We start from the raw sequence: 57,671 nt of genomic DNA on the forward strand, positions 1-57,671 counted from the left end.
AGATACGAGATACGAGATACGAGATACGAGATACGAGATACGAGATACGAGATATAACGATAGTTGGGGGAGTTTAAAAAGGTTTTTGGGTTAAAACAAAAGGAAGAAAAAAAATATCGTGGTATAGCCGGGGGGACTATACCACGGGTGCCAATGACACCTTCGCTTGCTGCCGGAGTGATATGGCAAGCCACATCACCTCTGGAATAAAATTAAAGAGAAAGAGTTTCTCTTCGATGGAGTAACTATACGGGTAGCGACTTGTTTTGCTTATAAAATTAACGACAGATGACTGTAAGAAAACCGACATTGTTATAAGCTGTTGATTATTAGTGTTTTATTGTTTTCTGGTTGACGCGTGCTAGTGAGGTAGTCCCCACTAATTGTTGAAAGTGACGTTTTTGACGTAAACGTTTTTAACGAAATTTACGAGAGTGTATTTTCGAAAACATTGATTTCACACAATAGAATTGTGGGTATGTGCGTGTATTATGTCGGTAATAACAATCTTTCTCATTATCAATCTCGAACTGGGTACTTATGAAACTCTCACAACTAGAGCAAGGAAAAGCGGCTTCTATTGTTGCACTTACAGGTTTAACACCAGACGTTAGAAAAAAACTAATGGTTATGGGCATGTTGCCAAAAACCGAGGTGACACTTATCCGTCGTGCACCTATGGGTGATCCGCTTCAAGTTGAAGTGAGAGGTGTTTCTATAGCCATTCGTGAAAGCATTGCAGAACAAATCGAGGTTATCTAAATGGATTATCAAGTTCTTACTGTTGGTAACCCTAATAGTGGTAAAACAACATTATTTAACGCATTAACTGGCGCAAAACAGCACGTTGGTAACTGGGTTGGTGTGACCGTAGAAAAGAAAACCGGTTTATATTCGCACGCTGGTGATCAATTTCAGTTAACGGATTTACCAGGCATTTATGCACTAGACAGTGGCAATGATGCAAACAGTATCGATGAGTCTATTGCATCACGCGCCGTGCTTACTCACCCAGCGGACGTCATCATCAATGTTGTTGATGCTAGCTGTTTGGAAAGAAGCTTATACATGACATTACAATTGCGAGAGTTGGGTCGCCCAATGATCGTTGTATTGAACAAAATGGATGTATTAAAGCGTGAGCGTCAGGTGATTAATCTTAAGGCTCTAGAAAAAGAGCTAGGTTGCCCGGTTCTAAGCTTGTCAGCAAACGATAAAGGACAAGTGGTTCGTTTTAAAGAGCGTTTGCATAAGCTTCTGGTTCAAGGTGTGAGTCTTGATCCTATCTCTATTGATTACGATGTCGCGTTAGAAGCTCTTATTCCTTCTGTTGAGTCACAATTTGATGATGCTGACGTATCTCACCGAGCGCTAGCGATTCGTGCTTTAGAAAATGATTACTTGGTATTGAATGGTTTGGCCCCACAAACTCGCACTCAAATTGATAGTGTGCGTCTTGGTGCCGATTTCGATATTGATCTTGCTGTTGCTGACGCTAAATACACTTTCTTACATGAACTTTGTAAACGAGTTCGTCGCAGCGAAGGCAAACTGAGCCGTAATTTCACAGAGAAAGCCGATCAATTCATCTTGAATAAATGGGTTGGGATTCCTTTCTTTTTCGTCATCATGTACCTAATGTTTATGTTCTCTATCAATATCGGTAGCGCGTTTATCGACTTCTTCGATATTGGTGTTGGCGCAATATTAGTTGATGGCGGACATCACTTATTAGATGGTCACTTACCGGTTTGGCTAGTCACCGTTCTTGCTGATGGTATTGGTGGTGGTATCCAAACGGTTGCGACCTTTATTCCGGTTATTGCCGCGCTTTACTTATTCTTAGCGGTACTAGAAAGTTCAGGCTACATGGCCCGCGCTGCATTTGTACTGGATAAAGTGATGCAGAAGATTGGCTTACCAGGCAAAGCATTTGTACCACTTGTTCTGGGTTTTGGCTGTAACGTACCTTCTATCATGGCAACTCGTACTCTTGACCAAGAGCGCGAACGTAAACTCGCCGCATCAATGGCACCGTTTATGTCATGTGGTGCTCGTCTACCTGTATACGCACTGTTTGCTGCTGCATTCTTTCCTGGTGCTGGACAAAACGTTGTGTTCGCTCTGTACATCATGGGTATTCTGGCTTCTGTGTTTACAGGCTTGTTCCTTAAAAATACTATCTATCCTGGTAGCAGCGATAGCTTGGTTATGGAAATGCCGGATTACGAATTGCCGACCGTGCAAAACGTGATGCTGAAAACTTGGCAGAAGCTGAAACGTTTCGTGCTTGGCGCAGGTAAAACCATTGTAATGGTTGTGGCAATTCTGAGTTTCTTGAATTCATTAGGTATGGACGGCAGTTTTGGTAACGAAGACAGTGAAAGTTCTGTGCTATCTAAAGCGGCTCAAGTTGTAACTCCAGTGTTCCAACCGATTGGTATTACTGAAGAGAACTGGCCTGCAACGGTTGGTATCATTACCGGTATTTTTGCGAAAGAAGCCGTGGTTGGTACGCTAAATAGCTTATACACTACACCTTCTGATGAAGAAGCGGCTGAGTTTGATCTAGCGGCAAGTTTAGAAGAAGCCGTAATGACCATTCCTGAAAACCTTGCTGGTTTGAGCTATTCAGATCCATTAGGAATTGAAGTTGGTGACTTGTCTGACTCTAGTTCTGTGGCTGCTGATCAAGAGGTTGATACTTCGATCTTTGGTAACTTGAAAGATAAGTTTGTATCAGGCCACGCTGCGTTTGCTTACTTAATCCTAATCTTGCTTTACACACCTTGTGTGGCAGCGATGGGTGCTTATGTTCGTGAATTTGGTCAGACGTTTGCCCGCTTCATCGCAGTTTGGACAATGGCACTTGGTTACTTCGGTGCGACCTTCTATTACCAAGCAGCAAACTTCGCTGTACACCCAGTAAGTAGTGCTGTGTGGATGGTGGCAATTGCTGGTGGTTTTGTGGTGACGTATCGCATCTTCAAGAAAATCGGCAGTAAGCAAAAAGCACTTGAGGTGCAAGTAGTATGATTTTAACTGAACTTCATCAATACATTGATAACGAAGGTGTTGCTGCTCGTAGTGAGCTTGCATCTAAGTTTGGGGTAAGTGAAGACGGTATCGATGCTATGCTGGGAGTGTGGGTCAAGAAAGGCAAGATATCTCGCTTGGTCGACACCAATAAGCATGGCCATACAACACGTATTCGCTACACCATCAGCAAACAAGATGGTTTGTCACTGAATGTGATGATGTAGTTCAGGTCTCATACTCTCGTTGAAAGCGACGAGATTAGACAATAAAAAAGCCGCTCACCTATTTTAGGTGAGCGGCTTTTTGTTATGTGTCTTATCTGAACTGTCTTGTTTTAAAGCTCAATGAGACCAACTCAAATTACGCCTTCTTGAAGATAGAACTCAGCGACAAAACGTTTTGGATACGAGTATGGATTGCAGCTTGTTCTTCTTCCGTACGCTGCTCACCTTTAGTGTTTCCCCATACTGGTCCTGGCCATGCGATGTCATTTTTGAAACGCGCAATATGGTGAATGTGCAGTTGTGGCACCATGTTACCTAGCGCGCCTAGGTTTAATTTGTCTGGTTGGAATGTCGCTTCTAATGCTTGGCTTACCGCTTGAGACTCAAGCAAGAACTGCTGTTGTTCTTTCATTGGTAGATGGTGCAACTCTTTTAGGTTGGCGCGTTTGGGTACCAAGATAACCCAAGGCACTGCACTGTCTTTGCTTAGCAGCGCCAAGCTTAGTGGAAATTCGCCAATAAGCGTGGTGTCTTTTGCTAACTGTGGGTGAAGTTCAAAGCTCATTATTATTATCCATTTCGATTTCTTGAAGTCATACCAATAACAGTAAGTAAATGATCAGAAATAGCGCAGGAAAAAGGTTTGAGAACAAGGCAGATTCTTTTGATAAGTAGTTACTCTACAATCAAAAATTCTAACGCAGTTATCGAGCGTTTTAACCAGCTAGGATGATTAGTTATTTACTACGATTGGTATCAGTATACGTTAGATAAAACAAAAGGTTGATGCTCTCACATCAACCTTTGTATTTATTCATTGTAACCCGAAGGGGATTACATACGCTCTAGAGTTTCGATACCTAGAAGCGACAGACCTTGCTTGATAGTCTTAGCTGTCAGTGCAGCAAGCTTCAGGCGGCTCTGTTTAACGGTTTCATCTTCAGCCACAAGGATAGGGCATGCTTCGTAGAAGCTAGAGAATTGACCAGCAAGTTCGAACAGGTAGCTACACATGATGTGTGGTTGACCTTCACGAGCAACAGACTGTACCGCTTCTTCAAATTGTAGAAGTTTCGCGATAAGGGCTTTCTCTTTCTCTTCAGTGATTTTGATTTCACCTTCTAGAGAGTCCATAGAAATGCCTGCTTTAGCAAAGATTGAAGCGACACGAGTGTATGCGTACTGCATGTACGGTGCTGTGTTGCCTTCAAATGCCAGCATGTTTTCCCAGTCGAACACGTAATCAGTGGTACGGTGCTTAGAAAGGTCTGCGTATTTAACTGCTGCCATTGCTACTGTGTTCGCAATGGTTTTCTTCTCGTCTTCTGCTAGCTCAGGGTTTTTAGATTCAATCAGCTGAGTTGCACGTACTTCTGCTTCGTCCAGAAGGTCAGCAAGACGCACTGTACCGCCAGCACGAGTTTTAAATGGCTTACCATCTTTACCTAGCATCATGCCGAACGCGTGGTGCTCAAGAGATACAGACTCAGGAACATAACCCGCTTTACGAACGATAGTCCAAGCTTGCATTAGGTGTTGGTGCTGACGAGAGTCGATGAAGTAAAGTACGCGATCTGCGCCCAGTTCTTCAAAACGATATTTAGCACAGGCAATATCGGTGGTGGTGTATAGGAAGCCACCGTCACGTTTTTGCACGATAACGCCCATAGGGTCGCCATCTTTGTTTTTGTATTCGTCTAGGAATACAACTTGTGCGCCGTCAGACTCTTTTGCTAGACCTTGTGTTTGTAGGTCAGAAACGATGTTTGAAAGCATATGGTTGTACATACTTTCACCCATCACATCATCACGTGTTAGTGATACGTTCAGGCGATCGTAGTTACGTTGGTTTTGAACCATGGTTACGTCAACAAGCTTTTTCCACATTTCAGCACAGTATGCGTCGCCACCTTGCAGTTTCACTACGTAGCCACGAGCTTTCACAGCGAATTCTTCGTCTTCGTCGTAAAGCTTTTTAGATTCACGGTAGAACTGCTCAAGATCTGACAGTTCCATTGAAACTTCACCAGTTTCAGCTTGGATGCGCTCAAGGTTTGCGATAAGCATACCGAATTGAGTACCCCAGTCACCAATGTGGTTAGCACGGATAACTTTGTGACCTAAGAACTCAAGTGTACGAACAACAGCATCACCGATGATCGTTGAACGTAAGTGGCCTACGTGCATTTCTTTTGCAACGTTTGGAGCTGAGTAGTCAGCAACAATCGTTTGTGCTTCTGCGGCTGAAACACCAAGGCGAGAGTCAGCAAGCGCTGCGTCTGCTTGTTGTGCCAGGAACGTTTCATCTAGGAAGATGTTTAGGAAACCTGGACCTGCGATTTCAACTTTAGAAGCGATACCGTCTAGGTTTAGAACGTCCAATACTTTTTGAGCAAATTCTCGAGGGTTAGTGCCTAGTCGTTTAGCAACACCCATAATGCCGTTTGCTTGGTAGTCACCAAATTGTGGTTTTGCAGATTGACGGACAGCCGCAGGAGAGCCTGCAGGTGCGCCAGCGGCTTCTAGAGCCTGAGATACTTTGTCATTAATCAGTGCTTGGATATTCACACGCGTTTCCTTCAATTCAAGGATGAATAAGAGTAGCCGTTATTTCGTGGGCATTAAATTTGGCTAATTATGCTTCTAGTTAACGATTTAATGCTGAAATGAACAACAGACTCTGTTTAAGTTCACAAAAATGGCGTTAATTATACCAATTTTGTGGGCTTTCTTATAGGTCGAATTGATAGAAAATTAACATTTCCTGAGGGGTTTTTGACAATCAACTTTGACCAAGCCAAGTTTGTCTATTTAGGAAAGTAAGACACGGTACTTTTGGAGTGTTTTTTGTAACAGCAGCGCTTGTTGCTGGAAGTAAAACTGATACCATGTTGCCATTATTTGGAGAACATAGACAATGACGATGAGCCTGAAGCAAGCTGAACTAGAACCACAACAAATGATTGCACGCCTTGATACGTTTATGACGAAAATTGAGAACCTCGGAAATGTGCTGGGTTTGGATTTAAGCTTTGCTCAAGCGGATCACATTGCATTAAGAATCAATGAAACTGAGCTTGCGAAATCAGCACATCAAGCATGGTCTGAATACGGCTCTACGATTTCAGAAGCGATGATCAATGGTCGTCCCATTGTGGTGTTGGCTTTCGATAAACCATTGCAAAGTCTTGGTTGGAAGATTGAATGTTTAGAGCTGCCTTACCCAGCTGAAGGCAAGATTTACCCGAGCCAAGATTGGGAGCATGTAGAGTTTGTGATTCCTTCTCACGCACAAACGGCCGATGAGTATCTAGCAGACCTTAAAGAGACTTACCCGCAGTTCGCTGCTAAGTTTGAAAATTTGGCAGATCAAGGCATTAAGATAAAACTCTCTAGCCCGAAAGGTGAGGGGGAACGTTTGAATAATCCAACGGTTGCATTCAAGCATCAAGGGATTTGCATTAAGCTGCATCCACACTCTTTGAAGAAGATTGTTGAGTCAGAACAGGCCTAATTTGATTGGATAGTTGCTGGGAATAGATTCCTGAACTCACCAAGGCTCGTCGGAATGACGGGCTGTTTGATGGTGTTTGCCGGAGTCTACCTTTAGATGCTGACAGTCTGAGTGTTCGAGGGCGCATGTTAGAGCCTATAGTTATAAGATTCATCACCGAGTTCGTCATTCCCGTAGTCGGAAATCTCATAAATCTATTCAGATCATCAGATACAAAAAACGCGCAATGGATTAACCCTATTGCGCGTTTTTTATTGGTTTTTAACTGGAAGTCTTACCGGAAATCGATATCCGACTTACAGAATCACGGTCTTGTTACCGTAAACAAACACGTGATCATTGATCACTTTGTTTAAAGCCTTGCTCAACACGTTCTTCTCTACGTCACGACCCGCTTGAGCCATGTCTTTTGCGCTGAAGTTGTGATCCACTGGGATAACATCTTGCTTGATGATTGGACCTTCATCGAGATCGTTTGTCACAAAGTGCGCCGTTGCACCAATGATCTTCACACCACGTTCGTAAGCTTGTTGGTATGGCTTAGCACCAATGAATGCTGGCAAGAAACTGTGGTGAATGTTGATGATTTTGTGGTTGTACTTCTCAACAAACCCCGGCGTCAGCACTCGCATGTATTTAGCAAGCACTAGATAGTCCGCCTCATACTGGTCAATCACTTCCAACATCTTCTTCTCATGTTCTTCACGGTTTAATCCTTCGTGAGAAACATGGTGGTAAGGGATATCAAAACGCTCGGTTAGGCTTTGCAGTGTATCGTAGTTACCAACTACTGCCGCAATATCAACATCTAAACTGCCATCGAAGTTCTTCATCAGAATATCGCCAAGGCAGTGTGCTTCTTTAGTTACCAGAATCACAACACGCTTACGAGATGAATCAACCAGCTTACGTTTTGTGTTTTCTGGCAGGGCTTGGTCTAAATCGGCGAGTAAGGTTTCGTCATTGAAGTAGCCCTCTAGCTCTGTGCGCATAAAGAAGTGGCCACTTGTGTTATCAACGAACTCATTATTGTGAATAATATTGAGTTGGTGCTTATAACAAATGTTGGTGATCTTTGAGATGAGGCCTGGGGCGTCAGTACAATGTGTTAATAAAGTTTTTCTTTCCATTTGCATCTTACTTCCATGAATGTTGCACTTGTTATATGAAATCGGGATTCTTCAAAATTTAATGCAGGCCGTCGAACGGTGAACTGAGCCGCAGTATCACCGTTATAATTAATCTATTATTAAGTTGGTTTCAACAAATTCTGCTGCTCATTTATCGCATCGATAAATTGTTTTATATAGAAATATCAGTTTTTCGATAGAAAAAAAGGCAGAAGCTTCATTTTTCAAGTTTTGACCGTAGTACGCATTTGAACTTCAACCGAGGCATTGACGCTTTGGCCAAAAATAGAGGTGATACTTATGGATAAAGAGTTACTAGCAAAAAAACTGTACTGCAAACGAGTGAATTCATTAGCGGGAAGTACAGAGTTAGATGGTAATGTTCTAGATGAAATGTGGGAAAGTAAAACCTCACCAACCGATGCAGTGAAAGCCATGCAGCCTTGCGATAATCATTTTGAAGGCGCCCCTTGGTTGTCGCGTTATCTCAGCCGAAAATAATAACGATTCCTTGATTTTTATTTCTTCAATTCTTACCTCCTAGGTAGCTTAACCCAAACCAAACACCTCCGGTGCGAAGTCATTCTTGATTCGCGCCGGCTCACTAAACCTGCCATAATTCGCCTTCTATTTTTCTAAACTTCGTACTCTATGATATCTAAAACGTTTTCTGCTGATGGTGCTTTGGGTAAAGCGATCCCTGGGTTCCAACCTCGACAAGCTCAGCTAGACATGGCTGAAGCGGTTTCACAGACTATTGAACAACAGAACCAATTGGTCGTTGAAGCGGGAACGGGAACAGGTAAGACGTTTGCTTATCTAGTGCCAGCACTGCTGAGTGGTAAGAAAACGATCATCAGTACGGGGTCTAAAAACCTTCAAGAACAGCTGTTTCACCGAGATTTACCATTGATGGTCGATGCGCTTGGTTTTTATGGTCAGGTTGCGTTACTCAAAGGCCGTTCAAACTATTTGTGCTTGGACAGGCTCAGTCGTCAAATGATCGAGAGCCATGGCACTCACACCGATCCAACGCTGTTAGCTCAGTTGGTGAAAGTGCGCAGTTGGTCGTCAGCGACTCAAACTGGCGATTTAGGTGACTGTGATGATATTGCTGAAGATAGCCCGGTCATTCCAACCATTACCTCGACTAACGACAACTGCTTAGGCAAAGAGTGCCCAAGCTACACCGATTGCTTTGTGCTGAAGGCGCGTAAAAAAGCGATGGATTCTGATGTTGTTGTAGTGAACCACCACTTGTTTCTCGCGGGTTTAGCGATCAAAGAAACCGGGTTTGGTGAGCTGATACCTGAAGCCGATGTGTTTATCTTCGATGAAGCGCACCAACTTCCCGAGATCGCTAGCCAATACTTCGGACAATCGGTTTCCAGCCGACAGATCCAAGAGCTAGCCAAGGACATTGAAATTGCTTACCGAACTGAAGCCAAAGACATGCGCCAACTGCAGAAAGTAGGGGATAGGCTCGTTCAATCGTCAGCCGATCTACGCATTGTGCTTGGCGATACGGGCTTTCGCGGTAACTGGCGTGAAGCATTGAAGTCAGAGTCGATTGCGAGAGAGTTAGTTCGCTTACAAGATGCGTTGCAATTGGCCGTTGATGTATTGAAATTAGCATTGGGTCGAAGCCAGTTGTTAGACACGGCTTTCGAGCGTGCAACCATGATTAAGTCGCGTATCGAACGTGTATGTGACGTGTCGATTACTGGTTATTCGTATTGGTATGACACCACGCCACGACACTTTGCTTTGCACATCACGCCACTCTCAGTCGCCGACAAATTCCATGAGCAGATTGAGCTAAAACCGGGTGCTTGGGTGTTTACCTCTGCAACTTTGGCGGTGTCGGACGATTTCGATCATTTTACTTCTCGATTAGGACTAAAGCCGTCGGCACAGTTTTCACTACCGAGCCCGTTTGATTACCCAAATCAGGCGCGTTTGTGTGTGCCTCGCTATCTACCAGAGCCGAATAGCCCGGGCTTAGCGGACAAGCTAGTAAGAATGCTGACCCCTGTGATTGAGCAAAACCAAGGTCGCTGTTTCTTTTTATGTACCTCACACAGCATGATGAAAGAATTGGGTGAACGGTTCCGCGAAACGCTCTCGGTTCCCGTTCTGCTGCAAGGTGAGACAAGTAAGCAAAAAACCTTAGCAGAATTCATGGAATTAGGTAATGCATTGCTGGTGGCCACTGGTGCTTTCTGGGAAGGTATAGATGTTAGGGGCGATGCATTAAGCTGTGTTATCATCGACAAATTGCCCTTTACAGCCCCTGATGACCCTTTGCTTAAGGCTCGAATTGAAGACTGTAAGTTGAAAGGGGGTGATCCTTTTGCACAAGTACAGTTACCAGACGCAGTGATTACCTTGAAACAAGGTGTTGGCCGATTAATACGTGATAAACGTGACAATGGCGCTTTAATTATTTGCGATAACCGCTTGGTGACCCGCGATTACGGTGGTGTGTTTTTGGCGAGTTTACCGCCTATCCCACGTACCCGTGACTTAGGGATCATTAAAGAATTCTTAGCTAAAGACCATTCAACCGCTGCTGAGTAATTGGCATTGTTGAGCTTAGCCATTATTTTAGATTAGATAACGAATATTTGAGACACAAATGAGCGCGAAAATTCTTGCAGTAGATACCGCAACTGAAAACTGTTCAGTTGCACTAGTAATTGGTGACCAGGTGTTCGCACGTAGCGAAGAGGCACCTCGAGACCATACGAAAAAAATTCTACCTATGGTTGATGAAGTACTGAAAGAAGCGAATATTGCTTTAACCGATATCGACGCGATCGCGTTTGGCCAAGGCCCGGGCAGTTTCACGGGTGTACGTATTGGCATTGGTATTGCTCAAGGCTTAGCTTTTGGTGCTGATTTGCCGATGATCGGTGTGTCTACACTGGCAGCGATGGCGCAAGGCAGCTACCGTAAATTTGGCGAAACTCATGTTGCAACAGCAATTGATGCTCGCATGAGTGAAGTTTACTGGGCTCGTTACAGCCGTGAAGATGATGGTCGTTGGACTGCGGTCGATGCGGAATGTGTAACGCCTCCAAGCGAATTGGCTGAACAGCTTGAAGCGGACTCCAACACATGGGCAAAAGTAGGCACAGGTTGGGAAGCATATGCAGAGCACATGGACACACTAGCGATCAACACCAAAGTGTGTGAAGTGCTATTCCCAGAAGCTCAAGACATGGCGTTCCTTGCTCAATTTGCTTATGCTGAAGGCAAAGCGGTTGCAGCTGAAGAGTCTGAGCCGGTTTACCTACGTGATAAAGTGACTTGGAAAAAACTGCCTGGTCGCGAGTAAATACGTATTACTTTGGCTCTGCAGTTTATTTTGTAGAGCCGTTATTAAAATTAGATACACAATCATTAAAGTCAGGTAATAAACTCTTTAAGCATGGTTTCAATCAACGGCTTACCTCCTTCTTCGATAGGCAATACATCTAAAACCAATCGAACCAACAAAAAGAATGAGGTAAAAAAAGGCGATGCAAAGACCTCTGTTGGTCAGCCAACTAAGGTTGCGAATGCTGTCTCGCATTCTATTCGCCAGGTCAAAGAGTCTGAGATTCACAAGGCTCAGATTCAATATGATCTTCCAGAGGGGCGCGGACGACGTGCGATGGAGGAGTATATGGATGTGATGAATCAAGCTAAAAAAGAGGAACTTGCAAAGCTAATTGGGATCGATATTTATATCTAGCTTTGTGTTTTCATTTATCCTGCTCTAAGGAGCTGCATTATGTATTCTCTCATATCTAAATCTCGCTTATTTTTCCTTGTCGCTTTCTCTACGATGGTGATGGGGTGCTCCTCTTTACCTAAAGAACTTAATGCAAACTCAGAACAGGTGGTAACTGACTACCAAGAGTGGGTAAACACACTACCGGATGCCGGTGATGTTCGTTTGGGTGGCGTGATTGCTAAAGTCACTAATCTGAAAGATAAAACGCGTGTTGAAGTGGTGAACTTACCTATCTCTAGTAGTGGTAAGCCTGATATTGATGCCGAACCAAAAGGACGTTTTGTTGGTTACATTGACGGCTATGTTGAACCATTGAGCTTTGCTGAGGGTCGTTTAGTTACTTTAGTTGGCACATCAAATAGCACTGAAGACGGTATGGTTGGTGAATACCCTTACACTTTCCCAGTCATGAATGTCTACAATCAACGTTTATGGCAGATCACTGAAAGAGTGGTTATTAATGACTTTGCGCCAACTTACTACTCTTGCCGCAGTTTACATTGTCGCAGTTTTCAAACCATGCCTAAGTCAGGGCGTGTGATTCAAGATGTGCAATAGTCGAACCTTAACTCGACATACCCAATGACAGGGACACCATACTATCAATGATTGAACAGTCATATTCCCTTGCGAGCGGGACACTTGCAACACAACAGATTGGCAACCCACAAACGACCGTAACGACGGTCGTTTTTATTCATGGCTGGCTAGACAATTCCGCAAGTTTTACTCAGGTCATGCAGCAAGTCTCTAAGCTTTCTCCAGATACTCACTTGGTTGCGATCGATCTTTTTGGGCACGGTTTCTCGTCGCATAAGTCGGGGAGTTACTACCCATTTCACGACTATATTGATGATTTACACCAGCTAGTGACCAAATTATCGCCAAACAGACTGGTGCTGGTAGGACATTCACTTGGTGCATTGATAGCAAGTTGCTATAGTGCCGCCTTTCCTGAAAATGTGTCAGGATTAATTCAAATTGAAGGTCACGGACCTCTTTCTGAAGCTCCCCACGAAACAGTCTCTCGCTTGAGGGATGGGGTACTTAGTCGTCTTCGACAGCGAAGAAAGCCTTCACGTCCTCTGGCAAGTCTTGAGGATGCTATTAAGCTGAGAGCTCACGCCAACCAAATTAATGCTGAATTAATCGCTCCTATTGTTGAGCGAGGTATTGTCGAGTTTGAGAACTCTTGGCAATGGCGATGCGACCCTAATCTAAAATGTGACTCGTTATATCGAATGTCACAGGCGCACGCTGAAGCGATTATGGCGGCTATTGAATGTCCTCAATTAATAATCCTAGGGAATGATGGATACCGACATTTGCAGCATAATCGCTACAAATCAGCGCATAGTCCTCTGAATATAGAGACGATTCCTGGCGGACATCATTGTCATTTAGAGAGCCCAGAGCTAGTTTCAGAGCTAATTCTTGGTGTAGTTAACAAAATTTAAACAAGTGTTTGAGCCTTTTAGTGCTCATGCACTAAAGCTGTGCTGTAATACCGCAATGATAAAAAGCGGCGAAGCAGTCGTCAGCTGATAAACGAGGAGTAACATCGTGGATAAACCTTGGCTTTCACGTTATCCAAGTGACGTACCAGAAACGATCAACCCAGATCAGTACCAATCTCTCATTGAAATGTTTGAACAGTCGGTACAGAAGTTCGCCGACCAACCTGCATTCGAGAACATGGGATCGATTATGACATTCCGTAAGCTTGAAGAGCGCAGTCGTGCTTTTGCTGCTTACTTGCAGAATGATCTAAAACTGAAGAAAGGCGATCGTGTCGCGCTGATGATGCCAAACTTGCTGCAATACCCAATTGCACTGTTTGGTGTACTGCGTGCAGGTATGATTGCTGTGAACGTCAACCCACTGTACACGCCTCGCGAACTTGAACACCAACTGAATGACTCTGGCGCAAAGGCGATTGTTATCGTTTCTAACTTTGCGAGCACACTAGAGAAAGTCGTTGATAAAACTCCGGTTAAACACGTTGTACTCACTAGCCTTGGGCAAATGTTGCCACGAGCGAAAGGTACGATTGTCGACTTCGTAGTGAAATACGTAAAAGGTATGGTGCCTAAGTACGATCTACCGGGTGCCATTTCATTCAGAAAGGCACTTTACAAAGGCCGTCGTCTTCAATATGTGAAGCCGTTTATGGCGGGTGATGACATCGCATTCCTACAGTACACAGGTGGTACAACGGGTGTAGCGAAGGGCGCAATTCTAACGCACCGCAATATGATTGCGAACGTACTTCAAGCTAAAGGGGCATACAGCCCTGTGCTACAAGAAGGCCGTGAATTGGTGGTAACGGCATTGCCGCTTTACCATGTATTTGCATTGACAGTGAACTGCTTACTGTTTGTTGAGATGGGTGGTCGTAACCTTTTGATTACTAACCCTCGTGACATTCCTGGCTTTATTAAAGAACTACAAAAAGTTCCGTTTACCGCGATTACTGGCGTAAACACCTTGTTCAATGCGCTAGTGAATAACGAAGATTTCCACGAGTTGGATTTCAGTAACATGCGTCTGTCTGTTGGCGGTGGTATGGCGGTTCAGCGCGCTGTTGCTGAGCAATGGAAGAAAGCGACAGGTGTCCACCTACTTGAAGGCTATGGTTTAACTGAATGTGCTCCTTTGGTCACAGGTAACCCATACGATCTGAAAGACTACACAGGTGCAATCGGCCTACCAGTACCATCAACAGAAGTTCGTATTGTTGATGATGAAGGTAAAGTGGTGGGCAATGACCAAGTGGGTGAATTGCAGGTCCGTGGTCCTCAAGTGATGCAAGGTTACTGGCAGCGTCCAGAAGCGACCAAAGAAGTGATCGATCAAGACGGTTGGCTATCGACAGGTGACATCGTTAAGTTTGATGACGAAGGCTTGTTGTACATCGTTGACCGTAAGAAAGACATGATTCTAGTGTCGGGCTTCAACGTTTACCCGAACGAGATTGAAGATGTAGTGGCTCTACACGGCAAAGTGTTAGAAGTTGCGGCTATCGGTCAACCTCATGAAGTGTCAGGTGAGTTGGTTAAGATTTACGTTGTGAAACGTGACCCGAGCCTAACCAAAGAAGACATTATCGCGCACTGTCGTGAACACCTAACAGGTTACAAGATCCCTAAATTGATTGAGTTCCGTGAAGAACTACCAAAAACCAATGTAGGTAAGATCTTACGCCGAGTGCTTCGTGAAGAGAACGATGCTGAGCTTGCTAAACGCGCAAGCGAGTAACGAGCTCATTTACGAGAAGATGATGCACCATAAGCCATAGCAGCGCTTAATCTAAGCGAGCGCTGAAAAATGGTGTTAGAATGCCGACAGTTAATGTCGGCATTTTTGTATCCGGCGATCAAAGTAAAATCAGTGAGAGTTTTTGTGGATTATCAAATCATTACCCAAGTGAAAGACCTTGAGCGAGTTTGCCAACAAGCACGTGAAGCCGATGTTGTTATGCTTGATACAGAGTTCGTTCGTACAAGAACCTATTACCCTCAATTAGGCTTAATTCAGTTATTTGATGGTGAAACGCTGTCACTGATTGATCCTATTGCTCTTGATGAAATGACCCCGTTTGTTGGGTTATTGAAAGACACTTCAGTACTGAAAGTTTTGCACGCGTGTGGCGAAGATCTAGAAGTGTTCCAGAACGCATTTGGCTGTACGCCAACGCCAATGGTTGATACGCAGATCATGGCAGCCTTCTTAGGTCATGGTCTTTCAACTGGCTTTGCAGCTCTCGTTTCAGAGTTTGTAGGCGTTGACCTAGATAAGAGTGAATCTCGCACCGACTGGCTAGCGCGTCCGCTTTCTCAAAAGCAACTCGACTACGCAGCAGCAGACGTTCACTACTTGATGCCAATGTACAACAAGCTTCTAGAAAAAGTGATGGAAGCGGGCTGGTGGGAAGCGGCGCAGCAAGAGTCTGATTTACAAGTGGCTAAGCGCATCCGTAAAGCAAACCCAGATAACGCTTACCTTGATATTAAAGGCGCGTGGCAGCTAAAGCCTCAGCAGCTAGCTATTTTAAGACCGCTAGCAACTTGGCGTTTAAAAGAAGCGATTAAGCGTGACTTAGCGCTGAACTTTGTCTTCAAAGAACAAGACCTATGGGCAGTTGCGCGTTTCGCGATGAAAGATCCTAAACATATGGAGCAAGAAGGTTTTGATTACCGCTCTGTACGTCGCCATGGCGCTAAAATCAGTTCAATCGTTAAGTTAGCTGAGCATACGCCAGAAGAAGAATACCCTGCGCCAGTAGAACGTCTAATGGACTACCCAGGTTACAAGCAACTCTTCAAAGTGTTGAAAGATGAAGTGAAAACAGCATCGCAACACAGTGGTTTAGCGACTGAGTTTTTGGCGTCGAAGAAGCAACTTAACCAAGTGTTAAGCTGGATATGGAAGCACGATCGTAATCCTGAAAAGCTGCCAGATGTTATGCAAGGTTGGCGTTTAGATGTGGTTGGCGAGAAGCTAAATAAAGCGATCAAATAACCAACGACTGCAATGACATTTCGATGATTCAAAGAAAAGCGACCTAATTAAGGTCGCTTTTTTATTTGGTAAAATTTAGCTAGCTACTCGGCACTTAAGCCATTCTTTGCGTCGGCTTCCAGCGTGCTAGTTCCGGATCAAGCTTGATACCTTGTGAGGTCAGCAGGTTAACACGAGCTAAGTACGCAGCACCGTGCATCAGATGCTTAGCAAGATCAACGGCATTACGCTGTTGGTAATCATCTAGATAGCTGTCTTTCGCCCAGGCGTTGAATGCGCCAAGTGCCGGGCCAGCCCATACTTGGTAATCCATTTCACGACCTTGTTCACCGGTGTTTGACCAACGGCTAGAAAGCCCTAAGTACCAACGGAAGATCAACGCCATCTTACGCTTTGGGTTGCCTTCAGCACGTTCAATCTGTTTAGGGTCACGCTCGTTAAAGTGCGCCACAGTTCCCGCCCAAATGTCATCCAGTGTTGAACGGAATACCTGCTTCTCTAGCTTTTGGCGCTCTTCAACTGGAATCGCTTCAATTGAGTCGTAGCGAGTGTAAAGTTCATACAACTTGTTCGCACGCATTGGGAATAAAGTGCCGCGCTTAACCACTTGCAGTTTCACGCCCATTTCGAACATGTCTGCTGCCGGAGCCATAGTCACGTCAGCCATTTCAGTTGTCGAAAGCAGCTTACGTGTGTGTTCGCTCGCGCCAGCCTCAACACACGCTTGGTTGATTGAACCGGTAACAATGTAAGCAGCACCCATGTTAAACGTCGCTAGAGCGGCGTCAGGCGTGCCTACGCCACCACCACAACCGACACGTAGCGGAGTTTTGAATTGGTACTGTGCTTGGGTTTGTTCTTTCAGTGCAAGAATCGTTGGCAGCAGGGTAACCAGTGGACGGTTATCGGTATGACCACCAGAATCGGCTTCTGCGGTAATGTCATCAGCCATAGGAACCAGCTGTGCCAGTTCCATCTGTTCTGCTGTGATTCGACCTTCATCAACCAAAGCTTGCAGCATTTTAACTGGAGCTGGTTGCATGAACTTACTTGCAACTTCAGTACGGCTTACCTTAGCAATAACCTTGTTGCCAATCTGAATCTCACCTTGTGCATCGCGGCTAAGGCCCGCGGCACGGTAGTGAACGATCTGCGGTGTTAGGCCTAAGAAGGCAGAAGCCTCAACCGTTTTCACTTTGTGTTTCAAAAATAGCTCTACACTGCCGCGCTCTAGAGCGGGTTCGCTTGGGCTGTGAATCAGGTTAAACGCATAAGGACCGTTTGGCAGTGCTGCTTGAATACGGTTGATCGCTTGCTCAACGCGAAACGGGATTAAGCCCGCCGCGCCAAATGAACAAAGAATGCCAGCTTGGCCAAGCGCAATCACTAACTCTTCAGATGAAATGCCGTTTGCCATTGCGCCCGCATAGTAAGCGTATTTCACGCCGTGACAGCGACGAAAATCTTCGTCGCCTAGGCTTTGTGTACCAAGTGCAGGAGCAAAGGCGCTAACAGGTTGGCTGTTCGCTGAGCTTGCTGAATCGCCCGATGCAATCTCTGCTTGTTGGCTAACACCTAACCCTTTTTCTGGGTGGTTCACGACGTAACAAGCAAGGCTTAAGTCTTTCAATATTGTCGACATTGCTGCGTTATCAAAGCGAGTTGTGCTCTCTTCGATCTGCCAAGGCCACGGAGATAGCTTTTCGTTATTGATTGTAGTTTGAGTTGTCATACTAAATTCTTTCCTAGTTCTCTGTCAGGCTTATGCTTCTTCGATACAAATCGCGATGTCTTTCACTTCGTAAATACGTAGACCATCTTTGCTCAGGTTTGCGTCGCCAACGATGATGCGTTTGCCGTCTTCGTCTTTGATTGCAGTGATGTGTACATCCAGTGACATCTGTTTGTTCAGAGGGTTAATCTGACCACGGTATTTCCATTTCACTTCAGATTGGATTTGACCAAACTTAGGATTGCGGAAGCCAGCACCAAGATCTTTATTTAGCGCATAGGTTTGCATCAGTTCGATGATCGCTTCGACACCTAGAGAACCTGGCATTACCGGATCTTGATGGAAGTGGAACTGGAAGAACCAATCGCTTGGGTCAATCGTACGCTCAGCGTATAGGTAACCCAGACCGTCTTTACCACCATCGCTGGTGATCTGCACCGTATCGATAAAGTTCAAGCGACCGCCAGCCAGTTGGTAGTGCTCTTGCACTTCACCAGTAGCAGAAACAGGAGCATTGAAGTAACGAGTCGTTTTGTCTAGTAGGTTGATGTTTACATCCGGCGTGCGGTTGTTATCAACATGCCAAGGGTGAGTCACTTTACCGTTGTCCAAACCAAGCTGGTCTTTCAGTGCTGCGCCCTTGAAGTAACCGAATACCGCTGTACCTTGGTAGAACGGCACGCCGTCAGTGCTCAGTTCGAAGCTGAAGCTCTGAACGATGTTGGTGCCCATCATTACTGTTGAAAGCAGACGAGAATCGTTGGTGATCGTTTTGCCGCGCAAGTCGACGTTACGCAACATTTTGCCGCTGCCATCTAGGTTGCGGAAAAACAGTTCTTCACCTGGGAAACCCAGTGTTGTTCCCATGTAGCCAGAGATGAAGCCGTTTGGCTGCAGTGAAATCTCCATCAATACCGAGTAAGGCATTAGGGTCTGGTGGCTGTTTTCATCAAAGTACCATGCATTTTCTGGCACTTCGTACTCTGCGATACACGATGAAGGCTTCTTGAAGTCGCCACGCTTACCGTCGATCTCAACCACACGAGTGGTTAGCTGCAAGTCGCCACACGGAGTACGTGGTGGAATCATTCCACGGTAGATAGAGAAATCAGGACCGAAACACTTCTCGATATCGCCAGTCGCGAATTCGAACATGTGGTAAGGCGTGAATGGAACCGTATCGGGTGTGCGGTTCGGGTAATCAGGCGTTGCCGGAGCTTCAACGTGTTGAAGAGGAACCACACCTTTGTTTGGTGCAGTTTCTAGGTCTTCAATTTGAGCCATCAATGGCGCATTCGCTGAAGCCTGTTGGTTCACTGCTGGTGTATGGCCCAAGCTTTTATGGTCCAAGCTTTCGATAACAGGGGTCGCGACAGCTGATTCTAAAGAAGGCAGATAACGAGTACATTCGTCGTCTTCTTTGATCATCACACCCAAGTTTTGGAAATCAACAATCACTTTGCCATTCAGCAAAATATCGATGTTAGCTTTCGCGTATGGGCGAGGGCTTAGACCAATCTCAGTCACTTCCATGCGGTAAGTCAGTTCTGCCGATTGTGGTAGAACTTGACCACGGCAACGTACTTGTTGAGGCGCATTTTCAAGCGGTTGGAAACGACCATTTTGAACAAGCGTGTGCATGCCAAGGTGCATCATGAAGAACTGAAGCAGTTGACCACAACCTTCTGCCATCAAAGAACCAGCCATTACCGAGTCATCTTTGAAGTGACAAGGGAAGTACCAATGCTCAGGCTCTAGCTGCTTATGACCTTCAATCAGACCAAGTCCCCATGTGCCACCTTGTGGTTCAACACGACTAACCTTTTCGATCATCATGAACTTCTCTGAGCTGAAGCATAAAGAAGGCTGGTGGCTATTGGATTGGTGAGTTGGACCAAAACATTCTGCAATGTTGGCAGTCAGTAGATGACGCAATTCTTGGTGGTTAAACTGAGTTTTAGGGCAGTGCAACATAGGATCGAAGCGTTGCTTAGTTGCAAGCTTACGAGCCTTGATTTCATCTTCAGTGTGAATCACACCCTTGCCATCTGCCAACTCTTCATCGGTGAAGAAGCCCGCACAGCCGTTATCCATTTTCAGGATCATCTTGTCGCCAACGAAACATTCGTACGAGAAGAAGAACAGCAGCGTGTCGCCATTGCGAGCAAAGTTGTTGATTGAGATGTCGTAACGCAGTGTATCGCCACCACGAGGCAAGTCGCCAAGGAAGGTCAGCGTGCAATCAAGCAGGCGATAAACACGCTCACCTTTGTTTTCGAAATCAATACCTAAGTAGCTGATTAGCATTAGGTCACACTGACCAGATTCAACTGCAACAGCCCAAGGGATCTGACCATCAACAAGATACGGCGCATCAACTGGGATGTCGTATTCTGTGGTCATTGTGCTTGGCTTGTACTCGTTAACGGTCGCGTTTAGCTTGGTTACACGAGATACCAGTAGGTAGTCCGTGGTTGGCAAGCGAACGCGACGCGAGTAGCTATCGATGATCGCGTAATCAGGGCCAAATACGTTCGCAATATCGCCTTCAGCGTATTCAACCAGATCATCGTAATCCCAGATACATGGCTTACGGATAGGTTTTACTGGTGCTGGCGTCGCAAGTACGTTGACTGGCGTTGACGAAACCTGAGCCGGTTGAGCTTGAACAGGCTGAGCTGGCGTTTGTTGACCAGTCGTTTGTTGACTATTTGTTTGTTGGCTGGTCGTTTGTTGAATCAGGGCATTGCTATCTAAACCAGATGTCACTGCGTTTAGCTGTGCTTTTAATAACGCATCAGCCATCTGCATGCCTTGGGCACGTGTGTGCAGGAATGCTTTGTGTACCTGTTGAGCCGCTTGCTGGTTTTGAGCAAAAGCTTGGTTTTGGCTTAGATTTTGCGGCTGCTGTGAAGCTGCGTCGATTTGAGACGCGCCATTTTTAGCGGATAGGACATGAGTCATATTGCTGTGGTTACCTGTTAGCTGACTGTGGCGAGTTGGCGCCAGAGTAGGGGATACTGATGTAGGAGTTTCGATGACTGGCTCTATCGCGTTTTGCGCTAATGCATTCTTCTCTAACTCTTTTTGTGCAAGGGCTGCTTGAATGCTTGCTGTCGTTGGAACCGACGCCACTCTTGCTGCTTGTTTACCAGAAGCTTTCTGTTGAATCGTTGCCAAGTTGGTCACTGGGGTTTGGGCAATATGTTGATAGATATCACGACCACCAAGAGTCACTTGCTTAACTAATTGACGTTTAGCATCGCTCGCCAGTTCATTGCTTAAACGAACGGAAAGTGATTGAGATTCAACACTCGATTGGCTTAGTAGCAGCTGTGAACATTGTCCTTCGCTGATGTTGGCAACAATCGCGCTCTTAGAACTGACATTCGGATTCAGAGGTGCAAGGTTCAGGTTGAGCAGACCGTGTAGCAGGCTTGCCATACCAGAAGCAGCAGAGCAATGACCCACACGTTGACTTGCTTGAGTAGTCTTTGTGTTCCCTAAACTTAGAGACGAAAACTGATGAGATGGAGATTCTGGTGCATGGTTAAGCTCAAGCAGAGAAACATCGTTCGAGCTCATACCGACTTGAGTCAGTAACTCATCAACAACTGCGTTGTTATTCTCGCTTGAACCAAAAGCTAAGGCGTTGATGCTGCCGTAAGCCGCATCTTGGTTGCTCGCTACTTGGTTTTCTTCAACAAGAACAATCGCACCTGCACCTTCACCGACATTCCAACTGCCATCTTGCAGCTGTCCGAATTTTGGAGCTAGCGTCACTGGGCTTACGCTGTTCTTCAGAATCACATGTTCTGCACTGCCGCTTAGGTCGACGGCTGCAATCACAACGGCATCCATCGATTCTTGTGACATCAAGTTTTGTGCAACATCAATACAACGAGCAACCGACTGTTCAGCAGCTGAAATCGTAAAGGCAGGGCCATTAAAGTCCCACAATGAAGAGATACGCGAAGCCATGATATTGCCGATGAAACTGGTGTATTGGTTCAGCTTGGCTGCGTCCATCACACTGTCCATCGCGATGGTTTCTAGCGCTTGGTATTCGTCTTGAGTTAGTTCGATACCCATGTTGGCAAAGCTGTCAGCCAATTGGCTATGCAGGTTTACGCGTCCACGGAATTGGTGCATCTCAAGCTCTGTTTCCATCGCAACTAAAACCGCAACCTTTTGGCCTGCAACAAGCTTGGCATCTTTGATGGCTTCGTCTGCAACTTTCATCAGTAGCAACTGCTGAGAGATCAAACGGTCATCTTCATTTGGCGGCACTTTGAAGCGCAGGAAATCGAGATCGAATTGATCGATGTACGCGCCATTTGGAATACCGTGTAAACCAAACTGATTCAGTAGTTCTGGATGTTGGTCTAAGCCTTTCCAGCGCTTCTTAGGCAAGGCAATGAAAGCATCGTTGTTGGTCTCAATCGCAGTGCTTAGCGCGTTGATGCTCTGCAGAGAACCAAAGTGAGACGCTAGACCAGTAATGCTTAAATTAGATGGTTGTAGGCTTGGAGACGCTGACTCTTGAGTCGGGTTTACATGACTGGTGTCTGAATACGCTTCAAGCAGTAAGTGAGCGTTACAGCCACCGAAACCAAAGACAGAAACACCCGCACAGCGCTCTGAGTTGCCCGCTTTACTTGGCCAAGATTGAACCTGCGTTGGCAGAGTCTGTGAGCCAAATAAACCTTCTGGCGACGATAGTGGCTTATCCAAGTTAATACTTGGCGGAAGCACACCTTCTTTCATCGCAAAGATCATTTTCATGATCCCTGGCATACCCGCCGCAGTCAGCAAGTGACCGAGGTTGGACTTAGCAGAGCCAATCAATGGCGGGTTCGAACCATTCAATTTGTCAGCAAAGAAACGCTCCATTGAGGTTAACTCAACCTTGTCACCTAATGGTGTACCGGTTGCGTGACACTCAATCACTTCAATGCTGTCTGGTGATAAGTTCGAAGCCTCGTAAGCGCGTTCAAAGGCTTGGACTTGTCCTTTGCTGTTTGGGCTTAATACGAACTGGCCTCGGCCATCGTTCGACAAGCCAATACCGCTGACGACTGCGTAAATATTGTCGCCATCACGCTCTGCATCAGCTAAGCGTTTTAGGACTAAAACCCCCGCACCTTCGCCAGCAAACAGACCTTTACTGTTGCTATCAAACGGAACCGACACACCGTGATCAGGGTAAGCGTGGAAGATCGAAAAACCCATATTGATAAAGAATGGGTCAGCACCGGATACCGCGCCTGCCAACATCATGTCGGCTTTGCCTGTATTCAAGTAATCACACGCTAACTTCAATGAATACACAGAGCTTGCACATGCGGCATCTAGACTCAGTTGTACGTTACCTAAACCCAATGCATCAGCCACTAACTTAGAGGCGTTGTGTGCCGCTGCACCATTGATAGGGTTGAGGTCTTGCGCGGTTTCATTGGTTGGTAGCAATGAAAATTGGTCATTAGCTAATTTATCTTTAAATGCTTTCTCGACCACCGAGTGATAAATCGGTAGAAACAGGTCGTTTGAACGTGTGGTTGGGAACGAAAGGGCACCCATGATCACGCCTGTGCGCTCTAAAACATCGGCATTCAGATCAATGCCAGCGTCGACTAACGCCTTACGACTGGTATCCAAAGCCCATAGGAAACTTTGGTCAACACCGTTGAACGATTCTGCTGTTAAGCGGTAGCCATTGCTATCGAAATTGAAGTTTTCGATGTAACCGCCTTTGTCACAGTAAAAGCGGTCTGACTCACCTTGCACGCCCTGATAGCTTTCAGGTTTAGCACCTAGTTTTTCAGCGCTTAATGTGGTTCGAGAATCTTTTTTATTCAGCAAGTTTTGCCAAAAGTCTTTTGGCGTATCAGCTTCTGGGTATTGGTTAGCAATACCGACAATCGCGATCTTATTGCACTTCACTTGCTGCTTATTCTTAGTTTGAGTTTGAGTTTGAGCCTGATACTGGTTCGATTGAGAACTCATACTAGCTCTCCTTGATGATTCACTGCGCTGCCTTGAGACACACCACTTAATTGCTTAGCGGTGGTGATCTGTTGTTTTAGCCCTTGAATAAGTGGCTCGACAGACAGTGGAATTTGATGAGTAATGAGCTGACCAATGCATTTGATGAGCGTGACAACATCGTCACCGCCTTTGGCATTGGAAGCGATTGTGCAGTACTGGTCTGCTACGTTGTCGCTACGATTGATCTTGTCGATCAATGTGCTGGTTTGACGATCGGCACCTACTTCTACAAACAGACGAGCACCTTGTTGACGCGCACTCTGGATCAACGCGGTGAAATCCAGCGTTGAACAGAAAGTGTCGGCAATCGAAAGGGCGATGCTGTCACTGTCGATATTGATTGGTGCGCCAGTCGGTAGACCTGCTGCGCTGATAAAGCGGATATGCTTTGGCAACTCGTCGAACAGTGGTTGTGTGTAAAAATCGCGTACTTGGCTATGCTGGCTTAGTGCTGGTGTGGTGTGCATTGCAGTAACACGGTTAGCGGCAATGCCACGTTTACCCAGTTTCTTGAGCAGAGCACGACATGTGCTTTCACAACCGGCCAGTACGCAAGTATCACCTTGGATGATAGCGAGATAAGCGCGCGGAAACTCTGGTAACAGTGCCTCAATCGCTTGTGCATCGCTGCGAACCACAAAGCTGTTCCATTGGATGATTTCGTCGCTGTTCAGCTGCCAATCTTGACGCACTGCTGTCAGTTCGCCAGAAATAGCCGTGGTGAAGATAGGACTGGTTTGAGTCATCTCAATCAGCGCATGCGGATTTTTCCAAACATTCAAGCTCGCCCACATCGAGGCTTCACCTTTGGAGTAACCCAAAGCGAAATCTGGCTGCACTTTGAATTCATCACACAAGAGCTGCGTTAGTAAATAACTACTGCCGACACCTGCAATGGCCAATTCACTGAGCGACATTTCTTGCGAGTTTTCTGCGTAGGTTTTGTCAGCCTGCAGCATCTCTTTCAAGTTACCTTCACGTTCTAAACGAGCAAATAACTGTGGGAAATGGTGGTGAAACTCGCGCAACATGCCGGGATAAACCGTGCCAACACCAGGGTAAACAAATGCAACGCCACCTTTGCTTTGAGGCTTCGGTGAGAAACAACTGCCCGCTGGCGTTTTGTAGTGGCTATTGTCACCCATTACTTTTGGCAACGCATTTTCTATCGCGGTGATCTCTTGTAGTGCAGCCTCAATTGAAGCCGCCTGAATCACGATGTTTGCGCCAAGGTCAACATTGTGTTGAACGCTTTGAAAGTGGCTTAGGTTTGAATGCATCAAGGTGGCGATAGCAAGTTCGCTGTCCGCCGAATCGTTAACGCATTTAAGCTCTTCTCTTAACGAGATTAACTGAGAAACCAACTCGGCTTGTTCGTTGCCTGAAACCACAAACATCAAACGTTCGCTGGATAGCAAGGGTTTTGGTTCGTGCAAACCGGTCGCTTGAGTCAATATCAGGCTGGTGGCTTTTGGGCTATCGTCACTGAAAGTTAACGCAGCAACACGTGCTTTGTTTGGCTCAGTGAACCAGTAATGGTTAGGTAATGAATGGCTCGGTAATGAACGGCTCGATATCGCATTAACTATATTCAACAATTCATCAAACTGCTGCGAAGCCGATAAGTCAGAGTGTTGCTGTTGATGACTTAAATCTGAAGCGGGGCGGCGTGCAATATCCAGAGCTAGCTGAATGCTATTTCCGGTAGCTGTATCTACAAAGCTCGCCAAATTCGCGTGTGGGTGAATCTTATTCTGAGCAGCATTCAGCGCACTTAACATCAACAATGATGGTGAGTGATGATCCAAACAGAGCTTAACGACATTACCTTGATTGACTGTCTCGATGGCGTGAGCAAGTGCTTGATTAAAATTGCCATCAACCACAACAGTTATCATTTCTGGGAACGAGGGAAATAAGTAGGCAGAAAGCTCAGCCGCGTTTGCTGGCTGAGCTAAAAGAGCGATGCGCAATGGCATCGCTTTATTAGTAGGAACAGTCACTATGACAATTGCTCCTTTTCTGGGTTCTTAGTAGTCTCTTTCTTCGACACTGCTGAGCTAGACTTCGGCAAAAATGCGTCGTTTAAGCTTTTGCTGATGGTGACTTTTGCACCTTTCATTACCGCGCTTAAACGACCATCTTGGTGGTAAAGCGAGATATCAGCTTGCAGTGAACGAGCCGTGCTTTTTATCACGCTCAGTTCTAGCCAACCTTGGTCACCATTGTGCATCGGTGCGTAACAAATAAACTCACCGATTGCAGACGGTAGGCTTGCCGCGCCGTATTTCAATCGAGCCCATACCAACATGGCTTGCAATAGATAATCTTCAGCAAATGGCTGGCTATCACCAAAACCTTGCTTCGGAATAAATGATCCGCAGTCGCTGTTTTCAATCTGAGGTAGTTGGCACTGAGCCAATAAACCTAAGTCGTCAAAGCATTCGACTGAGGTAATACCTTGCAATCTTGGTCCATGAAACAGAGTGCCGTCACTGTATAGAGCTTGTGCCGTTGTTACAGGAGCTGAAGTGTTGGCTTCAAAGCGCTTTGTCGACGCTTGTTGAACATATTCAGAAACTTGCACAGAGGCAACTTGCAACTGAGCTTGATACTGTGGTCGCCCTTGGCAACTGATCACTGCTTTTAGCTGCTCTTTTGATTTAGCATCAGAGGACGGCTTCTTAGTGTCTGCAGACAAGACAAGCGTTAGCTCTTGCACTTCATCAGTATCAAAAATCACACCTTTCAGCAGTTTGTAGTTGTGAACGCTAACGTTCACCCCTAACAGTTGCTCAGCGATTTCACGCATCCATTGGATGGCACACACTGTCGGTAACACTGGGTTACCGGCAATGCAGTGATCTTGAATGAAAGGCAATGCCTTAGGATCAAGATGACGTGTCACAGTAATGCTTGTATTCAGCGGACTCTCTGCAAGATGCACAGACTCCGCATTAAGCTTTTTTACAGCAGCTTCCTTGTTGTCAGAACCTTGCATGCTCGTGCCAACCAGCAGTTGAATGCCAGTTTTGTTCAGTAGTTGAGAGCTAAATAGCTCTGCACCCGCTTGAAGAGGAATTACGTACACACCGCGCTCTGTAAACATACGCTTCAGCGCTGCGTTTACCATGCCGCCGTCCCACGGTCCCCAGTTGAAGCTCATCACTTTCGCTTGAGGGTTACGCGCAGACAGTTGCAGAGCCGCTTTGTTTAGGATCTCGTTAGACATCGAGTAGTCGCTTTGGCCTGTGTTTCCGTAGAAACCCGCTGCCGAAGAGAACATCGCAATCAGTTTTAGCTTGCTGCTATCAAGACCACCAAGAACGGCTTCTAATCCGCCTACTTTCGTGCCGTAAACCATGTTTAGTTCATCAAGCGTTTTGTCTTGAATGTGTTTGTCAGCCAGTACACCTGCGCCGTGGATAAGACCTGTAATGTCGTCGAAATTTGCCAGTGTTTTCGCTACTGACTCATGGTTCGAAACATCTAAGCTTAGGTATTCAGCGCTCGCGCCAATCTCGTTGAAAGCGGTAAGTGCTGCGTTGATTTCAAGGCTGCTCAATACCGGTTTTAGCAAGGCATCAACTTTTTTCGGCGTTGGCTTATCGCCCGTAGCTTGTAGGTGCGCAATTGCAGCAGGTTTTAGCTCTTTCTCTTGCTTGCCTTGTGCCCACTGAGGTAGCTCGGCTGAAGTAATATGCTTACTACGACCTGCAAGAATGAAGTGAGATTTGCATTGCTTAGCAAGCGTCAGTGCACATTCAAACGTCACGCCTTTAGCGCCGCCTGTTACGAGAACTTTGTCGCTCTTGGTGAGTTGAGCGCCTGTGTTCTTCGTTTGTGCAGCACCTGGTGTTGCCGCAATCAATGTTGCACGACCAGATTCACCGTTTTCTGCATGGCTAAGGCCGATTTCAACCGTGTTGGTATCGATATCGAACAGTTCGCTTGTGATAGCTTCAGCTAGGTGACGAGCATCAATCGAAGCGTCAGCATCCAATGCGCGGCAGAACACGTTTGACCATTCATGGCTCAGTGTCTTAGTTAGACCAGATAGAGCCGCTTGGTTAAGTTCTGCGTTCGCTAATTGCTTAGTATCTAGGTAACCAAAGCCACCATCGATACGGCTTAGCGTGAAGAACACGCTGCGACCAGAAACGGTATTTAGCTGACCATTTAGGTGCTTCGCGAATAAGAACGCTGTGGTTAGTGAAGCCCTTGAGTCTGCATTCAAGTTAACCGCTTGCTCGTTGCTTTGTTTCGCATCAACGATAGCTTGTAAATGAATGAAGCCAGCAATCACTTTGTTCGACGTTTTAAGGTCTGCTTCGATGTCGTTAATCACAGCTGTCACACCCGCATCATCGACGCTGTTGAGTGTGTAGTTTGCGATTTCACTGTTTAAAGGTGACGCGGCAGAAAGAGCACTGCGCACTACAGCAACTTGAATGCCGTTAGCGGTCAACTTTTCTGCTAGAACACCAGCGTTGTGACCATCATCTGTGATCACGACACAAGCGTCTTTTGAGAAACAATCGACGAGTTTATCTGCCGCTGGTAGCTTTTTTAGCGCTACCTCATTGTGTGGAGGAAGTTCCGCTGTCGCTGTTTCTGCGATAGGCGTTACTGATTCAGCTTTAGCAGTCGCTACAGGTGCAGCTGCGGATAGCTTGCTTTGCATGTAGGTAACGATTTCACCAAGCGTACGACACTCAGCTAAGTCTTCAGGGTTTAGCTCTGGCAGCGTTGGAAGCTGGTCTTGAACCGTACCTAGAATCTCAACACGTTTGATTGAGTCGATACCAAGGTCTGCTTCCATGTCCATCGCTAGGTCGAGCATTTCTGCTGGGTAGCCAGTTTTATCGGCAACCACTTCCATCATGGTTGATTGAACATGAGCAGGGTTTAGGTCGTTGCTTGCGCTTTCTACAGCGGCTGTAGCTGCTACTGTCGCAGTTGCTGCGTTAGGAGCTTCATTAGCGCCTAGTTTGCTGTTCATGTAGTCAACGATTTCGCCAAGAGTACGACACTCAGCTAGATCTTCAGGGTTCAGCTCTGGCAATGTTGGCAGCTGGTCTTGAACCGTACCAAGGATCTCAACACGTTTGATTGAGTCGATGCCAAGGTCAGCTTCCATATCCATTGCTAGGTCTAGCATTTCTGTTGGGTAGCCAGTTTTATCCGCTACTACGCTCAGCATTGTGCTTTGAACTTGCTCGGCGTTTAAACCGTTTGAGACTGCTTGCGCTGGTGCAACTACTTGAGCCGCTACTGGAGCAGAAGCTGGAAGTTTGCTGTTCATGTACTCGACTATCTCGCCTAGAGTACGGCACTCAGCGAGGTCTTCAGGGTTTAGCTCTGGAAGAGTCGGTAGCTCGTCTTGAACCGTACCTAGGATTTCAACACGCTTGATTGAATCGATACCAAGGTCTGCTTCCATATCCATTGCTAGATCTAGCATTTCAGTCGGGTAGCCCGTCTTCTCTGCTACCACTTCTAACATCGTCTTCTGAACAACAGCTGCATCTAGTCCATTGTTAGCTGCTGCTGGAGCAACTACTTCCGTTTGTGCTGCAACTGGCGCAGAAGCCGGAAGTTTACTGTTCATGTAGTTAACGATTTCGCCAAGAGTGCGACACTCAGCTAAGTCTTCAGGGTTCAGCTCTGGAAGAGTAGGCAGTTCATCTTGAACCGTACCAAGAATCTCAACACGCTTGATTGAGTCGATACCAAGGTCTGCTTCCATATCCATTTCTAGATCAAGCATTTCCGTTGGGTAACCTGTCTTCTCAGCAACCACTTCTAGCATGGTTTGTTGAACGACTTTTGCATCAAGGCCATTAGCTGCTTGAACAGGAGCGGCTGCGCTTGCCTGTGCTGCCATAGGCGCTGATGCTGGCATCTTGCTGTTCATGTAGGTAACGATTTCGCCAAGAGTACGACACTCAGCCAAATCTTCAGGATTCAGCTCAGGTAGGTTTGGCATTTCGTCTTGAACGGTACCAAGGATCTCTACGCGCTTGATTGAGTCGATACCAAGGTCTGCTTCCATGTCCATTTCTAGATCAAGCATTTCCGTTGGGTAGCCCGTTTTCTCAGCGACCACTTCTAGCATCACTTTTTCAGCGTCGGCTGATTGTACTGATACTGGCGCAGCCACAGGAGCCGGTTGCGCTTTAACTGGCACAGGTTGAGCTGCAATAGGTGCTGCTGCTTGAGCCACTACTTGTGGTGCAGGAGTGGCTTTCTGTACTGGAGCTTGTTGAGTTGTTGTATTTTGAACTGGCGCCGCTTGTACAGGAGCAGTTTGTACTTGAGCCACAGGCTGTTGGACGATAGCTGCTGGAGTCGCTGGAGCCTGAATCGCTGGTTGAGCATTTGCTGGCGCAACGAAGGTTGGTTGTGCCGTTTGTACTGAACCTTGCGTCAGCATATTAAGTGCTGAGTTGTTGCTGTGTGCTTGCATCTCTAGGTAATGAGCGTGAGCTTTTAGCGTTTCAGCTTGGTGCTGGTGGAACATTTCCATAGAACGTTGCAGGTTCTCAGGAATTGCTACGCCTGCTGTTGCCATTTTCGCTTGCTCAGACATTAGGGTATTGAATGTGTCACCGTATTGCTGAGGAATCGCCAAGAATTGCTGATGTACTTCTGCTGCTTGTTGTTGAGCATTGAAGAACGATTGCAGTGAAGACTCATCAACCGTTACTTGAGCTGCTGGCTGGATAGTCGCTGGTGCAGGTTGCGCCACTTGTGGCTGCTGAGCTGCTGTTACTACTTGTGCACTTGGTGCTGGAGCAGTTGACTGTTGTACATTTGAAGCTTGAGGAGCAGCCACAGGTACTTCAACGATTTCTGTTTTAATCACTTCTTTTTCCACGATTTTCTCGACTTCAACTTTCACTTCAACAATCTCAGTCTTTTCGGTGACGTTGCCCGAAGCCAATGATTGATCCATTTTCTTACGAGTAGCAGGGCTGATGTAGTTGGTTGCATTCAGCTTGATGTTCATTGGTGATGCCTTCGCAGGTTCAGCAATGTCAGCTTGGTAAGGGTCAATGTTGTCTAATGAAACACCCGCCACGCACAGTTGAACCGCAGCTAAGCGAAGCTGTTGGTCACTGTCGCCTTTAGGGCTTGGGTTGATGCTGATTGCGTAAAGCTCTTCGTTCTTATCAGCCAATGTTTTCTCAACCAGCTTTTGAAGAATGTTTTTCGGACCGAACTCAACGAATACGCGCGCGCCTGCTTCATACATCGCTTCAATTTGCTCGCTGAAACGAACCGATTGCAGCATGTGTTGCTTGAACGCTTTCTTGATCGCTTTAGCGTCTTTGCTGTGCAGTTTGCCCGTTGCGTTCGAGTAAAGCGGCAGCGTTGGAGCGCTGAATGAAGCTTTATCAATTGCAGAAGCAAATGGTTTTTGAGCGTGAGCAACAAGCGGTGTGTGGAAAGCACCAGACACTGGCAGAGCAATCGCTTTGAAGCCTTGTTCTGTTAGCGCTTGTGCTGCTTGTTGAACCGTTGCAGTTGGACCTGCAATAACCAGTTGAGTCGGAGCGTTGTAGTTGGCAATGCTCACGCCTTCGAATTGGCTGATGCAGCTTTCAACGGCTGGAAGTTTGTCTGCGTCTAGGATGACCGCAAACATCGTACCGCTGTCACCTTGTTCTGGTGTTGCAGCCATCGCATCGCCACGAGCGAAAGCTAGCTGGTAGTAATCGTCTTGCGAGATAACACCCGATGCACATAGTGCGCTTAGCTCACCAAAGCTGTGGCCTGCGACCATGTCTGCTTTGAAGCCAGCTTGAGTCATGATGTCGAACTGACCCATAGACACAGTACCAATCGCACTTTGCGCATTGGCCGTGTTGGTTAACACCGCTTCTTGAGCTTTGGTTGCTTCTGGTGTGAAAGTTGGAATTGGGAACAGAATTTGCGACAGAGCCGTTTTCTTGTGTTGACCAAATACCTGATCCGCTTGAGCAAGCTGTTGGCGCATTTCAGGGTAATGACAAGCAAGCTCGCGACCCATGTTTAGGTATTGCGAACCTTGACCAGCAAATAATGCAGCCACTTTACCAGCACCGTTTTCAGCAATCAGTGCCGACTCACGGTAGCTAGTACCGTTTGGCATCTGCCAATGTGTTTTGGTTTGGCTCTCAAGCATAGAAACCGCTTGAGTCAGTTGCGCTTGAAGGTCTGCTTGGTCAGTGACAACTAAACCAAGACGAGCGTGCTTAGCGTTAACTTCGCGTAGAGCGTGTTGCTCAGCAAGCGCTTCTAATTTGAACGCAGCATCAGTAACTTGAGTCGAAACCTGCTTCAATTCATTGATCAATGCTTGACGAGATTCTGCGCTGAATAACAGAGTTTGCGGTACTTGGCGTTGACGGTATTTGTCACCGCGAGTGTGTTCTGGCGTGTACTCTTCCAATACAACGTGGAAGTTAGTACCACCAAAACCGAATGAGCTGATACCTGCACGGCGTGGTGTACCGTCGACACGTTTCATCCAAGGACGCGTTTGTGTGTTTAGGTAGAACGGTGAGTTCTCGATATCCAACTTAGGATTCGGAGCCGATACGTTAATCGTTGGCGGCAGTACTTTGTGGTGCAGTGCTAATGCAGCTTTGATTAAACCTGCAGTACCCGCGGTTGATTTAGTGTGACCAATTTGAGATTTCACAGAGCCTAACGCAATGTGTTGCTTCTCTTCGTTGTTCTCACTGAATACCGAGTTTAAGCCTCCAAATTCAGCAACATCACCCGCTGCAGTACCTGTACCGTGCGCTTCTAAAAGGCCAAGTGTGTGCGGTGCGAAACCAGCATCATCGTAAGCACGTTTTAGTGCTTTTGCTTGTCCTTCAGGGCGAGGTGCGTAAATACTCTTGAATTTACCATCCGAAGAAGAACCGACACCTTTAATCACTGAGTAGATTCTGTCGCCATCGCGCTCTGCATCTTCAAGACGCTTAAGCGCAACCATGCCGATGCCTTCACCAATCATCATCCCTTTTGAATCAATATCGAAAGGTTGAATGGTTTCATTAGTAGTGAATGCTGGAGTTTTAGAGAAGCTCATGTACATGGTTGGTGAGTTATCAGTACACACACCACCTGTGATCATCATTTCACTGCGGCCTTCAACCAGCTCACTTAGAGCCATACGCATTGCGGCTAGAGAACCTGCACACGCAGCATCTACCACACAGTTGATGCCACCAAGGTCAAAGCGGTTAGCAATACGACCAGAAATTACGTTACCCAATGAACCAGGGAATGAGTTCTCTTCCCAGTGGATATATTGGTCTTGGAATTTTTTGATCAGCATTTCGCTGTCGTCGTCGCTGATACCACTGCTCTTGAAGACTTTTTTCAAAACAGGGTATTGAAGACGAGCATTTAGGCTTTGAGCGATCTTTTGACCACCACCAACACCGAGCGTGATACCGATCTTATCGCGATCGTAGCCTTCAGGCAGCTTGGCATCTTCAAGTACTTCTTTTGCAACGATCAAAGAAAGCAGCTGTGAAGTATCAGTCAGTTCTAGGATATTTGGCGGAAGACCGAACTCCATAGGGTTGAAGTCTACTTCTGGGATGAAACCACCGCGCTTACAGTAAGACTTGTCTGGCGTAGTACGATCTGAATCGTAGTAATCTTCTGGACGCCAGTGCGTATCTGGTACTTCAGTAATCGCATCGATCTTTTCGCTGATAAGATCCCAAAATTTATTCAGGTAGCGAGAGTTTGCAAACATGCTCGCCATACCAACGATAGCGACAGGCATATCTTTAAGGCGTTTATTCAGTCGAGAATCGTCGACTGATTCCGGTGTATTTGTCTCGGGTTGGCTCATTATGAGTCTCCACTAGAAATCACAGAAAGTGATGTCGTGTTTTGAGGCTGCGCTTTTAAAGCTATAGAAAGAAAATCTGAAACAGACTTAGGGAAGCGCAGCTGAAAATTCAGGTTGCTGAGTGGCGGCAACCAGATAGAAATTAGTTTTTCGAAGTGCGTTGACTTACGAGTGTGGGGGAGGTGTTTCATGCGCGACGGTGGCATTCAAATGTTGAGGCGATGTCCATTAAAATCCTGTTCAAAGTCTGACTAAACGACAAGTCGGTATCCGCAAAGAAAACGTGTGAATTTGTTTAATGGTTGAGCAGGCTACCCGAGGTGAGTGGTCGATACAATGCTCCCAGAGGCCACTATGATCTGTTCAGACCAGATGAATTTGGCATGGTTTTGATTTTTGTATTTTTAATTTAATTAACTTATTGATAATTAATGGGTATGGGTTGTTTTTTAGTGTTTTTACTCTATGTTTTGACTTGGTGAGATCTATGTCATATTTTTGTAAGTAACATTTAATAGATTGCCTCTTGTGTAAGGCTAAGTGTGATCTGTGTTTTAATTTGTTATTATTTGAAAAATTAGTTTTAAGTCCTCATATGAAGGGGGTTCCCCTCCCGTATTCTCTAGGTTCCACTTAATTCATAGGTGAGTTAAATTTGTTCGATTGGGTTGTTCCAATCGTGTTTTGAAGAGTGATTTATAGAAGTGAGTTCGAGTTAAATGAAAACTCCCGTTGTTGATTTGTGGCTATGTTCTCTGAGTAACTTGAATGACCAGCCAGACAATGTATCTCAGCTCAAAAAGAGACTGACGGCCGACGAGATAGCCAAAGTTGAGCGCTATCGAATGCCTTCATCTCAAATTCAGGCCCTGTATGTTAGAAACTACCTAAGAAAGGTGCTGTCTAGCTATTCTAATTTGATGCCTGAAGCGTGGCGCTTTGAATATGGTGAGAAAGGGAAGCCAAGATTAATTGAGAAACAACAAATAGAAACCGGCCTGAATTTCAATATCAGTCATAGCAAAGAAAATTTGTTAATCGCAGTTTGCCAGAGAGAAGGGAAGTTACTTCAATTAGGCGTCGATATCGAACATGCCAGAAGCTCGACCAATATCGACTCGATCATGAAGCACTATTTTTCAGATACGGAATTGACGGATTTACTTGAGCTCAGCAAAGAAGAACAAAGAGAGCGCTTTTTCGATCTGTGGGCGCTGAAGGAGTCGTATATCAAAGCGACGGGCAAGGGGCTAGCCACATCGTTGCGAAGCTTTTCGTTCGATTTCTCCAATCTGACGGAGCAAACATTGCCACTTCACGCTTCGGATTTTCAACCAAACTTGCAGGATGAAATTAGATTGCATGGTGAAATCAGCATATACAGTGGAGTTGGGTTGGATGTTACTGAGAAAACCGAGAGTTCTACAGATTGGCAATGTTGCTTGGGTCGATTAGATGACCAGTATCGTTTCGCCGTGACTCTTGGTGGTAATTTGTTACCGATGCAGATGATGCAGATAGAGATGAGAACCTTTTCGTCGTCTCACCTCTTTTAAGCTAGCTTGGTGAGGTGAAGTTAGCTCGACTCTCCAAGCATCGCTTTTAATACTTCAGCAGGCACGGGCTGCAGTTGCTTGTCTTTATCAAGACAGACCATTTCAATATCACCAATCACGGCAGGCTTAGTGGCATCTTTACGCCACACTTCTTGTCGCCATAGCGTTTTGTATTTGCCATCGAGTTCAAAAGAGGTTCGGATGTCGCAGATCTCAGCGAACTCAACCCCATCTTGAAAAGTCATGTTGGCTTTATAAACCGCAAAACCTAATCCATGTTCATTCCACAATGTTGCCAGTTTATCGCTACCCAACACATGTTCGCGTGCACGCTCAAAGTACTTTAGAAAATTAGGGTGATAAACCACACCAGAGTGATCGGTATCTTCATAGTAAATTTGTACTGGGTGATGGTAGATCTGGCTCATTGATATCAACTCTTATTAAGTAGCGTTGTAGTAAATCTGACTAAGTTGTGCAGCACTCTACAGGATAGGTAGAAATTACTTCAAGGCATCATCGTGAATGGGGCTTTTGGTCAGACCTCATTCATCACTAATACATTGGTCAGCTTCCACCCATTTACAAATATTCTATGTGTCACTTTCCACCCATTGATTTTTGCAGCGAGTTAGTGACTGCTGCAGGCAGATATCATGAAGCCTTGTGGTTAAAGGGTTGTTAATGATTTGTGTCAATATGGCGCGTTAATTGCCTTAGTGAAAGCACGCAGTTCCCATTGAAGGGCTGCTTTGTTTACTAAGGAGAATAATAATGTTTAAGCCTCTTACCCTGCTGTCTGTATCTGCTCTGGCGCTCACAAGTTTTAATGCTGCTGCAAACTGTGACCCAGGTGAAATCGTGATTAAATTCAGTCATGTAACCAATACCGATAAGCACCCGAAAGGCATTGCCGCTTCTTTACTGGAAGAGCGAGTAAACACGGAAATGAATGGCAAAGCTTGTATGCAAGTTTTCCCTAATTCAACACTCTACGATGATAATAAAGTACTGGAAGCCCTGTTAAATGGTGATGTTCAAATGGCGGCTCCTTCGCTGTCTAAATTTGAGAAGTTCACTAAGAAATACCGCATTTTTGACCTTCCTTTCCTATTTGAAGACGTAGAAGCTGTTGACCGTTTCCAAAACTCAGAGTCTGGCGAAAAGCTGAAGAACGCGATGAAGCGTCGTGGCCTTCAAGGCCTAGCGTTTTGGCACAATGGCATGAAACAGATGTCAGCAAACAAACCTCTTATCAATCCTGAAGACGCGGAAGGTTTGAAATTCCGTGTTCAAGCATCAGACGTATTGGTTGCTCAGTTTGAACAACTGGGTGCTAACCCACAGAAGATGTCTTTCAAAGAAGTATACGGTGGCCTACAAACTAAGGTTATCGATGGCCAAGAGAACACATGGTCAAACATCTACGGTAAGAAGTTCTTTGAAGTACAAGACGGCGTGACAGAAACTAACCACGGTATTCTTGATTACCTGGTAGTAACGTCGAACGACTTTTGGAAAGACCTACCTGAAGATGTACGTACGCAACTTGGCACAATCGTTCAAGAAGTGTCTGAGACTCGTAACGCAGAATCTTCAAAAGTTAACCTAGCGAACAAAAACAACATCATCGAAGCGGGTGGTGAGGTTCGTACGCTTACGCCTGAACAGCGTGAAGCATGGGTAACTGCGCTTCAACCAGTATGGAAGAAGTTTGAAAAAGACATCGGTTCAGATCTTATCGATGCAGCGTTAGCTTCAAACCAATAACACCGCTAAGGGAGTGGCGTGAATTTCGCCACTCCTCATTAAAATAACTATAAGCGGAGTCAATTATGGATAATCCTCAAATGGAACAGCCAAATTCTAGCGAATCAGCACTGGAAACCTCTTTTTTTTCCAAAGTCGGAAGAGTTACGGATGTGATTGAAGAGTCATTAATCGCATTTTTTCTTGGCGCAATGACGCTACTTACTTTTGCCAATGTGGTATTTCGATACGCATTCAATGGCAATATCTTATGGGCACTAGAACTGACGGTGTTCATGTTCGCTTGGATGGTGTTAGTGGGCGCATCTTATGGCGTTAAAAAACACTTCCACATTGGTGTTGATGTGATCATCAACCTTGCCCCAGAAAAGCTACGCAAAGTGTATGCGTTAATCGCCGTCACAAGCTGCCTAGCATTCTCAATCTTACTTCTTATAGGTTCTTGGAATTACTGGTACCCGTTCGCGACTGAGCGCGCTTGGTACGAGACCGATGATATTCCAATGCCAGAGATGCTTCAGTTCCTTGCCGACTGGATGAATGAAGGCGAGCGATACGAGAAACTGCCACGTTTTATTCCTTACATGGCACTGCCTATTGGTATGGCAATGCTGACGTTCCGTTTTGCCCAAGTTGCTTACCAAGTAGTCACAGGCAAGCTTGACCGCATGATTGCGGGGCATGAAGCCGAAGAAGAGCTGGATGCATTGAAAGCTGATGTGTTAGCGGGTTCTGATGAAGACGCGACAGCGGTATTGGATTCGACTAAGCAAAACAAGGCGAACGAGTCGGGTACAAAATCTAACGGTAAGGAAGATTAATCATGGCAATGTTATTTCTATTTTTAATGGTAATTGCTTTCATGTTGGTCGGTGTACCAATTGCGATTTCCCTCGGTTTATCAAGCGTCATATTCTTATTGATGCATTCAGATGCTTCTTTGGCATCCGTTGCACAAACGCTGTTTAATGCATTTGCAGGCCACTACACACTCTTAGCCATTCCTTTCTTTATCTTGGCCTCAAGTTTTATGTCTACCGGTGGTGTGGCGAAACGTATTATCCGTTTTGCTATCGCAATGGTAGGTTGGTTCCGCGGGGGTTTAGCAATGGCATCGGTTGTGGCGTGTATGATGTTCGCTGCACTGTCAGGTTCCTCACCGGCTACGGTAGTGGCAATCGGTAGTATTGTTATCGCAGGTATGATCAAAAACGGCTACACAAAAGAGTTCGCGGCAGGGGTTATCTGTAACGCGGGTACATTGGGTATCTTGATTCCACCATCTATCGTTATGGTGGTTTACGCTGCGGCGACGGATGTATCTGTCGGTCGTATGTTCTTAGGCGGTGTGATTCCTGGCCTGTTGGCGGGTGTGATGTTGATGATAGCTATCTACATTGCAGCACGTATTAAGAAAATTCCTGCACAGCCATTTGTGGGCTGGGGTGAGATGTTCGCGGCCGCGAAGGATGCGAGCTGGGGCTTGTTGCTGATTGTTATCATTTTAGGTGGTATCTACGGTGGTATCTTTACTCCGACAGAAGCGGCGGCTGTTGCAGCGGTTTATGCGTTCTTCATTGCCAACTTTATCTATAAAGATATGGGGCCGTTTGCGGACAAGAAAAATACAAAGCCTGCTTTGGTGAAAGTGTTCCAAACGTTTTTCCATAAAGACACCAAAGACACGCTCTATGATGCGGGTAAGCTGACCATCATGTTGTTGTTTATCATTGCCAATGCTCTGATTCTTAAGCATGTACTGACAGAAGAACGTATTCCTCAGATGATCACGGAATCTATGTTGTCTGCAGGTTTAGGTCCAATCACCTTCTTGATTGTGGTGAACGTTCTACTCTTGATTGGTGGGCAGTTCATGGAGCCATCAGGTTTGCTGATCATCGTTGCTCCGTTGGTATTCCCAATTGCAATTGCACTGGGCATCGACCCTATTCACCTAGGTATCATGATGGTTGTGAACATGGAGATAGGGATGATCACACCGCCTGTGGGGCTCAACTTGTTTGTGACCGCAGGGGTCGCGAAGATGTCGATGATGAACGTAGTAAAAGCCGCACTTCCATGGGTTGGCGTGATGTTCTTATTCCTGATTATCGTAACCTACGTACCTTGGGTATCAACATGGTTACCGACTACCTTGATGGGGCCGGAGATCATCACGAAATAGAGAGTGAAATCATAGCGAAGTGATGGGGAGGGCTAAACCTCCTCATCAATGATTTTTCCATATCGAGAGCCAGAATCAATCGGCTCATACAGCGCTCTTTTTGCCTCTAACTCTGGTGTGTCTAAGTTGACATGATTGTCAGTGTAAAAAATACCGTCAATTTCAAACGTATCGGTGATCGAGGGAACTTTTGTTTTCTCACCCATAATGACCTCCTTACCACCTTGGTTGCATAACATCCTGTTGTGAAATAAGTATAGGTGATCTTGCTCCCAAATTTAATTTAGTTTTCGCTCTGTCGGTATGACTCTTTAACTAGTTGGTGTTTTTGCATTTTATCGTAGAGGGTTTTTCGTGGAAGTTGCAGTCTATCCATAGTCTCTTTTATGCTGCCATTACACTCAATAAGCGCTTGTTTTAACGTGTTTTTCTCAAAGTCAGACACCAGTTCTGCCAAAGACAGTTCTTGAGTGACTTGATTGGTGTTGTCTGATAAGTGAGAAAGCTTACCTAAAAGTACAAACCGCTCAGCTGTATTACGCAATTCTCGTACATTTCCCGGCCAATCATGGGCTAAAAGCGCGTGCAACTCCTTTTGTGGAAGTGCTGGTGCTGTCTTGCCATAACGTGCAGCAGCGACCAGTAAGAAGTGATGGAAAAGTGCAGGGATATCTTCTTGACGGCTTCTTAACGGCGGTAAATCCAAGGTGACGACATTGAGTCGGTAGTAGAGGTCTTGGCGGAAAACGCCTTCTTCAGCCGCCTTTTTTAGGTCGACTTTGGTTGCGGCGATTACTCGAATATCGAGAGGCACTAAACCGTTTGAGCCAACCCTTTCAATAACGCGCTCTTGTAAGACGCGCAACAGGCGAATTTGTGCCTGCATCGGCATGGACTCAATTTCATCTAAGAATAGAGTTCCGCCTTGAGCAAATTCAAATTTACCCACTCGCTTGCTTTCTGCGCCAGTGAACGCACCTTTCTCATGACCATACAGTTCACTCTCTATCAGGTTTTCAGGTACCGCACCGCAATTGACGGCGACGAAGTTTTGTTCTCGCCGGCTGCTTTGTTCATGTAGAGAGCGTGCGACCAACTCTTTGCCTGTGCCAGTTTCACCAAAGAGTAAAATGTCAGCGTTAGTATCTGCCACATGAGTGATGATAGAACGCAGGTCGGTCATTGATTGCGTGTCACCAATGATTCTCGGCCCAAGCGCTTTACTGGCCTTTAAAGAGCGCTTCAATTCAAGATTCTCGAGTGTGAGTTGACGTTTTTCTATTGCTCGTTTGGTGGTTTCGATTAAACGTTCATTGGCGAACGGCTTTTCGATGAAGTCATAGGCGCCATCTTGGATCGCTTGTACCGCCATCGAAATATCGCCGTGACCAGTAATCATAATCACGGGGATTTCTTTGTCTTTGTGCATCACGGTGTTGAGTAGGTCATGCCCGGAAAGGCCCGGTAGACAGATATCAGTGATGATTACGTGAGGTAAGCCGTTCTCTTGAATTGCGAGCAGAGCAGACTCCGCATCGGGAAAGAATTCGGCATCAATATCGGCGAGCTCAAAGCTCTGTTCAATAGCCATTCTCAGATCGGATTCATCATCAATGAAATAGACGTGACACATAGTTATTCCTTTAATCTTTTATTTTTATTGTTGGTGAAGGTGTACTGGTTTGCTTAGCGACTAATCTGATTCTTTTGTTGGAAGTATGGGTAACTCGATACTAAATCGAGCACCACCTTGTGGGCTGTGATCGGTAACTAGCTTGCCATTTATTCCGCTGATTATTTGTTGAGAAATCGATAGCCCAAGTCCAAGTCCATTTTTCTTGGTGGTATGGAAGGGTTCAAAAAAATTTCCGTTAGAAGGGGAGGTGAAGCCTGGGCCATTGTCATCGACATGAATCAGCAAGGTCTTGGCTTGTTGATGGTCGGGCTTCCTAATCTCTAACAGAATAGCTAATTGTTTGTCGTTTTGTTGTTCCATCGCCTGAATCGCGTTAGTCAGCAGGTTAATGATCACTTGCTCCAGTTGAATGGCGTTGGCGAGCACACAAGCATCAAAGGTTTCAGGGAGTTCGTTGACCTTAACTCGTTCACTCTTGAGTTGTGGTTTCATCAGTTCTTTTGACGAGTGCAATACTGGCAGTATCTGTAACGTGTGCAGCTCTTCCGCAGTGGATTTCTTTGCAAAGGAACGAAGCTGGTGGCTTATCTTAGCCATACGGTCAGTGAGCGCCGAGATTCGCGATAGGTTGTCATCGACACGATCGGTTTTTTCTTTGGCAAGAAACAGTCGGCCGTTGTCGGCATAACTGCGAATCGCAGCAAGCGGGTTATTCAGTTCATGGCTGATGCTTGCTGACATTTGCCCCAACACTGCCAGTTTGGCGGCTTGGATGAGTTCGTCTTGTGTCTGCCTCAGTACATGTTCAGTTTCGATTCGGTGCTTAATCTCGACATGCAACTCTGATGTTCGTTCAAGCACTTGAAATTCTAGCTTTTGCTTGGCTTCGGATTGCAGTCTGTCTATCTGAGCTCGTCTTTGTTGTCGATGGTGATTGAGTTGCATCGTTAGATAAATAATCGCAAAAATAAGGCTCAAAACCACAAGGTAAGCAACCAAGTCCCACCAAACTAAGTGGGTCGGAGAAAATACTCGTATGGTGAGTTTTGGCTCGGCTAGGAAGCGTGAGGAGTTAAAGAACTGCTCTTGGACGAGCTTGTGGGGAGACTCAATATTGCTAGTAGCACTCTCTAAGTCACCGGAGAAGTGCAGGCTTTCTATTTTTGTATCGAGATACTGCCTGCTTTCTTGAATTCGAGTGTGTTGTTCTTCGCTTAATGGTTGAAGGCTTTTGAACAGCCACTCAGGATTACTCGACATAAATACGATCTGGTCTTTATCGTCAGCAACAAAAAAACTCTGTTTGCCTTTCCAACTTGCTTCAATCAGCGATAAATCCATCTTTACGACAATGACGCCAATAATCTCGGCGGCATAGGCGACGGGGTAAGAATAATAATAGCCTCGTTTCCCAGAGGTTGAACCTAGCGCAAAATATTGATTTTCATTGCCAAGAATCGCTTCTTGAAAGTAGGGACGGAAAGCGAAATTTCGCCGAATAAAAGAACGCGGTAGATTCCAGTTACTGGCTGCTATGGTGGTGCCAATGCTATCTAACAGATAGGTGTCCGATGCTTGAATCACCGAGTTTACGTGTTCTAGGTAGCGATTGGTGAGTTCGATTTGCGCAGAGTTACTTGGAGAGTGAAGAGCATCGACCAACTCTTTGTCTTTTGAAAGCAGCTCGGGAATGTGCGCGAACTTGTCGAGTTGGCTTGAAATATGAACCGAAAATCGGTCTAGCTTAGATTGATGATCATTTAACAAACTTTCATGGCTTGTGTTCCACACCCAATGACCGCCGAACACCATTAGTAAACTGTATGTGGCCATTAATAGGATTTGGATTCTCAAAGCTTGAAACATGAAGGCTCTCCGCTCATTTCTTTGGTAAATAATCAAGCCTGTCTTCTCTCGTTTATGGTAGCAAATAGCGGTAGTGTTTGCTGAAAGTAGACAGTCGCCAGATGGATGTAGGTTAAGGGTTTGTAACGGGGATTGTTGAAAAAGTTATCGACTCTGAGGGGTAAAACAAGAGCAAGATCTCTTTTTAAGGTTTTTAGCAAAAAAAGCCCTCGATTCCCTTGAAAAAGTCGCTATTGTCCCCATTTCTGTTGTGCTAAGTGATGATTTGATCGTTTTTGTATCATTTAGTTGGACGAATTTAGAGCATTCATCATCATGCAGAGGTGAACGGCTCGACAGAGATTAAACAGATCGCTAGAATGTCGCGTCTAAAATTTCTGTCCTGAGGCTAATCGGAGATACCTTTCTTGTTTTCGAAAACAAGCTTTATTGCGTTTTAATCGACGCGTGAAGAACGAAGATATCGCTGATTAGTCTGGTGTTTGGTTGAATAATCAATTCAGACATCAATGCTCGATTTTAAATTAGGTGTTCGGATAGAGCACTACACAAGGATGCAGCCAACAACGTCGGCTTTTGAATTAAAGCTAAGTTACGGCTCATATGCTCAGATTACTGAGCCAGTTTTGAGGTTTATATAATGCAAGTTACTGTTGAAACGCTAGAAGGCCTAGAGCGCCGTCTTAATATTACTGTTCCTGCTGCTAACATCGAAGATGCAGTTACAGCTGAACTACGCAACATCGCGAAAAACCGTCGTTTCGATGGCTTCCGTAAAGGCAAAGTGCCAATGAAGATGGTTGCTAAAATGTACGGCAAAGCAGTACGTCAAGACGTGATGGGCGAAGTAATGCAACGTCACTTCATCGAAGCGATCGTTAAAGAGAAAATCAACCCAGCTGGCGCACCTACTTTCGCACCAGTTGAAAACAACGAAGGCGCTGACCTAGTATTCAACGCAACTTTTGAAGTTTACCCAGAAGTTGAACTGAAAGGTCTAGAAAACATCACTGTTGAGAAACCAGCAGTAGAAGTTAAAGAAGCTGACGTTGAAGAGATGATCGAAACTCTACGTAAGCAACAAGCAACTTGGACTGAAGTTGAAGCTGCTGCTGACGCTGGTTCTCGTGCAACTATCGACTTCGTTGGTTCTATCGACGGTGAAGAGTTCGAAGGCGGCAAAGCTGAGAACTTCCCACTAGAGATGGGTGCTGGTCGCATGATCCCTGGTTTTGAAGACGGTATCGTTGGTAAAACAGCAGGTATGGAATTCGAAATCGAAGTAAACTTCCCAGAAGATTACCACGCTGAAAACCTAAAAGGTAAAGCTGCTAAGTTCTCTATCAAGCTGAACAAAGTTGAAGCTCGTGAGCTTCCAGAACTAAACGAAGAATTCGTTTCTAAGTTCGGCGCAGCTGAAGGCGTTGAAGGCCTTAAAGCTGAAGTTCGTAAGAACATGGAGCGTGAGCTTAAGCAAGCAGTTAAGAACCGCATCAAAGAGCAAGCAATCGACGGTCTAGTTAACGAAAACAACATCGACGTACCTTCTGCTCTAATCGATCAAGAGATCGGTGTTCTACGTCAACAAGCTGCTCAACGTTTCGGTGGTAACACTGAAGCTGCTGACCAACTTCCACGTGAGCTGTTCGAAGAGCAAGCTAAACGTCGCGTAGTTGTAGGTCTTCTTCTTGGTGAAGTAATCAAGACTGAAGAGCTAAAAGCTGATGACGAGAAAGTTAAAGCTATCATCGAAGAGATGGCTACAGCATACGAAGATCCAACAGAAGTTATTGCTTACTACGAGCAAAACGAGCAAATGATGAACAACATGCGCAATGTTGCTCTAGAAGAGCAAGCTATTGATGCAATCATCGCTAAAGCTCAAGTTTCTGATAAAGAAGTTAGCTTCAACGAGCTAATGAATCAGCAACCTGCTTAATATAGTAATATCTGACGTAGAAGGTTGACGTACGGTCAACAATTCTGCTAACAATGGTCCGTATGATTTAATCATTCGGGCCATTTATTTTAGGGACATAAGAATATGAGCTACCAAGAAAAAAATACAATGCCATCGATTATGGACGCACTAGTTCCTATGGTGGTTGAACAGACTTCCCGTGGTGAACGTTCTTACGATATTTATTCTCGTCTATTAAAAGAACGTATCATTTTCTTAACAGGTCAAGTGGAAGACCACATGGCAAATCTTGTCGTGGCTCAACTGCTTTTCTTGGAATCAGAAAACCCAGACAAAGATATCTATCTTTACATCAACTCACCTGGCGGTAGCGTAACAGCGGGCATGTCTATCTATGACACAATGCAGTTCATCAAGCCAAACGTGAGCACAGTATGTATGGGTCAAGCTTGCTCTATGGGTGCATTCTTACTAGCGGGTGGTACTCCGGGTAAGCGTCACGTGCTTCCAAACTCACGTGTAATGATTCACCAGCCACTTGGCGGCTTCCAAGGCCAAGCGTCTGATATTCAAATTCACGCGCAAGAGATCCTAACGATCAAGCAAAAGCTAAACAAACTATTGGCAGAGCACACAGGTCAGCCTCTAGAGGTTGTTGAGCGTGATACAGATCGTGACAATTTCATGTCTGCTGATCAGGCTGTAGAATACGGTTTGGTGGATTCAGTTCTTAATCACCGCGGTCAATAATTGCAGGGCAATTGTTTAACGCAAAGTGATTCAAATTGATATACACTCAAACATAGAGAGTAAAGGCTAAGAGGTTAGCGAATGACAGATAAAAGCAAAGAGGGTGGTAGCGGTAAATTGCTTTACTGCTCTTTCTGTGGCAAAAGCCAGCACGAAGTTCGCAAGTTAATCGCAGGTCCTTCTGTTTACATTTGTGATGAATGTGTCGATCTTTGTAACGACATTATTCGTGAAGAAATTAAAGATGTTCTTCCAAAGAAAGAATCGGAATCGCTGCCAACGCCGCGTGAGATTCGTGAGCATCTTGACGACTATGTAATCGGTCAAGAATACGCGAAAAAAGTGCTAGCAGTTGCAGTATATAACCACTACAAGCGTTTACGTAATGGTGATACGACGGCTGAAGGCGTAGAGCTAGGTAAGAGTAACATTCTTCTTATCGGTCCTACTGGTAGTGGTAAAACCCTACTGGCTGAAACACTGGCTCGTTTCCTAGACGTTCCTTTCACAATGGCAGATGCAACAACACTAACCGAAGCGGGTTATGTGGGCGAAGATGTTGAAAACATCATCCAGAAGTTGCTTCAGAAATGTGATTACGACGTAGCGAAAGCGGAACGCGGCATTGTTTACATCGATGAAATCGATAAGATTTCTCGTAAAGCTGAAAACCCATCGATCACGCGTGACGTGTCTGGTGAAGGTGTACAGCAAGCTCTATTAAAACTTGTTGAAGGTACAGTGGCTTCAGTTCCACCTCAAGGTGGTCGTAAGCATCCACAGCAAGAGTTCTTGCAAGTGGACACGTCTAAGATCCTATTTATCTGTGGTGGTGCGTTTGCCGGCCTAGATAAAGTGATTGAGCAACGTGTAGAAACAGGTTCAGGTATCGGCTTTGGCGCAGAAGTGCGTTCAAAAGACGAAACCAAAACTATCGGTGAACTGTTCACTCAAGTAGAACCTGAAGATCTAGTGAAGTATGGTTTGATTCCAGAATTCATTGGTCGTCTACCTGTTACAACAACACTGACAGAGCTTGATGAAGAAGCGCTAATCCAAATCCTTTGTGAGCCAAAGAATGCACTGACAAAACAGTACGCTGCATTATTTGAACTTGAGGATACAGAGTTAGAATTCCGTGAAGACGCCCTACGCGCAATTGCGAAGAAAGCAATGAACCGTAAAACGGGTGCTCGTGGTCTACGCTCTATCTTGGAAGGTGTTCTACTAGAAACTATGTACGAACTGCCATCTTCAACTGATGTAAGCAAGGTTGTGATTGATGAGTCGGTAATTAATGGTGAGTCAGAACCACTATTGATTTACAGTAACTCAGATAACCAAGCAGCTGTTGCAGAGTAGGTCTTTTTAAGACTACACACTCAAATTGAAAAAGGAGGTAAGCAATTACCTCCTTTTTTTTATTCTTCCATTGAATCCAGTCGTTTAAGCCCCATATACTGCTTTATAAGTTAAAGCGGAAGAGAGAAATATATGAACTTGGAACGTTCCGAGCGTATCGAAATCCCCGTGCTACCTCTACGTGATGTAGTGGTTTACCCACACATGGTTATTCCATTGTTTGTTGGTCGTGAAAAATCGATTACTTGCCTTGAATCGGCAATGGAAGCTAACAAACAAGTACTACTTGTAGCGCAGAAAGAAGCGGACACTGATGAGCCTTCAATCGACGACCTATTTAACGTAGGTACAGTCGCTACTATTCTTCAGTTGCTAAAGCTGCCAGATGGTACCGTAAAAGTACTTGTCGAAGGTCAGCAGCGTGCAAAAATTCACCAGTTCAAAGAGAGTGAGTTTTTCTTAGCGGATGCCGAATACGTTGTAACCTCAGAACTTGACGAAAAAGAACAAGAAGTGGTTGTTCGCAGTGCGATCAATCAATTCGAAGGCTTTATTAAGCTGAACAAAAAGATTCCACCAGAGGTTCTAACCTCGCTGAACGGTATTGATGAGGCTGCTCGCCTTGCTGATACGATTGCTGCGCACATGCCACTTAAACTGGTAGATAAGCAGCACGTTCTAGAAATTTCAGATGTGACGGAACGCCTGGAATTCTTGATGGGCCAAATGGAGTCAGAAATTGATATCCTGCAAGTTGAAAAACGCATCCGTGGCCGCGTTAAGAAACAGATGGAAAAGTCTCAGCGTGAGTACTATCTGAATGAGCAAATGAAAGCGATTCAGAAAGAACTGGGCGAGATGGACGACGCGCCTGATGAATTCGAGACTCTGAAGAAGAAGATCGAAGATTCTAAGATGCCTCAAGAAGCTCGTGAAAAAACTGAGCAAGAACTGCAAAAACTGAAAATGATGTCGCCAATGTCTGCTGAAGCAACAGTAGTACGTAGTTACATTGATTGGATGGTAGGCGTTCCTTGGGCTAAGCGTTCAAAAGTTAAAAAGAATTTAGCGAAAGCGGAAGAGATCTTAAACGAAGATCACTACGGCTTAGAACGTGTTAAAGAACGTATTCTCGAATACTTGGCAGTACAAAACCGTATCAACAAACTAAAAGGTCCAATCCTTTGTCTTGTTGGTCCTCCTGGTGTTGGTAAAACTTCACTAGGCCGTTCGATTGCCGCGGCAACGGGTCGTAAGTACACACGTATGGCGCTAGGCGGCGTTCGTGATGAAGCTGAGATTCGTGGTCACCGTCGTACGTACATCGGTTCACTTCCGGGTAAATTAATCCAGAAGATGTCTAAAGTTGGTGTTAAGAACCCACTGTTCCTATTAGATGAAATCGATAAGATGTCTTCTGATATGCGTGGCGACCCATCTTCTGCGCTTCTAGAAGTACTAGACCCTGAGCAAAACAACGCATTTAACGATCACTACCTAGAAGTCGATTACGATTTATCTGATGTGATGTTTGTTGCAACGTCTAACTCGATGGATATTCCGGGCCCACTATTGGACCGTATGGAAGTGATTCGCCTGTCGGGTTACACAGAAGATGAAAAGCTGAACATTGCCAAGAGCCACCTATTGGACAAGCAAGTTCAACGCAACGGTCTTAAGCCTCATGAGATTGAGATTGAAGACTCTGCAATCATCGGCATCATTCGTTACTACACGCGTGAAGCGGGTGTGCGTAGCCTAGAGCGTGAAATCTCTAAGATCTGTCGTAAAGCAGTGAAGAATATCTTGTTAGACAGCGACCTTAAATCTGTAACGGTTAACATTGATAACCTGAAAGAGTACTTAGGTGTGCAACGTCATGACTTCGGTAAAGCGGATGAAAGCAACCGTATCGGCCAAGTAACTGGCTTAGCATGGACGCAAGTAGGTGGCGATCTACTGACCATCGAAACTGAATCAATGCCAGGTAAAGGTAAGCTAACGCAAACCGGTTCACTAGGCGATGTGATGAAAGAGTCGATTCAAGCGGCAATGACAGTGGTTCGCTCTCGTGCTGAAAATTTGGGTATTAACACCGATTTCTACGAGAAACGTGACATTCATGTTCACGTACCGGAAGGTGCAACGCCAAAAGATGGCCCGAGTGCGGGTATCGCAATGTGTACTGCATTGGTCTCTAGCTTAACGGGTAACCCTGTAAAAGCAGAGGTTGGTATGACCGGTGAAATTACCCTTCGTGGTGAAGTTTTACCTATCGGTGGCTTGAAAGAAAAGCTTCTTGCAGCGCACCGCGGTGGCATTAAAACGGTCTTGATTCCTAAAGACAATGAACGTGATTTGGAAGAGATTCCAGACAACGTAATCGCTGACTTGAAGGTGATTCCGGTTCAATGGATTGATGAAGTACTGAAAGTCGCACTAGAACGAGATCCGTCAGGGGTCGAGTTCGACGTGAAAAAATAGTGATGCATAGCAAAAATAAGTAAAGAATTACGCTGATAGACCCGAAAAGGCTTGTCAGCGTTTTTTTTGGACGCTAAGTTATTCGACTAAAGTGGCAGCCCTTTTGTAATAAGGCTTGCGGCTAAATTAAAACCAAAATGGAACGTACAGTCATCGAGAAGTAGTCACAGATGACACATAGGGGAAAAACAGTGAATAAAACACAACTAGTAGAATCAATCGCAGAAAACGCAGACATCTCTAAAGCTTCAGCTGGTCGCGCTCTAGACGCTTTCATCGAAGCAGTTGGCACAACGCTACAATCAGGCGACCAAGTTGCACTTGTTGGCTTTGGTACTTTCAGTGTTCGTACTCGTGCTGCTCGTACAGGTCGTAACCCAAAAACTGGTGAAGAGATCCAAATCGCAGAAGCTAAAGTACCTGGCTTCAAAGCGGGTAAAGCACTTAAAGACGCATGTAACTAATTTTTGTTGCTGAAACCTCGAGTTTTGTGAGGGGAAGGCAGTAATATGCGTTTACTGTTTGAACAATGATGTTTCATTTTTAAACAGTATATGTGCAAAGCACATTGAACTTATTTAAATTATGCGCATCCTACTGATGCGCATTTCTTTTTCTGATAATATCGCGTGAATAGATTTTTATTTTGAAGCCAATGCTTCATATCCGGAGAGCACTTAAATTATGATGGATCGATTACGCGAAGGCGTGAATAGCATCGCGGTAAAAATTATCCTTGGGTTGATTATCCTGTCATTCGTATTCGCAGGTGTAGGCAGCTACATCACCGGTGGCGGTAACAACGCAGCAGCTAAAGTTGGCAACACAGAAATTGCTCGTGGTGAGTTCGAACAAGCTTACCAAAACGAACGTAATCGCATGCAATCTCAACTTGGCGATTACTTCGCTCAAATGCTTGCAGACCCTGCATACGTTGAGTCTTTCCGTAAGTCAGTACTTGATCGCATGATCAACGATGTTCTACTTGAGCAGCAAGCAGAGTCTCTAGGCCTACGAATCAGTGATTCTCAAATCCGTACCATGATTCTAGAAATGCCTCAGTTTCAAACGGCTGGTCAATTCGACCAAGAAGTTTACCAATCGGCATTACGTCGTGCAGGTTTCAGCGCAGAAAGCTTTGCTGAATACATGCGTCGTGACCTAATGCGTAACCAGTTTGTTACTGCACTTCAAGGCAGTGAATTTGTTCTTCAAGGCGAAATTGATATTCAGAGCAAGCTTATTGCTCAAACTCGTGACATTCGCACAGTGACACTATCTGTTGCTGACCTAGCGAAAAATATCGAGTTAACTGACGAGCAAATCGAACAGTACTACCAAGAGAACCCTGCGGCTTACACTCGTCCAGAGCAGGCTAAGGTGTCTTACATCGAACTTTCTGCTGAAGCACTTAAATCGCAACTTGAAGTTAGCGATGAGGAAGCACAGAAATACTACCAAGAGCATCTAGACAAGTACTCTACTGAAGAGCAACGTAAAGTTAGCCACATCCTAGTTCAAGGCGATGACGAAGCGAAAGCTCAGTCTATCCTCGACGAACTAAATGCAGGCGCTGATTTTGCTACGTTAGCAGAAGAGAAATCTGACGACTTCGGTAGTGCAGACGTTGGCGGTGACCTAGGTTGGATTGAACGTGATGTTATGGACCCAGCATTCGAAGACGCGGCTTTCGCTCTTGTGAATATTGGCGATACAACTGGCCTAGTTAAATCTGATTTTGGCTACCACATCATCAAGCTAGACGAAGTAAAAGCATCTCAAGCTCAGCCTTACACTGAAGTAGCGGCAGAGATTAAGACAGAGCTTCTAGACCAACACGCAGTTGATCAGTTCTACGAGCAACAAACTGAACTTGAAAAAGTAGCGTTTGAATTCCCAGATTCTCTAGACGACTCTGCTGAAGCAATCAATGCGAAGATCACGACGACTGATTTCATCTCTCAAGCTGACGCTCCAGAAGTTCTGATGACGCCTGCAGTAATGCAAGCTATCTTGAGCCCTGAAGTGAAAGAAGACGGTTTGAACTCTGAAGTTATCGAAGTGGCTCCTGAGCACGTTATTGTTGTACGTGTAGAAGAGACTCGCGACGAAACAGTTCTTCCTTTAGCAGAAGTGAAAGATCAAGTTGTAGCTGCATTGTCTGCTGTAAAAGCAGAGCAACAAGCGGTAGAGCTAGGTGTTTCTCTAGTGAACGAACTCAAGCAAGGTAATGAAGCGGTACTGGCGGATAACAGCCTTGAGTTTACTGAACTTGAAACCATTGACCGTAATTCTCCATTAGCTGCATCTGTATTCGCTCTAGTGAAACCAGAAGCCGGCCAAGCTGTGTTCGGACAATCTAAAGACCAAGACGGTAACATCGTTGTTGTTGAGCTTTCTAAAGTAACGGCTGAAATCAACCCTGCTTACAGCACACAACTTGGTGCACAGTTAGAGCGCGTTGGTAATCAACAAGACCTTACTAATGTACTAAACGTACTGCGTAAAAATGCAGACGTTGAATACTACATCGTTGGTCAAGCTCAATAAGCTTTGAATTTACTCGGTAGTCTTCTGCCGAGTAATACAACTTGAAAGTAGTGCAGCAACTCGGTTTGCGAGCCAGCTAACAAGTTGATGAAAATTAGATGTATAACAAAGCGGGTCACTTCGGTGACCCGCTTTATTTTTATCTGGCGTTTGTTTTATGTGCAGCGGCAAATGCATAAGTTACGTTTTTTGTTCAAAGGAACGGTTTATGCGCACGATATATTCAACATTACTTCTCTCATTTCTTATGACCCTGAGCTCCCCGGCGCTTTCTAATAGCCCGACTAAAGCTGAGCTTTACGATGGCATTGAGATTACGGTCAATATCAATACCGCGACAGCAGAAGAACTATCAGCACTATTGGTTGGTGTGGGTGAGAAGAAAGCCAAAGAGATCGTCGATTACAGGGATCAAAATGGGGCATTTACGACTGCTGATGATTTGGTGAGTGTGAAAGGGATAGGTGAAGCCACGGTTAAAAAGAACCGCGAAAGAATTCAACTTTAATCCGTTTGTCTACTTGTTAGAAATGAAGCGATAGATATGAAGCCTCCGGCCAGTGCACCTGCTAGGTGGGCTTCAATCGCGACACGAGCATTAATCAGTTCGCCAGTCGTGCTAGAAGGGCCAACAAGCTGCTCCCAAGTGATTTTAGCGATTAATCCCAACACTAACAGCCAACTTGATCTCCTACCGTTTAAAGCCTCACTGAGCGCGAATAAGCCAAATAACCCATGCAAAGAGCCAGATAGGCCAACATAGATCTGAATACTCGAAAACAACAAAGCGACCCCAGTCACTAAACTAATCACAAGCAGAGCAAGAGCAAGCTGTTTTTTACTCGGTTGAAACAGATAGCTGATGATCCATAAGCCAGCTAGATTCATCAGAAGGTGCGAGTAGTTGGTATGTGAAAAGTTTCCTGTTAGGATCCGCCACCATTGCCCATCGGCGATCGCATTTTTATCCCAAACTACCCAAGCCTGCACAGGCTCTAGTTGGAATAAGACGCATAAAAGTGAAGTGAAAATTAAAACAGGGTACACATTAAATCCATGTCTCGTTATTGCCGCCAATGCAGCAAGGCTTTGAAAGCTTGTATATGTCAGTGGGTTACGCCACTAGAATCGAACGTTGAGCTTATCATTCTTCAGCACCCATCAGAAGAGCATCGCCCGATGGGAACTGCGCGTATCCTCTCGTTATCTCTAAATAACAGTGTGACGTTTGTCGGTGAAGACTTTTCTAATAACGAGCAACTGAACATGTTGCTGGCCGATGAACAGTACCAACATGTGATTTTATACCCAAGCGAAAACTCTGTTTCAGTTGAGTCGGCGACATGTCCTGATAAGAAGCTGCGTGTGATTTTATTGGATGGCACCTGGAAGAAGGCGTTCAAGATGTGGCAAGTATCGAGTAACTTGCATGCGCTGAATACGGTTCACTTGCCGAAAGATCTCAAGGGTAATTACCGAATTCGCAAAGCGCCAAGTGAAAACAGCCTTTCGACAGTAGAGGCGGGTTATCATCTGTTGAGCTTGTTAGAAAATGATCGAGACTTTAGTTCTCTGCTAACGGCATTTGACCAAATGATTCAGTTTCAAATCAATCAAATGCCGCCGGGCGTGTTTGAGAAAAACTACTTAGATTAAGCTGTTTCAGTAAAGCGAGTCAGGAATTAAAACTCGGTATGAGCTGAGAACAGTTGCTGGTGCATTTTCTGTGCAAGATCATCGGTCATTGATGAAATGTAATCCGCAATCACGCGCATTTTTCGAGACTCATCTTGATGTTGTAGCCATTGCTTCTTGATAGGTAGTGGCAGCAAGCGTTCAGGATCTGCGCTGAATGCTTCAAACATATCCATGATAATCTGCTGGCCTTTGTATTCGATCACTTGAACCTGTGGCACTTGAATCACGAACTCGCTGACAAAGTGTTTTAGTTTGTCGAGTGTAGCGTCCATGCTTGGTTCAAGCACCGCATTGTAAGCAAGCAGTACATTCTCAAATCTAGCATCTACTCGTTCAATCGAAATACTGGTCAACAGTGCGTTGACTATCCCACCAATCGCATCCTTTCGACGATACTGCTCACCAGAGAAAAGCATCTCTGTAATTGAATCTAGGTGTTCACAAACCCAAGGGTCGGCCATCTCTTTAAGTTGAGGGTAAGCCGACTCGACCCATTGAGATTTGGTGACAGAGCCAAGCACAATCGCATCTTCTAAATCGTGGACGCCATACGCGATATCATCAGCAAGCTCCATAATCGAACAATCAAGTGACTTATATTTTGTCTTATTATGTTCAAGAGGTTCGGTGTGTGTTTTTCTTTTCTGTTTTAGAAGTTGTTGGTCGCTGCTTGAAAGCGGCTCCAGTACCCAGTTAAAAAGTTCTTCATCATGATCGTAGATGCCTTTTGCTGGCATCCAATCTTTGGCTCGGAGCTGTCGTTGATGCTTAACAGGCTCAGACTGTAATTTAGCTTGAACCTCACTCAGCAGAGAAGGGTACTTAATCAGACCTAACAAAGTGCGTCGAGATAGGTTCATCCCGTGATGTTCAGTGTAAGGTTCTAGCTGCGTGACAATGCGAAATGTTTGAGCATTGCCCTCAAAGCCACCATGATCGCGCATCATATAGTTCAACGCGACTTCGCCACCGTGCCCATAAGGTGGGTGGCCAATGTCGTGAGCAAGACACAATGAATCAATCAAACTGTCTGAAGGCAACAAATCTCGAAACTCGGGCTGCTTTTTTTTCAGCTGGGCAACGATACCGGTACCTAGCTGAGCGGCTTCTAGCGAATGAGTAAGGCGAGTTCGGTGGAAATCGTTTACCGTGGTGCCATGAACTTGGGTTTTTGCTTGGAGGCGGCGAAAAGCGGCAGAGTGAAGCACCCGCGCACGATCGCGTTGATACGGGCTACGGTGGTCATCACGCCTTATTTTATGTTCATCGTCATTTCGATGTTGCCATTCTTGTTCGAGTTCAAATGGTGGTTCGAGTGGAGAATTCAAAATAGCACCTATCAAATTGATTTATTTAGCTAATTACACTCAACTTATACCCAGCTAGCTTATCTCGTCTAGTGATAATTCGAAGCTCGGCGCAAATGTGGTGAGAAAGTAGTCCATTTCCGGGCTTTTACGCTGTTCGAGAGTCTCTTCTAGTCGGCGTTTCGCTTGTTCGTACTCATGGTTGCCCGCACTGAGTTCCTCCAAACACTTGAGGTAAGCGCAGATAGTGTCGGCTTGCTTAACGATGCTTTGCTCTTCTTTGTTTGCTGTTCCAGATATCAAAAACGGGGAAAAGTCGTCTCGGAACTCTTCTGGCAGCATTGAAAGCAGTCTTTGCTCTGCTGCCGCTTCTATCTTCTTATACTCTTGTGCGATGTCTGGATTGTAGTATTTAACTGGCGTCGGCAAATCACCTGTTAGCACTTCACTGGTATCGTGGTACATGCCAAGCAGAGCAATGTGTTCTGGGTTGAGTTTGCCATCAAACTTCTTGTTTTTGATAAGCGCCAAGGCGTGGGCGACGAAAGCGACCTGTAGGCTATGCTCTGAAATGTTCTCGCTTGAGACTGAGCGCATCAAAGGCCAGCGTTGGATAAGCTTCATGCGTGCGAGATGGGCGAAGAAATGGCTCTGTTTCATAAATGTCCTTATAGTACCAATCGTAGTAAATAACTGGTCATCCTAGCTTGTTAAAAAACTCGATAACTTTGTTAGAATTTTTGATTGTAGAATAACTACTTACCAAAAAAATCTGCCTTGTTCTCAAGTTTTTTTCCTGCGCTATTTCTGGACACTTACTTACTGTGATTGGCAGTAGCAATGCTCCACTCGTATCTTATGTTAACTCAAACAGTACGAGACAGCGGATACAAAAAAGGCTCCTAAATAGGAGCCTTTTAAGCATAGAAGTGAATGAATACAAGTTAAAGTCTTTTAAAACAGCAAATTGTAGCCATCTTTCTTTGTGCTTATTAACTTTCGATGAGGTCGTCTTGGCTGTAAGTCTGCAAGAAGCGCTCTAGACGACCAATCGCGATTTCTAGATCTTCGATATGTGGCAGAGTCACGATGCGGAAGTGATCCGGTTTTGGCCAGTTGAAGCCAGTACCTTGAACCAATAGCACCTTCTCTTGCTTAAGGAAGTCGAGCACAAACTTCTGATCGTCTTTGATGTTGTACATCTTGGTATCGATCTTAGGGAACAGGTACATTGCGCCTTTCGGTTTAACACAAGAAACGCCAGGGATCTTGTTGATCAGCTCCCATGCGCGGTCACGTTGCTCAAGCAGTCGACCACCGGGAAGAATCAGTTCGTTGATACTCTGATAACCACCCAGTGCCGTTTGGATAGCGTGCTGCATGGGTACGTTGGCACACAAACGCATCGAGGCGAGCATTTCTAGCCCTTCAACGTAGCCTTTCGCTATGTGCTTCGGACCCGTTAAGAACATCCAGCCACCACGGAAACCACACACGCGGTAAGCCTTAGATAGACCATTGAATGTGACCATTAGTACGTCTTCAGCAAGCGTTGCGACTGAAGTATGTACCGCACCGTCGTAAAGCACTTTGTCGTAGATTTCATCAGCGAAGATGATCAAACCGTGCTCACGAGCAATCTCAACAACTTGTAATAGGAAATCACGGCTGTATACCGCGCCCGTTGGGTTATTCGGGTTGATAAGAACGATGCCGCGAGTCTTTGGTGAGATCTTCGCACGCATGTCATCAAGGTCTGGGTACCAATCGGCATCTTCATCACACATGTAATGAACAGGTGTACCACCAGAAAGCGCAACAGACGCTGTCCATAGTGGGTAGTCTGGAGCGGGAACTAAGATTTCATCACCATTATCCAGTAGCGCCTGCATAGACATCACGATAAGCTCTGATGCGCCGTTGCCAATGTAAACGTCTTCTACATCAAGGTTACGTAGACCTTTTTTCTGGTAGTGCTGAACAACCGCTTTACGGGCTGAATAGATGCCTTTTGAGTCGCAATAACCTTGAGATGTCGGTAGGTTACGGATTACATCAACAAGGATTTCATCAGGGGCGTCAAAACCAAATGGGGCGGGGTTACCAATATTAAGCTTCAGTATTTTATGCCCTTCTTCTTCCATGCGCTTAGCATGTTTGAGTACAGGCCCCCTGATTTCGTAGCATACATTGTTGAGTTTTGACGACATCCCGATATTTTGCATTGCCGATTTCCTGAAATTAATTTAAATACTTTATTAAAGTACCGCAAAATGGGGTTTGATAGAATAAAAATCTGATGAATGTCGCATTTCAGTGTCACGTTTGGTCTTTTTGTTGTCACTCTTTTCTAAATTTTAATTAATCGCTTTCTTTGTTATTGGCTAAGGTGAATAAAGGGGCTAGATCGCTTAAAATCACACGAATGTTCAAAAGATATAGTAGATTCTTGATCTAAGTGGGTGCTGCCCATAAAGTATCAAACTAATATAATAATAATTTAGATGTGAACGAGGTCGATTTGTCACATTTCCAGCAAACTATCTCCGCTTTGATTGAGCGAGTACAAAATGCCCAAGCAAGTGAAGTTCGTTGTGTTGAAGTTCTAACGCAAAAACCATCGTTTGCATTTATAGAATGGCTTCATGCTCAACCGCTCTTTCCAAAGTTCTACTGGCAGTCACGTGATACTCGTGAAGAGGTCGTTGCGCTCGGGCAAATACATACTTTTTCTG

General features: G+C 45.4%; 41 protein-coding genes and 1 pseudogene (1 of these 42 running past the window's edge). 26 read left to right on the forward strand and 16 right to left on the reverse strand.

All coding sequences use genetic code 11. The features are described from left to right. The first annotated feature begins 540 nt into the window (after positions 1-540). Genes AB6D80_RS06480 through AB6D80_RS06490 form a run of 3 tightly spaced genes read left to right on the forward strand, consistent with a single transcriptional unit; the run spans position 541 to position 3,263 of the window. A complete protein-coding gene (locus tag AB6D80_RS06480) occupies positions 541-762 on the forward strand; it encodes a FeoA family protein (RefSeq protein ID WP_004734203.1) in 222 nt (73 codons plus the stop codon). Next, entirely contained in the window at positions 763-3,036 is a 2,274-nt protein-coding gene (gene feoB, locus AB6D80_RS06485) for a Fe(2+) transporter permease subunit FeoB (RefSeq protein ID WP_372188073.1), read from the forward strand. Next, positions 3,033-3,263 (forward strand): FeoC-like transcriptional regulator, encoded by a 231-nt coding sequence (locus AB6D80_RS06490; RefSeq protein WP_009847310.1) that lies wholly within the window; start codon positions 3,033-3,035, stop codon positions 3,261-3,263. The genes feoB and AB6D80_RS06490 overlap by 4 nt, the downstream gene beginning before the upstream one ends. Positions 3,264-3,399: 136 nt before the next feature. Here AB6D80_RS06490 and AB6D80_RS06495 read toward each other — a convergent pair whose 3' ends face one another. Both AB6D80_RS06495 and argS read right to left on the reverse strand, forming a co-directional pair. Continuing rightward, positions 3,400-3,828 (reverse strand): HIT domain-containing protein, encoded by a 429-nt coding sequence (locus AB6D80_RS06495; RefSeq protein ID WP_009847309.1) that lies wholly within the window; start codon positions 3,826-3,828, stop codon positions 3,400-3,402. A 269-nt stretch (positions 3,829-4,097) separates the two neighbouring features. Beyond that, positions 4,098-5,831, reverse strand: a complete 1,734-nt coding sequence (gene argS / locus AB6D80_RS06500; RefSeq protein ID WP_009847308.1) for an arginine--tRNA ligase — start codon at positions 5,829-5,831, stop codon at positions 4,098-4,100. Between the two features lie 349 nt (positions 5,832-6,180). Between argS and AB6D80_RS06505 the strand changes: the two genes are divergently transcribed. Beyond that, complete coding sequence (locus AB6D80_RS06505; protein ID WP_009847307.1) at positions 6,181-6,777, forward strand: VOC family protein; 597 nt, start codon at positions 6,181-6,183, stop codon at positions 6,775-6,777. Between the two features lie 296 nt (positions 6,778-7,073). Here the strand turns inward: AB6D80_RS06505 and purU are convergent, their stop codons facing one another. Next, a complete protein-coding gene (gene purU, locus AB6D80_RS06510) occupies positions 7,074-7,907 on the reverse strand; it encodes a formyltetrahydrofolate deformylase (protein WP_012604522.1) in 834 nt (277 codons plus the stop codon). Between the two features lie 300 nt (positions 7,908-8,207). Between purU and AB6D80_RS06515 the strand changes: the two genes are divergently transcribed. The 8 genes from AB6D80_RS06515 (at position 8,208) to rnd (ending at position 16,209) form a co-directional block, all read left to right on the forward strand. Continuing rightward, positions 8,208-8,408, forward strand: coding sequence for a hypothetical protein (locus AB6D80_RS06515; RefSeq protein ID WP_009847305.1), 201 nt, complete (start codon positions 8,208-8,210; stop codon positions 8,406-8,408). A 150-nt stretch (positions 8,409-8,558) separates the two neighbouring features. Next, entirely contained in the window at positions 8,559-10,487 is a 1,929-nt protein-coding gene (locus AB6D80_RS06520) for an ATP-dependent DNA helicase (RefSeq protein ID WP_372188076.1), read from the forward strand. 58 nt (positions 10,488-10,545) lie between these two features. Further along, positions 10,546-11,247 (forward strand): tRNA (adenosine(37)-N6)-threonylcarbamoyltransferase complex dimerization subunit type 1 TsaB, encoded by a 702-nt coding sequence (tsaB, locus tag AB6D80_RS06525; RefSeq protein ID WP_009847303.1) that lies wholly within the window; start codon positions 10,546-10,548, stop codon positions 11,245-11,247. 93 nt (positions 11,248-11,340) lie between these two features. After that, complete coding sequence (locus AB6D80_RS06530) at positions 11,341-11,646, forward strand: chromosome partitioning protein ParA (protein ID WP_372188077.1); 306 nt, start codon at positions 11,341-11,343, stop codon at positions 11,644-11,646. A gap of 39 nt (positions 11,647-11,685) precedes the next feature. Further along, positions 11,686-12,246 carry a Slp family lipoprotein gene (locus AB6D80_RS06535; protein WP_009847301.1) on the forward strand — a complete coding sequence of 187 codons (561 nt, stop codon included), beginning with the start codon at positions 11,686-11,688 and terminating at the stop codon, positions 12,244-12,246. A gap of 47 nt (positions 12,247-12,293) precedes the next feature. Then, positions 12,294-13,145, forward strand: a complete 852-nt coding sequence (locus AB6D80_RS06540) for an alpha/beta fold hydrolase (protein WP_009847300.1) — start codon at positions 12,294-12,296, stop codon at positions 13,143-13,145. Positions 13,146-13,251: 106 nt separating this feature from the next. Then, positions 13,252-14,946 (forward strand): long-chain-fatty-acid--CoA ligase FadD, encoded by a 1,695-nt coding sequence (fadD, locus tag AB6D80_RS06545; protein ID WP_009847299.1) that lies wholly within the window; start codon positions 13,252-13,254, stop codon positions 14,944-14,946. Positions 14,947-15,090: 144 nt separating this feature from the next. Continuing rightward, entirely contained in the window at positions 15,091-16,209 is a 1,119-nt protein-coding gene (gene rnd, locus AB6D80_RS06550; protein WP_069591626.1) for a ribonuclease D, read from the forward strand. 94 nt (positions 16,210-16,303) lie between these two features. Here rnd and pfaD read toward each other — a convergent pair whose 3' ends face one another. Genes pfaD through AB6D80_RS06575 form a run of 5 tightly spaced genes read right to left on the reverse strand, consistent with a single transcriptional unit; the run spans position 16,304 to position 34,042 of the window. After that, on the reverse strand, positions 16,304-17,941 hold the full coding sequence (gene pfaD, locus AB6D80_RS06555; RefSeq protein WP_372188079.1) for an eicosapentaenoate synthase subunit PfaD: 1,638 nt from the start codon (positions 17,939-17,941) through the stop codon (positions 16,304-16,306). Positions 17,942-17,971: 30 nt separating this feature from the next. Continuing rightward, on the reverse strand, positions 17,972-23,947 hold the full coding sequence (locus AB6D80_RS06560) for a beta-ketoacyl synthase N-terminal-like domain-containing protein (RefSeq protein ID WP_372188081.1): 5,976 nt from the start codon (positions 23,945-23,947) through the stop codon (positions 17,972-17,974). Further along, positions 23,944-25,992 carry a PfaB family protein gene (locus AB6D80_RS06565; RefSeq protein WP_372188083.1) on the reverse strand — a complete coding sequence of 683 codons (2,049 nt, stop codon included), beginning with the start codon at positions 25,990-25,992 and terminating at the stop codon, positions 23,944-23,946. The genes AB6D80_RS06560 and AB6D80_RS06565 overlap by 4 nt, the downstream gene beginning before the upstream one ends. After that, a complete protein-coding gene (locus tag AB6D80_RS06570; RefSeq protein WP_372188084.1) occupies positions 25,992-33,851 on the reverse strand; it encodes a phosphopantetheine-binding protein in 7,860 nt (2,619 codons plus the stop codon). Before AB6D80_RS06570 ends, AB6D80_RS06565 begins: the two co-directional genes overlap by 1 nt. After that, on the reverse strand, positions 33,851-34,042 hold the full coding sequence (locus AB6D80_RS06575) for a hypothetical protein (protein WP_081324588.1): 192 nt from the start codon (positions 34,040-34,042) through the stop codon (positions 33,851-33,853). Before AB6D80_RS06575 ends, AB6D80_RS06570 begins: the two co-directional genes overlap by 1 nt. Positions 34,043-34,570: 528 nt before the next feature. Here AB6D80_RS06575 and AB6D80_RS06580 point away from each other — a divergent pair. After that, positions 34,571-35,407: a 4'-phosphopantetheinyl transferase superfamily protein gene (locus AB6D80_RS06580; RefSeq protein ID WP_371707651.1), complete on the forward strand. Its 837-nt coding sequence runs from the start codon at positions 34,571-34,573 to the stop codon at positions 35,405-35,407. A 20-nt stretch (positions 35,408-35,427) separates the two neighbouring features. Here the strand turns inward: AB6D80_RS06580 and AB6D80_RS06585 are convergent, their stop codons facing one another. Beyond that, positions 35,428-35,835 carry a thioesterase family protein gene (locus AB6D80_RS06585; protein ID WP_029225563.1) on the reverse strand — a complete coding sequence of 136 codons (408 nt, stop codon included), beginning with the start codon at positions 35,833-35,835 and terminating at the stop codon, positions 35,428-35,430. 346 nt (positions 35,836-36,181) lie between these two features. Between AB6D80_RS06585 and AB6D80_RS06590 the strand changes: the two genes are divergently transcribed. From AB6D80_RS06590 to AB6D80_RS06600, 3 genes are all read left to right on the forward strand, one after another. Continuing rightward, positions 36,182-37,177 carry a TRAP transporter substrate-binding protein gene (locus AB6D80_RS06590; RefSeq protein WP_012604509.1) on the forward strand — a complete coding sequence of 332 codons (996 nt, stop codon included), beginning with the start codon at positions 36,182-36,184 and terminating at the stop codon, positions 37,175-37,177. A gap of 65 nt (positions 37,178-37,242) precedes the next feature. Then, on the forward strand, positions 37,243-37,998 hold the full coding sequence (locus AB6D80_RS06595) for a TRAP transporter small permease (RefSeq protein ID WP_009847290.1): 756 nt from the start codon (positions 37,243-37,245) through the stop codon (positions 37,996-37,998). Positions 37,999-38,000: 2 nt separating this feature from the next. Further along, a complete protein-coding gene (locus AB6D80_RS06600; RefSeq protein WP_004736074.1) occupies positions 38,001-39,362 on the forward strand; it encodes a TRAP transporter large permease in 1,362 nt (453 codons plus the stop codon). Positions 39,363-39,394: 32 nt separating this feature from the next. Here the strand turns inward: AB6D80_RS06600 and AB6D80_RS06605 are convergent, their stop codons facing one another. From AB6D80_RS06605 to AB6D80_RS06615, 3 genes are all read right to left on the reverse strand, one after another. Continuing rightward, on the reverse strand, positions 39,395-39,568 hold the full coding sequence (locus AB6D80_RS06605) for a hypothetical protein (protein WP_017101579.1): 174 nt from the start codon (positions 39,566-39,568) through the stop codon (positions 39,395-39,397). A 77-nt stretch (positions 39,569-39,645) separates the two neighbouring features. Continuing rightward, complete coding sequence (locus AB6D80_RS06610; RefSeq protein ID WP_017101580.1) at positions 39,646-40,995, reverse strand: sigma-54 dependent transcriptional regulator; 1,350 nt, start codon at positions 40,993-40,995, stop codon at positions 39,646-39,648. A 60-nt stretch (positions 40,996-41,055) separates the two neighbouring features. Further along, entirely contained in the window at positions 41,056-42,864 is a 1,809-nt protein-coding gene (locus AB6D80_RS06615) for an ATP-binding protein (protein ID WP_371707650.1), read from the reverse strand. 163 nt (positions 42,865-43,027) lie between these two features. Between AB6D80_RS06615 and AB6D80_RS06620 the strand changes: the two are divergent. The 8 genes and pseudogenes from AB6D80_RS06620 to AB6D80_RS06655 all read left to right on the forward strand — a co-directional run. Continuing rightward, positions 43,028-43,210: pseudogene (locus tag AB6D80_RS06620) on the forward strand (hypothetical protein); the annotation flags it as partial. Positions 43,211-43,504: 294 nt separating this feature from the next. Next, positions 43,505-44,803, forward strand: coding sequence for a trigger factor (gene tig / locus AB6D80_RS06625; protein WP_004736079.1), 1,299 nt, complete (start codon positions 43,505-43,507; stop codon positions 44,801-44,803). A 105-nt stretch (positions 44,804-44,908) separates the two neighbouring features. Beyond that, on the forward strand, positions 44,909-45,535 hold the full coding sequence (gene clpP, locus AB6D80_RS06630; RefSeq protein WP_004736080.1) for an ATP-dependent Clp endopeptidase proteolytic subunit ClpP: 627 nt from the start codon (positions 44,909-44,911) through the stop codon (positions 45,533-45,535). An 81-nt stretch (positions 45,536-45,616) separates the two neighbouring features. Further along, positions 45,617-46,897, forward strand: coding sequence for an ATP-dependent protease ATP-binding subunit ClpX (clpX, locus tag AB6D80_RS06635; protein ID WP_009847283.1), 1,281 nt, complete (start codon positions 45,617-45,619; stop codon positions 46,895-46,897). Positions 46,898-47,029: 132 nt separating this feature from the next. After that, a complete protein-coding gene (gene lon / locus AB6D80_RS06640; RefSeq protein WP_012604505.1) occupies positions 47,030-49,381 on the forward strand; it encodes an endopeptidase La in 2,352 nt (783 codons plus the stop codon). Positions 49,382-49,551: 170 nt separating this feature from the next. Continuing rightward, positions 49,552-49,845 (forward strand): HU family DNA-binding protein, encoded by a 294-nt coding sequence (locus AB6D80_RS06645; RefSeq protein WP_012604504.1) that lies wholly within the window; start codon positions 49,552-49,554, stop codon positions 49,843-49,845. A 220-nt stretch (positions 49,846-50,065) separates the two neighbouring features. Then, positions 50,066-51,931, forward strand: coding sequence for a peptidylprolyl isomerase (gene ppiD, locus AB6D80_RS06650; RefSeq protein ID WP_371707648.1), 1,866 nt, complete (start codon positions 50,066-50,068; stop codon positions 51,929-51,931). A gap of 208 nt (positions 51,932-52,139) precedes the next feature. Continuing rightward, positions 52,140-52,439: a helix-hairpin-helix domain-containing protein gene (locus AB6D80_RS06655; RefSeq protein WP_122046060.1), complete on the forward strand. Its 300-nt coding sequence runs from the start codon at positions 52,140-52,142 to the stop codon at positions 52,437-52,439. Here AB6D80_RS06655 and rrtA read toward each other — a convergent pair. After that, positions 52,436-52,978 (reverse strand): rhombosortase, encoded by a 543-nt coding sequence (gene rrtA / locus AB6D80_RS06660; protein WP_122046061.1) that lies wholly within the window; start codon positions 52,976-52,978, stop codon positions 52,436-52,438. The two genes, AB6D80_RS06655 and rrtA, sit on opposite strands and share 4 nt — an antisense overlap. A gap of 9 nt (positions 52,979-52,987) precedes the next feature. On the opposite strand from rrtA, the gene AB6D80_RS06665 reads away from it, so the two are divergent. Beyond that, positions 52,988-53,587 (forward strand): tRNA-uridine aminocarboxypropyltransferase, encoded by a 600-nt coding sequence (locus tag AB6D80_RS06665; protein ID WP_122046062.1) that lies wholly within the window; start codon positions 52,988-52,990, stop codon positions 53,585-53,587. A gap of 26 nt (positions 53,588-53,613) precedes the next feature. Here AB6D80_RS06665 and AB6D80_RS06670 read toward each other — a convergent pair whose 3' ends face one another. From AB6D80_RS06670 to AB6D80_RS06680, 3 genes are all read right to left on the reverse strand, one after another. Further along, positions 53,614-54,957: an anti-phage deoxyguanosine triphosphatase gene (locus AB6D80_RS06670; RefSeq protein WP_371707646.1), complete on the reverse strand. Its 1,344-nt coding sequence runs from the start codon at positions 54,955-54,957 to the stop codon at positions 53,614-53,616. Between the two features lie 54 nt (positions 54,958-55,011). Continuing rightward, positions 55,012-55,596, reverse strand: coding sequence for a 5'-deoxynucleotidase (yfbR, locus tag AB6D80_RS06675; RefSeq protein WP_009847276.1), 585 nt, complete (start codon positions 55,594-55,596; stop codon positions 55,012-55,014). A 332-nt stretch (positions 55,597-55,928) separates the two neighbouring features. Further along, positions 55,929-57,161, reverse strand: coding sequence for a pyridoxal phosphate-dependent aminotransferase (locus AB6D80_RS06680; protein ID WP_371707645.1), 1,233 nt, complete (start codon positions 57,159-57,161; stop codon positions 55,929-55,931). A gap of 296 nt (positions 57,162-57,457) precedes the next feature. Here AB6D80_RS06680 and AB6D80_RS06685 point away from each other — a divergent pair, with 296 nt between their 5' ends. Further along, a protein-coding gene (locus AB6D80_RS06685; protein ID WP_372188088.1) for an isochorismate synthase MenF crosses the window boundary here: on the forward strand, positions 57,458-57,671 show its 5' end (the start). The gene runs 1,094 nt beyond the window's last position; 214 of the gene's 1,308 nt are visible here — the first part of the coding sequence; its start codon is at positions 57,458-57,460; the stop codon falls past the right edge of the window.

The organism is Vibrio sp. 10N.247.310.17 (assembly GCF_041466605.1).
Lineage (GTDB): Bacteria > Pseudomonadota > Gammaproteobacteria > Enterobacterales > Vibrionaceae > Vibrio > Vibrio tasmaniensis_A.

Bases quoted from the DNA above. Each gene is read 5' to 3' on its own strand.
- AB6D80_RS06680 (WP_371707645.1), bottom strand. From the start codon at position 57,161: ATGCAAAATATCGGGATGTCGTCAAAACTCAACAATGTATGCTACGAA.
- tig (WP_004736079.1), top strand. From the start codon at position 43,505: ATGCAAGTTACTGTTGAAACGCTAGAAGGCCTAGAGCGCCGTCTTAAT.
- AB6D80_RS06505 (WP_009847307.1), top strand. From the start codon at position 6,181: ATGACGATGAGCCTGAAGCAAGCTGAACTAGAACCACAACAAATGATT.
- AB6D80_RS06535 (WP_009847301.1), top strand. From the start codon at position 11,686: ATGTATTCTCTCATATCTAAATCTCGCTTATTTTTCCTTGTCGCTTTC.
- AB6D80_RS06515 (WP_009847305.1), top strand. From the start codon at position 8,208: ATGGATAAAGAGTTACTAGCAAAAAAACTGTACTGCAAACGAGTGAAT.
- AB6D80_RS06600 (WP_004736074.1), top strand. From the start codon at position 38,001: ATGGCAATGTTATTTCTATTTTTAATGGTAATTGCTTTCATGTTGGTC.
- AB6D80_RS06585 (WP_029225563.1), bottom strand. From the start codon at position 35,835: ATGAGCCAGATCTACCATCACCCAGTACAAATTTACTATGAAGATACC.
- pfaD (WP_372188079.1), bottom strand. From the start codon at position 17,941: ATGACAACTCAAACTACAATCAATAACGAAAAGCTATCTCCGTGGCCT.
- AB6D80_RS06520 (WP_372188076.1), top strand. From the start codon at position 8,559: ATGATATCTAAAACGTTTTCTGCTGATGGTGCTTTGGGTAAAGCGATC.
- AB6D80_RS06655 (WP_122046060.1), top strand. From the start codon at position 52,140: ATGCGCACGATATATTCAACATTACTTCTCTCATTTCTTATGACCCTG.
- AB6D80_RS06590 (WP_012604509.1), top strand. From the start codon at position 36,182: ATGTTTAAGCCTCTTACCCTGCTGTCTGTATCTGCTCTGGCGCTCACA.
- clpP (WP_004736080.1), top strand. From the start codon at position 44,909: ATGAGCTACCAAGAAAAAAATACAATGCCATCGATTATGGACGCACTA.
- AB6D80_RS06580 (WP_371707651.1), top strand. From the start codon at position 34,571: ATGAAAACTCCCGTTGTTGATTTGTGGCTATGTTCTCTGAGTAACTTG.
- purU (WP_012604522.1), bottom strand. From the start codon at position 7,907: ATGGAAAGAAAAACTTTATTAACACATTGTACTGACGCCCCAGGCCTC.
- AB6D80_RS06540 (WP_009847300.1), top strand. From the start codon at position 12,294: ATGATTGAACAGTCATATTCCCTTGCGAGCGGGACACTTGCAACACAA.
- AB6D80_RS06595 (WP_009847290.1), top strand. From the start codon at position 37,243: ATGGATAATCCTCAAATGGAACAGCCAAATTCTAGCGAATCAGCACTG.
- AB6D80_RS06530 (WP_372188077.1), top strand. From the start codon at position 11,341: ATGGTTTCAATCAACGGCTTACCTCCTTCTTCGATAGGCAATACATCT.
- AB6D80_RS06605 (WP_017101579.1), bottom strand. From the start codon at position 39,568: ATGGGTGAGAAAACAAAAGTTCCCTCGATCACCGATACGTTTGAAATT.
- AB6D80_RS06495 (WP_009847309.1), bottom strand. From the start codon at position 3,828: ATGAGCTTTGAACTTCACCCACAGTTAGCAAAAGACACCACGCTTATT.
- lon (WP_012604505.1), top strand. From the start codon at position 47,030: ATGAACTTGGAACGTTCCGAGCGTATCGAAATCCCCGTGCTACCTCTA.
- AB6D80_RS06575 (WP_081324588.1), bottom strand. From the start codon at position 34,042: ATGAAACACCTCCCCCACACTCGTAAGTCAACGCACTTCGAAAAACTA.
- AB6D80_RS06560 (WP_372188081.1), bottom strand. From the start codon at position 23,947: ATGAGTTCTCAATCGAACCAGTATCAGGCTCAAACTCAAACTCAAACT.
- AB6D80_RS06615 (WP_371707650.1), bottom strand. From the start codon at position 42,864: ATGTTTCAAGCTTTGAGAATCCAAATCCTATTAATGGCCACATACAGT.
- AB6D80_RS06570 (WP_372188084.1), bottom strand. From the start codon at position 33,851: ATGAGCCAACCCGAGACAAATACACCGGAATCAGTCGACGATTCTCGA.
- AB6D80_RS06610 (WP_017101580.1), bottom strand. From the start codon at position 40,995: ATGTGTCACGTCTATTTCATTGATGATGAATCCGATCTGAGAATGGCT.
- AB6D80_RS06665 (WP_122046062.1), top strand. From the start codon at position 52,988: ATGTCTCGTTATTGCCGCCAATGCAGCAAGGCTTTGAAAGCTTGTATA.
- AB6D80_RS06490 (WP_009847310.1), top strand. From the start codon at position 3,033: ATGATTTTAACTGAACTTCATCAATACATTGATAACGAAGGTGTTGCT.
- yfbR (WP_009847276.1), bottom strand. From the start codon at position 55,596: ATGAAACAGAGCCATTTCTTCGCCCATCTCGCACGCATGAAGCTTATC.
- tsaB (WP_009847303.1), top strand. From the start codon at position 10,546: ATGAGCGCGAAAATTCTTGCAGTAGATACCGCAACTGAAAACTGTTCA.
- AB6D80_RS06645 (WP_012604504.1), top strand. From the start codon at position 49,552: ATGACACATAGGGGAAAAACAGTGAATAAAACACAACTAGTAGAATCA.
- feoB (WP_372188073.1), top strand. From the start codon at position 763: ATGGATTATCAAGTTCTTACTGTTGGTAACCCTAATAGTGGTAAAACA.
- ppiD (WP_371707648.1), top strand. From the start codon at position 50,066: ATGATGGATCGATTACGCGAAGGCGTGAATAGCATCGCGGTAAAAATT.
- clpX (WP_009847283.1), top strand. From the start codon at position 45,617: ATGACAGATAAAAGCAAAGAGGGTGGTAGCGGTAAATTGCTTTACTGC.
- AB6D80_RS06480 (WP_004734203.1), top strand. From the start codon at position 541: ATGAAACTCTCACAACTAGAGCAAGGAAAAGCGGCTTCTATTGTTGCA.